The sequence below is a fragment of the Knoellia terrae genome (genome assembly GCF_048606435.1).
GTDB lineage: Bacteria > Actinomycetota > Actinomycetes > Actinomycetales > Dermatophilaceae > Knoellia > Knoellia terrae.
The window spans coordinates 110,755-165,821 of record NZ_JBMBWH010000007.1 but is presented as its reverse complement, the minus strand read 5'-3'; the positions used below and the strand labels follow the sequence as shown (position 1 = coordinate 165,821).

At 72.2% G+C, this 55,067-nt stretch carries 57 protein-coding genes and 1 pseudogene (2 of these 58 only partly in view); 34 read left to right on the top strand and 24 right to left on the bottom strand.

Features of this window, described 5'->3' with window-relative positions:
* Both ACOJV9_RS11590 and ACOJV9_RS11585 read right to left on the bottom strand, forming a co-directional pair.
* A protein-coding gene (locus tag ACOJV9_RS11590; RefSeq protein ID WP_420185369.1) for a DUF2254 domain-containing protein crosses the window boundary here: on the bottom strand, window positions 1-368 show its 5' portion. Its footprint begins 883 nt before the window's first position; only the first 368 of its 1,251 coding nucleotides appear in the window; its start codon is at window positions 366-368; its stop codon lies off the left edge, out of view.
* An 11-nt stretch (window positions 369-379) separates the two neighbouring features.
* A complete protein-coding gene (locus ACOJV9_RS11585; RefSeq protein WP_420185368.1) occupies window positions 380-1,447 on the bottom strand; it encodes an LLM class flavin-dependent oxidoreductase in 1,068 nt (355 codons plus the stop codon).
* Between the two features lie 107 nt (window positions 1,448-1,554).
* Here ACOJV9_RS11585 and ACOJV9_RS11580 point away from each other — a divergent pair, with 107 nt between their 5' ends.
* From ACOJV9_RS11580 to ACOJV9_RS11570, 3 genes are all read left to right on the top strand, one after another.
* Window positions 1,555-2,511: an SDR family NAD(P)-dependent oxidoreductase gene (locus ACOJV9_RS11580; RefSeq protein ID WP_420185367.1), complete on the top strand. Its 957-nt coding sequence runs from the start codon at window positions 1,555-1,557 to the stop codon at window positions 2,509-2,511.
* A 5-nt stretch (window positions 2,512-2,516) separates the two neighbouring features.
* A complete protein-coding gene (locus ACOJV9_RS11575) occupies window positions 2,517-3,158 on the top strand; it encodes a DNA-3-methyladenine glycosylase family protein (RefSeq protein ID WP_420185366.1) in 642 nt (213 codons plus the stop codon).
* A 439-nt stretch (window positions 3,159-3,597) separates the two neighbouring features.
* Window positions 3,598-3,942, top strand: a complete 345-nt coding sequence (locus tag ACOJV9_RS11570) for a hypothetical protein (RefSeq protein ID WP_420185365.1) — start codon at window positions 3,598-3,600, stop codon at window positions 3,940-3,942.
* A gap of 249 nt (window positions 3,943-4,191) precedes the next feature.
* Here the strand turns inward: ACOJV9_RS11570 and ACOJV9_RS11565 are convergent, their stop codons facing one another.
* Window positions 4,192-4,896: a M50 family metallopeptidase gene (locus ACOJV9_RS11565; protein WP_420185364.1), complete on the bottom strand. Its 705-nt coding sequence runs from the start codon at window positions 4,894-4,896 to the stop codon at window positions 4,192-4,194.
* A 141-nt stretch (window positions 4,897-5,037) separates the two neighbouring features.
* Here ACOJV9_RS11565 and ACOJV9_RS11560 point away from each other — a divergent pair, with 141 nt between their 5' ends.
* Window positions 5,038-7,134 (top strand): M14 family zinc carboxypeptidase, encoded by a 2,097-nt coding sequence (locus ACOJV9_RS11560; protein WP_420185363.1) that lies wholly within the window; start codon window positions 5,038-5,040, stop codon window positions 7,132-7,134.
* Between the two features lie 93 nt (window positions 7,135-7,227).
* On the opposite strand, the gene ACOJV9_RS11555 is transcribed toward ACOJV9_RS11560, so the two are convergent.
* Window positions 7,228-7,869, bottom strand: coding sequence for a GntR family transcriptional regulator (locus ACOJV9_RS11555; protein ID WP_420185362.1), 642 nt, complete (start codon window positions 7,867-7,869; stop codon window positions 7,228-7,230).
* Window positions 7,870-7,874: 5 nt separating this feature from the next.
* On the bottom strand, window positions 7,875-8,297 hold the full coding sequence (locus ACOJV9_RS11550; protein WP_420185361.1) for a VOC family protein: 423 nt from the start codon (window positions 8,295-8,297) through the stop codon (window positions 7,875-7,877).
* 82 nt (window positions 8,298-8,379) lie between these two features.
* On the opposite strand from ACOJV9_RS11550, the gene ACOJV9_RS11545 reads away from it, so the two are divergent.
* The 3 genes from ACOJV9_RS11545 to ACOJV9_RS11535 all read left to right on the top strand — a co-directional run bounded on the left by ACOJV9_RS11545 (window position 8,380) and on the right by ACOJV9_RS11535 (window position 10,389).
* Complete coding sequence (locus ACOJV9_RS11545; RefSeq protein WP_420185360.1) at window positions 8,380-9,141, top strand: class I SAM-dependent methyltransferase; 762 nt, start codon at window positions 8,380-8,382, stop codon at window positions 9,139-9,141.
* A 79-nt stretch (window positions 9,142-9,220) separates the two neighbouring features.
* Window positions 9,221-9,652, top strand: a complete 432-nt coding sequence (locus ACOJV9_RS11540; protein WP_420185359.1) for an OsmC family protein — start codon at window positions 9,221-9,223, stop codon at window positions 9,650-9,652.
* Window positions 9,649-10,389 carry an MOSC domain-containing protein gene (locus tag ACOJV9_RS11535; protein ID WP_420185358.1) on the top strand — a complete coding sequence of 247 codons (741 nt, stop codon included), beginning with the start codon at window positions 9,649-9,651 and terminating at the stop codon, window positions 10,387-10,389. Before ACOJV9_RS11540 ends, ACOJV9_RS11535 begins: the two co-directional genes overlap by 4 nt.
* Here the strand turns inward: ACOJV9_RS11535 and ACOJV9_RS11530 are convergent.
* Entirely contained in the window at window positions 10,373-11,461 is a 1,089-nt protein-coding gene (locus tag ACOJV9_RS11530) for an NAD(P)-binding domain-containing protein (protein WP_420185357.1), read from the bottom strand. The two genes, ACOJV9_RS11535 and ACOJV9_RS11530, sit on opposite strands and share 17 nt — an antisense overlap.
* Before the next feature lie 290 nt (window positions 11,462-11,751).
* Between ACOJV9_RS11530 and ACOJV9_RS11525 the strand changes: the two genes are divergently transcribed.
* The 5 genes from ACOJV9_RS11525 to ACOJV9_RS11505 all read left to right on the top strand — a co-directional run bounded on the left by ACOJV9_RS11525 (window position 11,752) and on the right by ACOJV9_RS11505 (window position 17,510).
* Window positions 11,752-12,825, top strand: a complete 1,074-nt coding sequence (locus tag ACOJV9_RS11525; RefSeq protein WP_420185356.1) for a BMP family ABC transporter substrate-binding protein — start codon at window positions 11,752-11,754, stop codon at window positions 12,823-12,825.
* 12 nt (window positions 12,826-12,837) lie between these two features.
* The gene (locus tag ACOJV9_RS11520) at window positions 12,838-14,439 is read left to right on the top strand and encodes an ABC transporter ATP-binding protein (protein WP_420185355.1); all 1,602 of its coding nucleotides are present in this window, start codon (window positions 12,838-12,840) and stop codon (window positions 14,437-14,439) included.
* Window positions 14,436-15,566 carry an ABC transporter permease gene (locus tag ACOJV9_RS11515; protein WP_420185354.1) on the top strand — a complete coding sequence of 377 codons (1,131 nt, stop codon included), beginning with the start codon at window positions 14,436-14,438 and terminating at the stop codon, window positions 15,564-15,566. Before ACOJV9_RS11520 ends, ACOJV9_RS11515 begins: the two co-directional genes overlap by 4 nt.
* Complete coding sequence (locus tag ACOJV9_RS11510; RefSeq protein WP_420185353.1) at window positions 15,563-16,441, top strand: ABC transporter permease; 879 nt, start codon at window positions 15,563-15,565, stop codon at window positions 16,439-16,441. Before ACOJV9_RS11515 ends, ACOJV9_RS11510 begins: the two co-directional genes overlap by 4 nt.
* An 85-nt stretch (window positions 16,442-16,526) precedes the next feature.
* Window positions 16,527-17,510 (top strand): thermonuclease family protein, encoded by a 984-nt coding sequence (locus ACOJV9_RS11505; RefSeq protein ID WP_420185352.1) that lies wholly within the window; start codon window positions 16,527-16,529, stop codon window positions 17,508-17,510.
* 10 nt (window positions 17,511-17,520) lie between these two features.
* Here ACOJV9_RS11505 and ACOJV9_RS11500 read toward each other — a convergent pair whose 3' ends face one another.
* The 3 genes from ACOJV9_RS11500 to ACOJV9_RS11490 all read right to left on the bottom strand — a co-directional run bounded on the left by ACOJV9_RS11500 (window position 17,521) and on the right by ACOJV9_RS11490 (window position 20,567).
* Window positions 17,521-17,931 carry a DUF2177 family protein gene (locus tag ACOJV9_RS11500; protein WP_420185351.1) on the bottom strand — a complete coding sequence of 137 codons (411 nt, stop codon included), beginning with the start codon at window positions 17,929-17,931 and terminating at the stop codon, window positions 17,521-17,523.
* Window positions 17,931-18,863, bottom strand: a complete 933-nt coding sequence (locus ACOJV9_RS11495) for an alpha/beta hydrolase (protein WP_420185350.1) — start codon at window positions 18,861-18,863, stop codon at window positions 17,931-17,933. Before ACOJV9_RS11495 ends, ACOJV9_RS11500 begins: the two co-directional genes overlap by 1 nt.
* A 177-nt stretch (window positions 18,864-19,040) precedes the next feature.
* Window positions 19,041-20,567 (bottom strand): DEAD/DEAH box helicase, encoded by a 1,527-nt coding sequence (locus ACOJV9_RS11490; protein ID WP_420185349.1) that lies wholly within the window; start codon window positions 20,565-20,567, stop codon window positions 19,041-19,043.
* 271 nt (window positions 20,568-20,838) lie between these two features.
* Here ACOJV9_RS11490 and ACOJV9_RS11485 point away from each other — a divergent pair, with 271 nt between their 5' ends.
* Both ACOJV9_RS11485 and ACOJV9_RS11480 read left to right on the top strand, forming a co-directional pair.
* Entirely contained in the window at window positions 20,839-21,741 is a 903-nt protein-coding gene (locus ACOJV9_RS11485; RefSeq protein ID WP_420185419.1) for an ROK family protein, read from the top strand.
* Window positions 21,738-22,667: a 1-phosphofructokinase family hexose kinase gene (locus ACOJV9_RS11480; protein ID WP_420185348.1), complete on the top strand. Its 930-nt coding sequence runs from the start codon at window positions 21,738-21,740 to the stop codon at window positions 22,665-22,667. Before ACOJV9_RS11485 ends, ACOJV9_RS11480 begins: the two co-directional genes overlap by 4 nt.
* A gap of 126 nt (window positions 22,668-22,793) precedes the next feature.
* Here the strand turns inward: ACOJV9_RS11480 and ACOJV9_RS11475 are convergent, their stop codons facing one another.
* Both ACOJV9_RS11475 and ACOJV9_RS11470 read right to left on the bottom strand, forming a co-directional pair.
* Complete coding sequence (locus ACOJV9_RS11475; RefSeq protein ID WP_420185347.1) at window positions 22,794-23,627, bottom strand: class II fructose-bisphosphate aldolase; 834 nt, start codon at window positions 23,625-23,627, stop codon at window positions 22,794-22,796.
* Window positions 23,627-24,526: an SIS domain-containing protein gene (locus ACOJV9_RS11470; RefSeq protein ID WP_420185346.1), complete on the bottom strand. Its 900-nt coding sequence runs from the start codon at window positions 24,524-24,526 to the stop codon at window positions 23,627-23,629. The genes ACOJV9_RS11475 and ACOJV9_RS11470 overlap by 1 nt, the downstream gene beginning before the upstream one ends.
* 116 nt (window positions 24,527-24,642) lie before the next feature.
* Here ACOJV9_RS11470 and ACOJV9_RS11465 point away from each other — a divergent pair, with 116 nt between their 5' ends.
* The 7 genes from ACOJV9_RS11465 to ACOJV9_RS11435 all read left to right on the top strand — a co-directional run bounded on the left by ACOJV9_RS11465 (window position 24,643) and on the right by ACOJV9_RS11435 (window position 30,608).
* A complete protein-coding gene (locus tag ACOJV9_RS11465; RefSeq protein ID WP_420185345.1) occupies window positions 24,643-25,452 on the top strand; it encodes a DeoR/GlpR family DNA-binding transcription regulator in 810 nt (269 codons plus the stop codon).
* A 25-nt stretch (window positions 25,453-25,477) separates the two neighbouring features.
* Complete coding sequence (locus tag ACOJV9_RS11460; RefSeq protein ID WP_420185344.1) at window positions 25,478-25,969, top strand: glutathione peroxidase; 492 nt, start codon at window positions 25,478-25,480, stop codon at window positions 25,967-25,969.
* Window positions 25,970-26,156: 187 nt separating this feature from the next.
* Complete coding sequence (locus tag ACOJV9_RS11455; protein WP_420185343.1) at window positions 26,157-27,422, top strand: extracellular solute-binding protein; 1,266 nt, start codon at window positions 26,157-26,159, stop codon at window positions 27,420-27,422.
* Window positions 27,419-28,354: a carbohydrate ABC transporter permease gene (locus ACOJV9_RS11450; RefSeq protein WP_420185342.1), complete on the top strand. Its 936-nt coding sequence runs from the start codon at window positions 27,419-27,421 to the stop codon at window positions 28,352-28,354. The genes ACOJV9_RS11455 and ACOJV9_RS11450 overlap by 4 nt, the downstream gene beginning before the upstream one ends.
* On the top strand, window positions 28,351-29,187 hold the full coding sequence (locus ACOJV9_RS11445; protein ID WP_420185341.1) for a carbohydrate ABC transporter permease: 837 nt from the start codon (window positions 28,351-28,353) through the stop codon (window positions 29,185-29,187). The genes ACOJV9_RS11450 and ACOJV9_RS11445 overlap by 4 nt, the downstream gene beginning before the upstream one ends.
* Before the next feature lie 188 nt (window positions 29,188-29,375).
* Window positions 29,376-29,633, top strand: coding sequence for a hypothetical protein (locus ACOJV9_RS11440; RefSeq protein WP_420185340.1), 258 nt, complete (start codon window positions 29,376-29,378; stop codon window positions 29,631-29,633).
* A gap of 45 nt (window positions 29,634-29,678) precedes the next feature.
* On the top strand, window positions 29,679-30,608 hold the full coding sequence (locus ACOJV9_RS11435) for an N-acetylglucosamine-6-phosphate deacetylase (RefSeq protein ID WP_420185339.1): 930 nt from the start codon (window positions 29,679-29,681) through the stop codon (window positions 30,606-30,608).
* Window positions 30,609-30,628: 20 nt separating this feature from the next.
* On the opposite strand, the gene ACOJV9_RS11430 is transcribed toward ACOJV9_RS11435, so the two are convergent.
* The 4 genes from ACOJV9_RS11430 to ACOJV9_RS11415 form a co-directional block, all read right to left on the bottom strand.
* Window positions 30,629-31,258 carry an alpha/beta hydrolase gene (locus ACOJV9_RS11430; protein WP_420185338.1) on the bottom strand — a complete coding sequence of 210 codons (630 nt, stop codon included), beginning with the start codon at window positions 31,256-31,258 and terminating at the stop codon, window positions 30,629-30,631.
* Between the two features lie 36 nt (window positions 31,259-31,294).
* On the bottom strand, window positions 31,295-32,827 hold the full coding sequence (locus tag ACOJV9_RS11425) for an ATP-dependent DNA ligase (protein ID WP_420185418.1): 1,533 nt from the start codon (window positions 32,825-32,827) through the stop codon (window positions 31,295-31,297).
* A 23-nt stretch (window positions 32,828-32,850) separates the two neighbouring features.
* Window positions 32,851-33,270 (bottom strand): VOC family protein, encoded by a 420-nt coding sequence (locus ACOJV9_RS11420; protein ID WP_420185337.1) that lies wholly within the window; start codon window positions 33,268-33,270, stop codon window positions 32,851-32,853.
* A 74-nt stretch (window positions 33,271-33,344) separates the two neighbouring features.
* Window positions 33,345-35,369 (bottom strand): PhoX family protein, encoded by a 2,025-nt coding sequence (locus ACOJV9_RS11415; protein WP_420185336.1) that lies wholly within the window; start codon window positions 35,367-35,369, stop codon window positions 33,345-33,347.
* A 134-nt stretch (window positions 35,370-35,503) separates the two neighbouring features.
* On the opposite strand from ACOJV9_RS11415, the gene ACOJV9_RS11410 reads away from it, so the two are divergent.
* Window positions 35,504-36,241 carry a VOC family protein gene (locus ACOJV9_RS11410; protein WP_420185335.1) on the top strand — a complete coding sequence of 246 codons (738 nt, stop codon included), beginning with the start codon at window positions 35,504-35,506 and terminating at the stop codon, window positions 36,239-36,241.
* Here ACOJV9_RS11410 and ACOJV9_RS11405 read toward each other — a convergent pair.
* Window positions 36,231-37,340, bottom strand: coding sequence for a hypothetical protein (locus ACOJV9_RS11405; protein ID WP_420185334.1), 1,110 nt, complete (start codon window positions 37,338-37,340; stop codon window positions 36,231-36,233). The genes ACOJV9_RS11410 and ACOJV9_RS11405 overlap by 11 nt on opposite strands.
* A gap of 74 nt (window positions 37,341-37,414) precedes the next feature.
* Between ACOJV9_RS11405 and ACOJV9_RS11400 the strand changes: the two genes are divergently transcribed.
* The 4 genes from ACOJV9_RS11400 to ACOJV9_RS11385 all read left to right on the top strand — a co-directional run bounded on the left by ACOJV9_RS11400 (window position 37,415) and on the right by ACOJV9_RS11385 (window position 40,659).
* Window positions 37,415-38,194: a GAF and ANTAR domain-containing protein gene (locus ACOJV9_RS11400; RefSeq protein ID WP_420185333.1), complete on the top strand. Its 780-nt coding sequence runs from the start codon at window positions 37,415-37,417 to the stop codon at window positions 38,192-38,194.
* A 27-nt stretch (window positions 38,195-38,221) separates the two neighbouring features.
* Complete coding sequence (locus ACOJV9_RS11395) at window positions 38,222-39,340, top strand: App1 family protein (RefSeq protein WP_420185332.1); 1,119 nt, start codon at window positions 38,222-38,224, stop codon at window positions 39,338-39,340.
* A 4-nt stretch (window positions 39,341-39,344) separates the two neighbouring features.
* A complete protein-coding gene (locus ACOJV9_RS11390; protein WP_420185331.1) occupies window positions 39,345-40,205 on the top strand; it encodes an Fpg/Nei family DNA glycosylase in 861 nt (286 codons plus the stop codon).
* Window positions 40,206-40,320: 115 nt separating this feature from the next.
* The gene (locus ACOJV9_RS11385; protein ID WP_420185330.1) at window positions 40,321-40,659 is read left to right on the top strand and encodes a rhodanese-like domain-containing protein; all 339 of its coding nucleotides are present in this window, start codon (window positions 40,321-40,323) and stop codon (window positions 40,657-40,659) included.
* A 10-nt stretch (window positions 40,660-40,669) separates the two neighbouring features.
* Here ACOJV9_RS11385 and ACOJV9_RS11380 read toward each other — a convergent pair whose 3' ends face one another.
* Complete coding sequence (locus ACOJV9_RS11380; protein WP_420185329.1) at window positions 40,670-41,545, bottom strand: hypothetical protein; 876 nt, start codon at window positions 41,543-41,545, stop codon at window positions 40,670-40,672.
* A gap of 118 nt (window positions 41,546-41,663) precedes the next feature.
* Here ACOJV9_RS11380 and ACOJV9_RS11375 point away from each other — a divergent pair, with 118 nt between their 5' ends.
* Window positions 41,664-42,881, top strand: a complete 1,218-nt coding sequence (locus ACOJV9_RS11375) for an ATP-binding protein (protein ID WP_420185328.1) — start codon at window positions 41,664-41,666, stop codon at window positions 42,879-42,881.
* A gap of 22 nt (window positions 42,882-42,903) precedes the next feature.
* Here the strand turns inward: ACOJV9_RS11375 and ACOJV9_RS11370 are convergent, their stop codons facing one another.
* Window positions 42,904-43,353, bottom strand: coding sequence for a VOC family protein (locus ACOJV9_RS11370; RefSeq protein ID WP_420185327.1), 450 nt, complete (start codon window positions 43,351-43,353; stop codon window positions 42,904-42,906).
* Window positions 43,354-43,514: 161 nt separating this feature from the next.
* On the opposite strand from ACOJV9_RS11370, the gene ACOJV9_RS11365 reads away from it, so the two are divergent.
* Entirely contained in the window at window positions 43,515-43,916 is a 402-nt protein-coding gene (locus ACOJV9_RS11365) for a putative immunity protein (RefSeq protein WP_420185326.1), read from the top strand.
* A gap of 2 nt (window positions 43,917-43,918) precedes the next feature.
* Here ACOJV9_RS11365 and ACOJV9_RS11360 read toward each other — a convergent pair whose 3' ends face one another.
* From ACOJV9_RS11360 to ACOJV9_RS11345, 4 genes are all read right to left on the bottom strand, one after another.
* Complete coding sequence (locus ACOJV9_RS11360) at window positions 43,919-44,659, bottom strand: VOC family protein (protein ID WP_420185325.1); 741 nt, start codon at window positions 44,657-44,659, stop codon at window positions 43,919-43,921.
* Between the two features lie 104 nt (window positions 44,660-44,763).
* A complete protein-coding gene (locus ACOJV9_RS11355; protein WP_420185324.1) occupies window positions 44,764-46,338 on the bottom strand; it encodes a S8 family peptidase in 1,575 nt (524 codons plus the stop codon).
* Window positions 46,339-46,419: 81 nt separating this feature from the next.
* Window positions 46,420-47,307: a helix-turn-helix domain-containing protein gene (locus ACOJV9_RS11350; RefSeq protein ID WP_420185323.1), complete on the bottom strand. Its 888-nt coding sequence runs from the start codon at window positions 47,305-47,307 to the stop codon at window positions 46,420-46,422.
* 44 nt (window positions 47,308-47,351) lie between these two features.
* Window positions 47,352-48,050 (bottom strand): hypothetical protein, encoded by a 699-nt coding sequence (locus tag ACOJV9_RS11345; protein WP_420185322.1) that lies wholly within the window; start codon window positions 48,048-48,050, stop codon window positions 47,352-47,354.
* Window positions 48,051-48,171: 121 nt separating this feature from the next.
* On the opposite strand from ACOJV9_RS11345, the gene ACOJV9_RS11340 reads away from it, so the two are divergent.
* Genes ACOJV9_RS11340 through ACOJV9_RS11320 form a run of 5 tightly spaced genes read left to right on the top strand, consistent with a single transcriptional unit; the run spans window position 48,172 to window position 52,581 of the window.
* Window positions 48,172-48,594 carry a VOC family protein gene (locus ACOJV9_RS11340; protein ID WP_420185321.1) on the top strand — a complete coding sequence of 141 codons (423 nt, stop codon included), beginning with the start codon at window positions 48,172-48,174 and terminating at the stop codon, window positions 48,592-48,594.
* Window positions 48,595-48,604: 10 nt separating this feature from the next.
* Complete coding sequence (locus tag ACOJV9_RS11335; RefSeq protein WP_420185320.1) at window positions 48,605-49,363, top strand: DedA family protein; 759 nt, start codon at window positions 48,605-48,607, stop codon at window positions 49,361-49,363.
* Window positions 49,287-50,207, top strand: coding sequence for an SMP-30/gluconolactonase/LRE family protein (locus ACOJV9_RS11330; RefSeq protein WP_420185319.1), 921 nt, complete (start codon window positions 49,287-49,289; stop codon window positions 50,205-50,207). Before ACOJV9_RS11335 ends, ACOJV9_RS11330 begins: the two co-directional genes overlap by 77 nt.
* 29 nt (window positions 50,208-50,236) lie before the next feature.
* Complete coding sequence (locus ACOJV9_RS11325; RefSeq protein ID WP_420185318.1) at window positions 50,237-50,560, top strand: TraR/DksA family transcriptional regulator; 324 nt, start codon at window positions 50,237-50,239, stop codon at window positions 50,558-50,560.
* 47 nt (window positions 50,561-50,607) lie between these two features.
* Window positions 50,608-52,581 (top strand): penicillin-binding transpeptidase domain-containing protein, encoded by a 1,974-nt coding sequence (locus ACOJV9_RS11320; protein WP_420185317.1) that lies wholly within the window; start codon window positions 50,608-50,610, stop codon window positions 52,579-52,581.
* Between the two features lie 352 nt (window positions 52,582-52,933).
* Here the strand turns inward: ACOJV9_RS11320 and ACOJV9_RS11315 are convergent.
* Window positions 52,934-54,070 (bottom strand): annotated as a pseudogene (locus ACOJV9_RS11315) (cryptochrome/photolyase family protein); the annotation flags it as partial.
* Window positions 54,071-54,088: 18 nt separating this feature from the next.
* On the bottom strand, window positions 54,089-54,502 hold the full coding sequence (locus ACOJV9_RS11310) for a hypothetical protein (protein WP_420185316.1): 414 nt from the start codon (window positions 54,500-54,502) through the stop codon (window positions 54,089-54,091).
* Between the two features lie 203 nt (window positions 54,503-54,705).
* Between ACOJV9_RS11310 and ACOJV9_RS11305 the strand changes: the two genes are divergently transcribed.
* Window positions 54,706-55,067 carry the beginning of a hypothetical protein gene (locus ACOJV9_RS11305; protein ID WP_420185315.1) on the top strand. The gene runs 1,144 nt beyond the window's last position, so the window shows 362 of its 1,506 coding nt (coding positions 1-362); it begins with the start codon at window positions 54,706-54,708; its stop codon lies beyond the right edge, outside the window.

Below are 55,067 nucleotides of genomic sequence, written 5' to 3'. Positions count from 1 at the left end.
GACGTGCCCCTCACGCCGCGCAGCACGACGAGGGCGTAGACGAACGTCGCCACGAAGACCCCCAGCGCGACCTGGTTGAAGCGGTCCTCGAGGAACGAGCGCAGCACCCTCGGTGAGAACTGGCTGCTCGTGAGCTGTAGCACGACGATGGTGATCGAGAAGACCAGACCGGTGAACGAGATCATCGAGGTGATGATCGCGGCGAGGAGAGCACGCGCACCTTCTGGACCTCCGGCGAAGAGGAACGGCGCGCGCAGCGGGGTGTCGAGGGACTCGTCCATCGCGGTGAGGCCCAGCGCCAGGACGGTGGCGGCAATGGCGAAGCCGAGGGGCAGCGCCCAGAAGCGCTGGCCCAGGCCGACCAGCATGGACCTCACCTTCACGGCGCCCCCAGCAGCTCGCGCACCCGCGGCGCGACCTCCTCGCCGAACAGCCGGATCGACTCCATCCGCAGGTCGTGCGGCAGCCGCCCGTTGGAGTACTTGAACTGGAACCGCGACGCCCCCAGCACCTGCACCGTCGCAGCGATCTTGCGTGCCACCGTCTCGGGCGACCCGCAGTAGACCGCGCCCTCCGGCGAGATCTGCGCCCGGGCCGCACTCTCCGACATCGGCGCCCAGCCACGCTCGCGGCCGATCTTGCGCATCTGGTCGAGGAAGTGCGGCAGGTACTCCTCCGCCGCCTGCTCGTCCGTCGCCGCCACGTGCCCCGGCGAGTGCACCCCGATCGGCAGCCCCGGGTGCCCGAGCTCGTCACACGCCCGGCGGAACAGGTCGGCGAGCGGCTCGAACGCCGCGCTCGCCCCGCCGATGATCGCGATGACGATCGGCATCCCGTACTGCGCCGCCCGCACGACCGACTGCGGCGTCCCACCGACCCCGACCCACGTCCGCAGCGACCCCGACTCGGTCGGCGGCATGACCGGCCCCGCCGCCACCGGCGGCCGCACCGTCCCGGACCACTCGAACGGCTGCTCCGTGAGCACCTTGGCCAGCAGGTCGAGCTTCTCGCTGAAGAGCACCTCGTAGTCGTCGAGCGACAGCCCGAACAGCGGGAACGACTCGATGAACGACCCTCGCCCGACGGTGATCTCGGCCCTCCCGTGCGACATGGCGTCAACCGTCGAGAACCGCTGGAACACGCGGATCGGGTCCTCCGACGACAGCACCGTCACCGACGTGCCCAGCCGGATTCGCGACGTCGACGTCGCCAGGCCGGCCAGCACCGTGTCCGGCGCCGACACCGCGTAGTCCGGTCGGTGGTGCTCGCCCACCCCGAAGAAGTCCAGCCCCAGCCGGTCGGCCAGCTGCCCCTCGGCGAGCACCTCACGGATTACCACCGCCGCCGGCAGCGGCAGCCCGTCGGGCCCGAGGGCGATGTCGCCGAACGTGTCGAGCCCCAGCTCGAGCGGTCGGGCGGGAGCGTCGGACGGTGAGGTCTCAGTCATGGTGCGACCAGCGTAGGCCTGCCGGGCGCGCGACGAGGCTGGCCGGGCCCTGCTCGGCGTCGCCGACTGACCGGCAACCTCCCAGCGAGCGCACGTAGGGTCGCCGCATGCCCGTGACCCCTCTCGCCCGTGCCCTCGACACCGCGCTCGACCGATCCGTCGTGCCCGGCTTCTCGAAGATCGGGTATGCCGTCCGCCGTCGCCTCCCGACGTGGCCGGCCGACCCCGCCATCGGGGCCCTTGCGGGCCGCCACGTCGCCGTCACCGGCGCCACCTCCGGGCTCGGCACCGCCACCGCCCGCCAGCTGAGCGACCTCGGCGCGCACGTCCACCTCGTCGTCCGCAACCCCGACAAGGCGGTCGACATCGCCGCCCAGCTGCGCGGCCCGTCGACGACGTGGACGTGCGACATCGGCGACCTCGACAGCGTGCGGAAGTGCGCCGCGACGATCCTCGCCGAGGGCCCGCCGCTCGACGGCCTCGTCCACAACGCCGGCGCCATGCCCCCCGAGCGCACCGAGTCGCCCCAGGGTCATGAGCTGTCGATGTCGATCCACGTGCTCGGGCCGGTCCTGCTCACCGAGCTCCTCCGCCCGGCTCTGACCGGCCGGGACGCCCGCGTCGTCCTCGTCACCTCGGGTGGCATGTACACCCAGCCGCTCCCGGTCGACGACCCCGACTACACGAGCGGCGAGTACTCCGGCAAGACGGCATACGCCCGCAGCAAGCGCACCCAGGTGGAGCTGCTCCCGGTCCTCACGACGCGCTGGGCCGCGGACGGCATCTCGGTCTACGCGATGCACCCGGGCTGGGCCGCGACCCCGGGCGTCTCCGACTCCCTGCCCGCGTTCGACAAGGTCATGGGTCCGGTCCTGCGCAACGTCGACACCGGCGCCGACACGACGACCTGGCTCGTCGCCTCGCAGCCGCGCCCTCGCGGCGGCGGCCTGTGGATGGACCGCCGCGAGCGCCCGACCTCGTTCCTCGGCCGGACGAAGCCGACCTCGGACGAGCGCCGCCGCATGTGGGAGTGGACCGCCGCGGCCCTCGACCTCACCGCCTGAGCCCGGTGCAGCCGGACGAGTGGCACCGGCACGTCACCGACGTCGCCGCCACCGACGAGCACCTCGCCGCCGAGCTCGCCGACTCCGGCATGCCCGAGCGGTGGTCGCGGCCTCCGGGCTTCCCCAGCCTCGTCCTTCTCATCCTCGAGCAGCAGGTGTCGCTCGCCTCGGCGGCCGCGGCCTACGAACGCATCCGCGCCCGCACTGGCGCCATGACACCGGCGGCCCTGCTGGCCACGACGCCCGAGGACCTGCGCGCCGACGGAGTCTCGCGGCAGAAGGACCGCTACCTGCGTGCCCTCTCCACGGCCGTCGCCACGGGCGCCCTCGACCTCGACCGCCTGCCCACGCTGTGCGACGACGAGGTGCTCGCCGAGCTCGTCGCCCTCCCCGGCATCGGCCGCTGGACCGCCGAGGCCTACCTCCTCGCCTGCCTCGACCGGCCCGACGTCTGGCCGGTCGGTGACCGGGCCCTCCAGGTCGCCGTCGCCGAACGCCTGGGTCTGCCCGACGTCCCCGACCAGGCCGAGCTCGGGGCCATCGGCACGCGGTGGGCGCCCCACCGCTCCACGGCAGCCCGCCTGCTCTGGCACGGCTACCTCGTCCGCCGCGGTCGCCGGGAGACCGTTGTCGACCTCGCACCCTGAGCCACGGGCTGGCGGGGCCCGCCCGTCCACAGCCCCATGGGGACAAGATGGGGACGCTGGTCCAGAAGGTGTGGACAAAGCTCTCCGGGCGGGGGACAACCTGTGCACGACGAAGGCCGTCGAAAGAGGTTTCGTCAAACCCTTGTGGCAGAGGGTCCGTGGGGCGTAGACATCTCCTACGCACTCCCCTCGGGGAGAGCAGGACGCCTCGGAGACGAAGGTCCACACGACGGGTTCGCCCGCCGCGAGCGCCAGGTGACGTGGTGCTCGGGACCGGAGGGGACGAGGCGTCGATCGGGATCGTCACATCGACCGATCACCCAGAAGGGCCCTTGGAACTCATACTTCCAAGGGCCCTTCGCCTGTCCCGGCAGTGGCCGGGGACTGGTCCCGACGAGGCGTTGTACGCCGCGCCGAGTGGGGTGATGATGGTCCTGAGGTGAGCAGGATGGTCGTCACCCTCGGCATGGCCGCGCTGGCGATGTTCTGCGGCCTGACAGCGGTGGTCGTCGCCGTTCGGGAGCGCCCGACGAAGGAGCCGGTGCCTCCCGTGCTCCTCGCCCTCGAGCTGGCCCGGCTGGCCGAGCACCTGCGGGAGGTCGAGGACGGCAACCAGCCGCGCAAGGCCGAACGCCTCGCCGCCAGCACCCTGGCCTACGACCTGGCACTGCGCGACTACTGCCGCAGCGTCGACCTCCCCGTGCCCGAGGGCCGGGGCTCGTTGTCCCGCAGCGAGCGGTTCGAGATGGAGTCGGCGCTGATCGGCCACGGCCACGACTGGTAGCCCACGGCGCAACCGGAAACGACCGGCTCTGACCTGCGACGGTGTTCCGCATGGCCGCCTGCGTACTGTCTCTTGTGAGGACCGCGACTGGCTCGGGCGGAGTCCCAGGCAAGGCCCGCTGACCTTCGGCTACCTTTCGTCAGGCACCTGTTCTGATTTCACCGGGAAATCCAACACATGCTTCATCCGCTCGCCACCGGCCCGGTCGGGCCGCGCTCGGACCGCCCGGCCGGCGCCTGACGCACCCGTTCAGGCGAGGTCGAGGAGCAGCCGCGCGGCGCCCCACGTGGCTGCCGCCAGCGTGGTGGCGAAGGTGACGAGCCAGAGCACTGCGGGTATGCCGGTCAGCCGGCCGAGCACGACCGCGTCACTTCCCGGGTCGCGACGGCCCGTGCCGACGAGGGCGCCGAGGTGGCGCCACGCCCCGACGAGGAGCACCAGACCGGCGGCCAGCACCACCCACGCCTGGGTCTCGTCGTTGCGCCACCACCACAGCGCCCCGACGCCGGCGCCCGCGGCGAGCACGGTGAGCAGGGTGCCGGCCGAACGCACGAAGGCCAGCACGACGACCAGGGTGAGCAGCGTGCCGAAGAGGAGCGCGCCGGCATACCCCCGGGTCGCCGCCCACAGCATGAGCAGGCCGACGAGGGCGGGCATCGGGTAGCCCGCCCAGGTCGTGACGACACGGCCGAGCCCGCGCGCGGGGCCGACCGTGACCGCGTGCCCCGACATGTCCCCCCGGACGACGAAGCCGGTGAACCGGCGGCCCGAGGCGACGCCGACGAGGGCGTGGCCGAGCTCGTGCACGAGAGTGACGACGACGCGCAGCCGCAGCCACAGCGCCGGGACGAGCACGACGACCAGCGCCGCGAGGACCGCCAGGGTGAGCCCGCCGGTGGCGAGGCCGGGCGTGGCGGCACCGAGGCGGGTGCTGAGGTCGCTGCCGACGTCCATGGGGGCAGAACGTAGCCGTCGAGCCTGTGACCGCGCCTGTGCCACCGAGATGTGCACTTTCTGCAGTTCAGGTCAGGGGTCGGCACAGCGTTTGCTGGTGCGAACCGATGTGCTCAACGCCCGCCCACCTAAGGGATCCCTGTGGCTCGCCCATCCCGCCTCATCCCGCTGACGTTCGCGGTGTCCGCGCTGATCGCCTGCGGCGCTGCGCCGGTCGTCAGTGCGCTCCCGTTGCCGACGCCGACCGCGTTCCCCGTCCAGCTGGTCACCGTCGACACACCGACGCGCCAGCACAAGGCGCTGCTCCAGACGCTGGGCCTCGACCTGACCGAGCACGCCGGCCACGACTACGTCGAGGTGGTCCTGCACCGCGCCGCCGACGCGGAAGCGCTCCGGGCCGCAGGACTCACCCACACGGTCCGCATCCCCGACCTCACCCGGCGCGAGGCCGAGAACAACCGCACCAACGCCACCTTCGCGGCAGCCAACGCGACGACGGCGCTCCCGTCGGGACGCAACGCCTATCGCACCCTCGCGGAGTTCAACGCGGACATGGCCGCGCTCGCGGCCGACCACCCCACCCTCGTGAAGCAGATCACCCTCAACCGCCGCAGCCTCGACGGTCGAGAGGTCAAGGGCGTCGAGATCGGGCGCAACGTCACCGCAGCCGAGGACGGCAGGCCGGTCTTCGTCATGCTCGGTGTCCACCACGCTCGCGAGTGGCCGTCGGGCGAGCACGCGATGGAGTTCGCCGTCGACCTCGCCAAGGGCTACGGGGACGACCCGCGCATCACGGCGCTTCTGGACCAGGCTCGAGTCGTCGTGGTCCCGGTCGTCAACGTCGACGGGTTCCACCTCTCGCGCACCGATGGTGCCCTCATCGATCTCCGTGAGGCAGACGGCGGTGGCACGGCCTCGATCCTCGGCACCCCCGGCAACGCCTACAAGCGGAAGAACTGCCGTGTCATCGACGGCCAGAACACCCCGGACGGCACGTGCGCTGCGGCCAGCGCGACGAGCCCTGGCGGATATGGCATCGGGACCGACCTCAACCGCAACTACGGCGGGTTCTGGGGTGGCCCGGGCGCGTCCGACCTGGGCGCCGACCCGACCTATCGCGGCGCCGGGCCCTTCTCCGAGCCGGAGACGGAGAACGTCCGCGAGCTCGTGAGCAGCCGCCAGGTCACGACGCTGATCACGAACCACACGTTCTCCAACCTCGTCCTGCGGCCCAACGGCGTCGCCCCGGACACCATCGGTCAGGACGGCCTGCCCGTGGGCAACGCTCCGGACGAGGAGGGCATGAAGGCCCTCGGCGCGCGGATGACGGCGCAGAACGGCTACTCCAACCAGCACGGGTGGGAGCTCTACGACACGACGGGCACGACGGAGGACTGGTCCTACAACGCGACCGGCGGCTTCGGCTACACCTTCGAGATCGGTCCGGACGAGTTCCACCCGCCCTTCCCCAAGGTCATCGACGAGTACCTCGGCGCGGGCGCGTACGCCGGCAAGGGCAACCGCGAGGCCTACCTCATCGCCCTCGAGAACGCCGTCGACCGTGCCACCCACTCAGTGGTCACGGGCAAGGCCCCGGCCGGTGCGACGCTGCGCCTGCGCAAGACGTTCGCGACCCCGACCTGGTCGAGCTCGGTCTCGGACACGCTCGACACGACGATGGTGGTCGGCCCGACCGGTCGCTACACCTGGCACGTCAACCCCTCGACGCGTCCCGTCGTCCAGTCGCGCCAGATCCGAACGCTGGCCGGTGAGCCGACGAAGAGCGAGACGACCACGGGGACGACCGCCCCGCTCGCCTCGACCGACACCGAGTTCGTCGTCGACCGCCCCGCGTCGGTCATGGAGGTCAGGCTGGACTGGGTCACGCCCGACGACTTCGACCTCGAGGTCTACCGCAAGGCCGCCGACGGCACGCTCACCCTGGTCGGCTCGTCCGGCAACCTGCCCGGTGAGAAGGAGCGAGTCCTCCTTCAGGACCCGGCCCAGGCGACCTACGTCCTGCGGGTTCTCAACTACGCCGCGGTCTCGCCGACGTGGACGATCACGGCATCCCTGTTCGACGCCACCACCTCGATGACGGGTGGGCTCGTCGAGGCCTGGACACTCACCTGCGAGCGTGCCGGCCGAGTGCTCCAGACCATCCCGGTGGTCGTCGAGCGCGGACAGCAGGTCAAGGCCGACCTTCGCACCTGCGCCACCGCCTGGTCGAAGGGGTGACGGTCCCAGCCCTATGACGAACGGGTCGTATGCCGTGTCCCCTGTCCACGGCATACGACCCGTTGGCAGTGCGGGAGGCGGGGAGGCTGGGGCTCAGGCGCGAGGGTCGGTGCGCTCGATGTGGGTGGTGAGCGTGGACCGGAGCGTGTCCGCGGAACGGGAGCGCAGCAGCGAGACCAGGTGCTCGTGCTCGCGGACGAGCCCCCGCATGTGCGTCGTGGTCGTCGCCTCACCCAACCGCCCGAGCCGGACGAAGGCGCCGAGCTGGGCGAGCATCCGGGACAGCGTCGGCATCCGCGCGGCCCCGGCGAGAGCGAGGTGGAACTCCTCGTCGAGGCGGAGGAAGGTCTCGGCCTCTGCGGCGTCGGCGGCCCGGCGCTGCTTGAGCACGAGCAGCTCGAGCCGGTCGAGGTCGTCGTCGTCGCGCGTCGCGCACGCCTGCTGCGTGGCCGCCGCCTCGAGGGCGACGCGCAGGGTCGTGATCTCGCGGCGGTGCTCGGGGGAGACGTCGACGACGAGGAGCTGGCGGCGCGGCCCGGTCTCGAGGAGGCCGTCGCTCTGCAGCCGGCGCAGCGCCTCGCGGACGGGCGTGCGCGAGACGGAGTGCTGCTCGGCCAGCACGACCTCGTCGAGGGGCGAGCCGGCGGCGAGGGCGCCGGACATGATGTCGTCCAGCACCGCCCGCCGCACGCGCTCCGCCTTGGTCGCCGTCGAGGCCCGGGCCTCCGTGGTCACCGGTCCTACTTCGCGAAGATCTGCGACTCGTCGGCGAAGGCCTTGAACTCCATCGCGTTGCCCGCCGGGTCGAGGAAGAACATCGTCCACTGCTCGCCGGGCTGGCCCTCGAACCGCAGGTAGGGCTCGATGACGAAGGTCGCCCCGGCCTCCTTCATCTTCGCCGAGAGGTCGTGGAAGTCCTCGACCGCGAGCACGGCGCCGAAGTGCGGCACCGGGACCTCGTGCGCGTCGACGTGGTTGTGACCGGCCGGGCCGGGGTGGACGGCCACCTCGTGCGTGACGACCTGGTGGCCGTAGAAGTTCCAGTCGATCCACTGCTCGGCGGAGCGACCCTCGGACAGGCCGAGCACGCCGCCGTAGAACGCGCGGGCGGCGGCGATGTCGTCGACGGGGACGGCGAGGTGGAAGCAGGGACGAGCGGTCACGGCATACTCCTTGGTCGTTGTGTGCAAGTCGCTTGAATGTATACAAGTGAGGTGGAGAGCGCAACGGCGTACCGTCGGCGAGGTGACCTTCGACGTCGTGGGTGCGGCATACGACCGCTTCATGGGCCGCTACTCGAGACCGCTGGCGAGCGTGTTCGCCGACTGGGTCGGGGTCCGGCGCGGGGACGAGGTGCTCGACGTCGGCTGTGGACCCGGAGCGCTGACCGGGGTGCTCCTCGAGCGGGCCGGGGCGCCGCACGTGAGCGCCGTGGACCCGTCGGCGCCGTTCGTCGAGGCCTGCCGCCGGCGGCACCCCGCCGTCGAGGTGCTCTGCGCGCCCGCCGAGCGGCTGCCGTTCGCGGACGGACGCTTCGACGCGGCGCTCGCCCAGCTCGTCGTCCACTTCATGCAGGACCCGCGAACCGGCCTGGCCGAGATGGCCCGGGTCACCGGCGGTGGTGGCCGGGTGGCGGCGTGCGTCTGGGACCTCGCCGGCGACCGCTCACCGTTGAGCCCGTTCTGGTCGGCCGCCCGTCGGCTCGACCCCACCGTCGCGGACGAGTCCGACCGGGCGGGGGCGCGGGAGGGGCACCTGGCCGAGCTCGCGCGGGAGGCCGGCCTGACCGACGTCGAGTCCGCCGAGCTGTCGGTGACCGTGACCCATCCGGGCTTCGAGGAGTGGTGGGAGCCCTACACGCTCGGCGTCGGCCCGGCCGGCGACCACGTGGCCGCACTCGACCCGCACGGGCGGGAGGCGCTGCGCGAGGAGTGCCGGTCGGCGTTCCCGGCGCGCGGCCCGTTCGACGTGACGGCCGTCGCCTGGGCGGTCCGGGCGCACGCCTGACCCGGCACCCGGTCTTGTGTGCCGCCGGGCCGCACGACAGGCTGGGCGGGTCAGACCTCTCGACGACCAGGAGCACCCCATGGCAGGAACCACCCGTACGGCCTCGAACCACTGGGAGGGCGACCTCTTCACCGGCAACGGCCGGGTGACCCTCGAGTCCTCCGGCCTCGGCACCTTCGACGTCAACTGGCCCTCGCGCGCCGAGGAGGCGAACGGCAAGACCAGCCCCGAGGAGCTCATCGCCGCGGCGCACTCGTCGTGCTTCAACATGGCCTTCTCCAACGGCCTCGCCAAGGCCGGCACGCCGCCCACCTCCCTCGACACGACGGCCGCGGTCACCTTCGTGCCCGGCACCGGCATCACCGGCATCGTGCTGACCGTTGCCGGCTCGGTCCCCGGGATGTCCGCGGAGGACTTCCAGGCGGCGGCCGAGGACGCGAAGGAGAACTGCCCGGTGAGCCAGGCGCTCAAGGCCGTGCCGATCACGCTCGAGGCGAGCCTGTCCGAGTGACCTCCCTCGTCTCGCGGCTCGGGCTGGCGCTCGTCAAGGGCACCCGCCACACCGACCGGGACGAGATCGAGCTCGACGACCACGGCCCTGTCGGCGACCGCACCTGGTGCGTCGTCGACAGGGCCGCGGCACGTGTCCTGCGGACTGTCGAGAACCCGCGGCTGCTGCGGCTCTCGGTCGGCGCCGACGGCGACCGGCTCGTCGTGACGACGTTCGAGGGGCAGACGACGGAGGCCGGGACACGCGACGCTGCTGGCGGCACACGGGCGTTCGACTACTGGGGACGCGGGGCACGGATCCGGCTGCAGGACACGCCACTGAACGCGGTCTTCTCCGACGAGCTCGGCCGCGACGTCGTGCTGGCGCGCGCCGAGCGGGGCGACGTCGTCTACGCCGACCCGGTCTCCATCGTCACCACGGGCGCCCTGCGTCGCCTCGCGCATTCGCTGCGCGAGGGCGGGTATGCCGTTCCGTCACCTCTCGACGTCCGCTTCCGGGCGACGGTCACGCTCGACGCGACGGACGACCCGCCGCCGGGGACCCGGCTCCGGCTCGGGACGGCGGTCGTCGAGGTGACGGGTCAGCTCGAGCGGTGCGCCGTCATCGACCTCGACCCGGCCACGGGAGAGCGCACCGGGTCGCGGCTGCTGGAGCGCACCCGGACCCTGGACGGCCGGCTGCTGTTCGGCGTCGGCGCCCGCGTGGTGACTCGCGGAACCGTCAGGCGCTCCGGCTGACGGCCGGCTGCCGCGAGGCGGCGGCTGCCACCTGCTCCGCCACCTCCATGGCCGCCCGCCTCGCGGCGCGGCTGGCCCCGATGGTGCTCGCCGACGGTCCGTAGCCGACGAGGTGGACGCGTGGGTCGCGCGCGGCGGTCGTGGCGGCCTGGACGTTGCCCGGCACGCGGACGAGCGGGATTCCCCCCTCCGGTCCGCGCAGCCCGAGCGGGCCGAGGTGGTCGACGGCCGAGCGGAACCCGGTCGCCCACAGGATCGCGTCGGCGCGCTCGAGCGTCCCGTCCGGCCACCTCGCGCCGTGCTCGTCGAGCCGGTCGAAGACCGGACGCGGGTCGTCGTACGCGCCCAGCCGCGCCGCCTCCTGCTCCTGCTCGCGCAGCATGAGGCCGGTCGCCCCCACGACGCTCGTCGGCGGCAGCCCGGCGACGACCCGCCGCTCGACCTCGGTGACCACCTGCAGGCCGACCTGCGGGTCGAACTCGCCGGTGCGCCACTGCGGCGGGCGGCGGGTGACCCACACGACCTCGGCGACGGGCGCGAGCTCGCCGATCAGCTGCACCGCGGACGCCCCCGCGCCGACGACGAGGACGCGCCTGCCGCGCAGGTGCTCGGCTCCGGGGTAGGTGGCCGTGTGGAACTGCTCGCCGGCGAAGTCCGCCGCCCCCGGGTAGGAGGGCCAGTTCGGCCGCGTCCACGTACCCGTCGCGTTCACCAGGGTGCGGGTCCGCCACCGGCGGGCACCGCCGTGGACGACGAGCAGCTCATCGTCGCTCGTCACCGCGGTGACGTCGACCGGCCGCTCGACCGGGACCTGGAGCTCACGCTCGTACTCGGCGAACCAGCTCGGGACCGCGACGTTGGCGCGCTCCCTGGAGCGAGTCGGCGCCGGCCGGCCGGGGAGGTCGGCCACGCCGTGGACGTCGTGCATCGTCAGCGAGTTCCACCGGTGCTGCCACGCGCCCCCGGGTGCCGGGTTCGCGTCGAGGACGAGGTGCTCGACGCCACGCTGGGTCAAGAAGTACGACGCGGCCAGACCTGCCTGGCCGCCGCCGACAACGATCGAGTCCCACACCTTCACATCTCGTTGAACGCGAAACGACGACGCGGTATGCCGGTCCGTGCTGACCCGCAGGGGGTCCGACGGCACGGGCGGACGGCATACGTGCGGCTTCTGGCAACGAACGCGTCACGAGAGCGCAACACGAGGGGGCTCGTTCGGTCGAGTCTGCCAACCGGCAGGGGCTTCGTTGGGCAGGTGCTGCCAATGAGCGGTCTCCTGCCGACCCAACAGACTTTCGGGCACACCGAGGAACCGACCTGCAGCCCTCCCATGCGTCGGTCCCGTCCACCAGAGGACTCGCCATGACCCGATCGCGCACTCGCTTCACCTCCTCGACCGGCACCGGACGCCTCGCCCGCCGCGCCGCCACGACCCTTGCCTTCGCGTCGGTCTCCGCCCTTGTCCTCGCCGGCTGTGGTGGCGGCGAGGAGGGCGACTCCGGCACCGGCACGGACGCCGGAGACGGTGGCGACAAGCAGGTCATCGCCGCGATCTTCTCCGGCCCCACCAACGACGCGGACTACAACGCGATCGGCCTCAAGGCGCTCGAGGCCGCCAAGGCCGAGGGGGCCGAGACCTCGTTCAGCGAGAAGGTCGCCGTCACCGACGTCGAGGCCCGCCTCACCGAGGCCGTCGGCGACGGTGCCACGGTGGTCTGGACCCACGGCTCGCAGTTCTACGACGCCACCGCCAAGGTCGCCAAGAACAACCCCGACGTGAACTTCATCGCGGAGTACGACGGCCTCCCCAAGGACCAGCCGGCCAACGTGTGGACCATCGACCGCCAGTTCCACCTCGGCTTCTACGGCATGGGCGTGTTCGCCTCGAAGCTGAGCAAGACCGGCACGGTCGGCTACGTCGGTGGACTCTCGCTGCCGTTCTCGATGGCCGAGGTCCACGCGATGGAGCAGGCGATCAAGGACACCGGCGCCAGCACAACGGTCAAGCCGGTGTGGACCGGTGACTTCAACGACGCAGCCAAGGCGCAGCAGTTCTCCACCCAGCTCCTCGGCCAGGGCGCCGACGTCATCGTCGGTTCGCTCAACCAGGGCTCGACCGGCACCTTCCAGGCCTTCGAGGGCCGGCCCGCCGGCGACGGCTGGGTCACCGCGAAGTACACCGACAAGTCCGCCGCCGCCGGCGAGCACTACGCCGGCACCCTTGAGTACGACTTCGAGAAGCCGCTGGCCGACGTGCTCGCCAAGATCGCGGCCGGCGAGGAGAAGGGCAACTACCTGCTCGGCTTCGACACCGGCGTGACGATCAAGATGGCCGACGGCGTGCCCGCCGACGCCAAGGCCGCGGTCGAGAAGGCCATGGCAGACGTGAAGTCCGGTGCGGTCAAGGTCGAGCTCAACACCGCGAAGATCGGCTGACCGTTGCTCAGGATGGCCGGCATCCGCAAGACCTTCGGGCCGGTCGTGGCCCTCGACGACGTCGACTTCACCGTCGCCGAACGCGAGATCCACGGCCTGCTCGGGGGCAATGGCGCCGGCAAGACGACGTTGATGAACGTCCTCTACGGCCTCTATGCGCCTGACGCCGGCATGGTCTCCGTCGACGGTCGCGAGGTCGAGATCCGCTCACCGCGAGACGCGATCGCCCACGGCATCGGCATGGTCCACCAGAACTTCCTCCAGGTGGACGTGTTCACCGTCGCCGAGAACATCGTGCTCGGCACCGACTCCTCCGCCCTCACCGCGGCCGACGGCTCCGCGCAGACCCCGGCGCAGCGGATCACCGAGCTGTCCGAGCGGTTCGGCCTGACCGTGGACCCGGGCGCCCGCGTCGCCGACCTGCCGGTCGGGGTGCGTCAGCGCGTCGAGATCCTCAAGGCGCTCTACCGGGGGGCCCGCATCCTCGTCCTCGACGAGCCCACGACCAACCTCACCCCGCAGGAGGTCGACGACCTCTTCTCGTCGATGCGTGCCATCGTCGACGACGGGATGTCCGTCGTCCTCATCACGCACAAGATCCGCGAGACCATGGAGGTCTGCGACCGCATGACCGTCATGCGCGACGGCCGCTGGATCGCCACGGTCGACAAGGCCGACACCACGGCCGACGACCTCGCCGCCACGATGATCGGCGAGGTCGCGGGTGGGGACGCCGAGGCGAAGGCGCTGGCCGAGGCCGCGCAGGTCGCCCTCGGTGAGGAAGAGCTCGGCGAGGCCTCGCTGGGGCACCCCGACGCGGGTGCGCCGGCAGGTCGGTCCGGGGGAGAGGCCGCGGACACGGTGACCCATACCCCTGCACGGGTCACCGTCCGCGGTCTCACCGTCGCAGGACCCGGGGGCAAGCCGCTGGTGGACGACGTGTCGCTGTCGCTGCGCCCCGGCGAGATCCTCGGCATCGCCGGAGTCGCCGGCAACGGCCAGGGCGAGCTCGCCGAGGCGCTCACCGGCACCCGCACGGCCACCGGTTCCCTCACGGTGGACGACGAGGAGCTCGTCGGCCGGCCCACCGCGACCTGGCTGCGCAGAGGCGTCGTCTACGTCCCCGAGGACCGGCAGCGGGACGGCATCCTTCCGGGGGCCGGCATCACCGAGAACCTCGTCCTCGGCTCGCACCGGACCCGGTCCAAGGCCGGGATGATCAACTGGCGGGCCGCGCGCGCCCAGGCGGTCGAGGCGATCAAGGAGTTCAGCGTCAAGACGCCGAGCGCCGCCACCCCATGCGGCCAGCTCTCCGGCGGCAACATCCAGCGCGTCATCCTTGCGCGGGCGTTCGCCCACGAGCCCAAGCTCCTGCTCCTGCACAACCCCACCCGTGGCCTTGACATCCGCTCGACCCAGTTCGTCTACGACCGGGTGCGCCGGGCCGCGGCCGACGGCTGCGTCGTCATCGTCATCTCCGAGGACCTCGACGAGGTGCTCGCCCTCGCCGACCGCGTCACCGTCGCCTACTCGGGTCGACTCGTGGGCGAGTTCCCTCGCGGCGAGGCCAACCCCTACGACCTCGGTCGCCTCATGACAGGAGTCGGCGCGTGAGCAACGACCTCGCCCGGGGCCCGGGTGCCACCGAGGTCGACGACGTCGCCGTCGCGCCGCCGTTGTCGCAGCGGGCTCGCTCGCTCGCCTTCGCCGCGATCCCCTACGTCGTCGCGGTGCTGGCTGCGTTCCTCGTCGTCGGCATCATCATCACCGTCCTCGGGCACGACCCGACCAGGGCGTTCCGGGCGGTGCTGACCAACTCCTTCCGCAACCAGACCGGGTTCGTGCAGACGCTCCACAAGTGGGCGCCGCTGACGCTGCTCTCGCTGGCGTTCGCCATCCCTCTCGGCGCCGGGCGCTTCAACATCGGTGGCGAGGGCCAGATGATCCTCGGCACCATCGGCGCCGCCGCTGTCGGCATCACGCTGTCGGACCTGCCGCTGGTCGTCCTGCTGCCGCTCGTCATCGTCGTCGGCGTCCTCGCCGGTGCGGTCTGGGCGGCGATCTCGGCCTGGCTCATGGAGTCCTTCAAGATCAACGAGATCCTGTCGACGGTGCTGCTCAACTTCGTGTCGTTCGAGGTGCTCGACTACGTCGCGTCGGTCGTCTGGTCGGACCCGGGCGCGGGCGGGGCCGTGACGCTGCCCGTCGGTGAGGGCGCCGTCCTCCCCGGCATCGGTCGGCCGCCGATGCACACGGGCGTCCTCCTCGTCGTCCTCGTCTCGGTCGTCGCGGCGGTGATGGCCAGGCGCAGCGTCGCCGGCTTCGAGCTGCGTGCCGTCGGCCTCAACGAGCGCGCCTCCAAGCTGCACGGCATCCGCACCGGGCGGGTCGCCGTCACCTCGATGGTCGTCGGTGGAGCCCTGGCCGGGCTCGCTGGGGCCATCGAGGTCGCCGGGGTGCACCAGCGCACCCTCGAGGGCGTCCAATCGAACTTCCTCCTGCTCGGCATCATCATCGGGCTCATCGCCCGCGGCTCCCTCACGGCCGTGCCGTTCGTCGCGTTCGGCATCGCCGTCCTCGAGGTCGGCGCCGGCTCGATGCAGCGCGTCTCCGGGGCGCCGGTCGAGATCGTGCTCATCCTCGAGGGGCTCATCCTGCTCTTCCTCCTCATGTCCGACGTCGCGACCGAACGGTTCCGGCGGGCACGAGCCTCACGCGCCGCCAAGGGAGCCCTCGCATGACCGAGTTCCTCACCCTCACGATCACGGCGATGGTGCCGTTCCTCTTCGTCGCGCAGGGGACCATGCTCAGCGGTCGGGCCGGCATCTTCAACGTCGCGCAGGAAGGGCTCATGCTCCTCGGTGCCGCGGTGGGCTACCTCGTCTCGCTCAAGATGGGCGGCAACCTCGTCGGCCTCGTCGTGGCCGCCCTCGCCGGGGCCGTCGTCGGGTTCATCCTGTCCTGGGCAACCACCTCACTGCGGCTCGACCAGTTCGTCGTGGGGCTCGCCCTCTTCTTCCTCGCCGGCGGCACCGCCTCGCTCCTCTACCGGATCGTCATCGGCAACGACGAGCCCCCGCGCATCAAGCCGCTGCCCGACCTCGTCCTCGGGCAGGACGCTATGGTCTTCGTGGCGATCGGCCTGTCCGTGTTCCTCTGGTGGTGGCTCTACCGCACCGACGCCGGCATGCGCCTGCGCTCGGTCGGGGAGAACCCCAAGGCCGCCGACTCGCTCGGCATCAACGTGGCCCGGACCCGCATGTGGGCGGGCACGGTCGGAGCCGCGCTCATGGCCGTCGGTGGCGCCTACCTGCCCATGGTCTTCTCCGGCGTGTATGCCGACGGGATCGTCGCCGGTCGCGGGTGGCTCGCGATCGCGCTGGCCTTTTTCGGTGGCTGGCGGCCGCAGTTCATCCTCGCCGGGGCGGCGTTCTTCGCCGCGATGGACGTGCTCGCCCAGCGGGCGCAGGTCTCCGGCATCGGCATCCCCCACCAGTTCGTGTCGATGCTGCCCTACGTCGCGACGCTGCTCGTCATGGTCTTCGCGCTGCGCTGGGCCCTGGTGCCTCAGTTCCTCGGCAAGAACTACGACCGCGAGTCCCGCATCGTCGGATGAGGTTCGAGCACCACGGCGCCCTGCCGGTCCCCTGAAATTCCCCGTTGCGCCACGGCGACCCGGGAGCACGGACTACATTTCCCGGGTGCAGGGGAACGGTGGTCAGGGGACCCGGGCCGGGAGACGGCTCGTGGTGGTCGTCGCCTGCCTGTGCGGGCTCGTGCTCTCCGTCGTCGGCGCGTCCGGTGTCCTCGCGCTTGCCGGTGTGGTGTCGTCCCCGTCATCGACCGTGGCGGGCGTGGCCCCTGCACCGGCGGCGGTCCCGACCACGCCGGGCCCAGCCACCCCGACGGCTCCGGCGCCCACGGTGACGGTGACGCTTCCACCGACTCCCGCGCCATCGGCGCCGCCCACCGTCGCGGCCCCCACGCCTCGACCTCCCACCCAGACGCCCCGTCCGGCACCCACGGCGGCCCGGCCCGGTGCGACGCTCCACCCGGTCGTCGGCATCACCGACGGCGACACGATCAAGGTCCGGGTCGGCGGCACGACCGAGCGGGTCCGAGTCATCGGCCTCGACGCTCCCGAGCTCAGGGGCGCGGAGTGCTGGTCGCAGAAGGCGTCCAGCAGGATGCAGAGCCTGGTGCAGAGCCGCTCGGTGCAGCTGGTGGGCGACCCGACCCAGGACGACCGCGACCGCTACGGCCGCCTGCTGCGACACGTCGTCACCGCCGACGGAAAGCTCGTCGCACAGGCCCTCATCGAGGGCGGCTTCGCCAAGGAGTACACCTACGACCGGGCCTACGCCCACCGCGACGCCTACCGCGCCGCGCAGGACCGGGCCCGGAGCAAGCGGCTCGGCGTGTGGAGCGCCGCGTGCGCCGCTCCCGCACCGGTCGCACCGGTCGCACCGGTCGCACCGGCGCCCACCGCAGCCCCGGCGGCGCCGGTCAGGCCCTCGGGGAGCTGCGTCATCAAGGGCAACATCTCGTCGTCGGGGGAGAGGATCTACCACGTCCCCGGTGGCGGCAGCTACGACGTCACCGTCATCACCGCGAGCAAGGGCGAGCGCTGGTTCTGCAGCGAGCAGGCGGCAGAGGCGGCCGGCTGGCGCAAGGCGCGCAACTGAGCCGGACGGCTCAGCGGAGCGCGGGCACCCGGCGGCACACGGCATACGTCACGGCAGCGGCGAGCGCCGTCGCGACGGTGCCCCACGCCAGGTCCACGGCGACGATGGATGCCGGGAAGCCCTCGATGACCGCGAGGCTGGTGAGGTCCCACGTCGCGTAGGCGACGAAGCCGAGCACCCCCCCGGAGACGAGCGCGCGTCGCGACGACTCCTCGGCCAGGGCCGGGCCGGTGGCGAAGTACGTGATCCCGAAGACATAGATGACGTAGAACGCCACGGCGGCCAGCGCGTTCGGCTCCACCGCCAGGAGACTCCCCAGCTGTGAGTCGTAGAGCGGGCGCGCGACGATCCCCAGCCACAGACCGTCGAGCACGCCGAACGCCGCGGCTGCGACGGCATACCGCCCGACCCATCGGAGCATCAGTCGCGCGCCGGCAGGTGGGCGTCCAGCCAGGCGATGACGTCTGCGGTGACCTCGTCACGGTTGGTCTCGTTGAGCATCTCGTGACGTGCGTCCGGGTAGATCGTCAGCGTGACGTCGGAGAGCCCGGCGGAGCGGTAGGCCTCCGCCACCTCGCGCACGCCCTTGCCGCCGCCACCCACCGGGTCCGCGGAGCCGGAGAAGACGAGGACCGGCAGGTCGCGGGGCACGGCGGCGAAGGCGGCGCTCCGGTTGATCTGCTGGAGCCCGCCGAGCAGGTCCGCATAGAACGCCGCGCTGAAGACGTTGCCGCACAGGGGATCGGCGACGTACTTGTCGACCTCTGCCTCGTCACGCGAGAGCCAGTCGAAGTCGGTGCGCGCCGGCTTGAACGCCGCGTTGTACTGCCCGAAGGTCAGCTTCGTCATCAGTCCGGACTGGTGGCGACGACCGCGCACACGCGACTGGACGCCGGCGACGGCCTTGCCGACCGCGGCGAGCGGGCCCGGGTTGCCCCCGGTCCCGGAGAGGACGAGGCCGGCGAGCCGGGCGCTGTGCAGCGCGGCGTAGGCGCGGCTGACGAACGACCCCATGCTGTGGCCGAAGAGCACGACGGGGAGGCCGGGGTGCTCGGTCTGGGCGAACTCGGTCACCGTGCTGACATCGGCGACGACGGTGGACCAGCCGTCGCGGTCGGCGAAGATCCCGTGGTCCGCCTTGGCCGCGGTGTGCCCGTGCCCGCGCTGGTCGTGGGCATACACCGCGTAGCCGGCACCGGTCAGCGCCTCGGCGAACCGCTCGTAGCGGGCGGCGTGCTCGGCCATGCCGTGCACGATCTGCACCACCCCGTGCGTCGGACCGTCCGGCAGCCAGCGGTAGGTGTGCAGCGAGGTGCCATCGACAGCGCTGACGGCGAGGGTGCTGGACTCCATGGACGGCTCCTGTGACGGGGTGGGATCGCGGGTGCCGACGCTACCCGCTGGGCGTGGCGCTCGCGGCCGGTTGTGGTCGCGCTCTCCGCGCGGTATGCCGTGTGGTCCCGAAAGGGCGCTGTGCACTGCTGCGCGAGGGCGCAGCAGTGCACAGCGGGTAATGCGAGGAGGTGAGCGTCAGCCTCGGTAGCCGCGGGACTGCGACGAGAACGCCGCGGCGCCACCGGTGCTGCCCGCGCGGCCGGCACCGGAACGCTGGCCGCCACCGCTGCGCTGGCCGCCGGTGCGCTGGCCCGAGGAGGCCTGACCGCCGCGCGTGGTGGACGAACCACCGCGTGCGGAGGAAGCGTTGCGGGAGGTGCCGGAGCGCTGCCCGCCCTGACCGCCGGAGCGGCCCGCGCCGGAACGCTGTCCACCGGAACGCTGGCCCCCACCCGAACGCTGGCCCCCACCGGAGCGCTGGGTCTCGCCCTGCGAGCCACCAGGGGTGACGAAGCCACCGGGGAAGGAGCGCTCGCCCGGTGCCAGCTCGGTGAGGAGCGGGTGCGAGGAGTTGACCTTGGTGGTGGTCGGAGAGATGCCGGCCTTGCGGGTGAGGTCGCGCACGTCGCGAACCTGGTCATCCGTCATCAGCGTGACGACGGTGCCCGAGGCGCCCGCCCGAGCGGTGCGACCGGAGCGGTGCAGGTAGGCCTTGTGCTCGACCGGCGGGTCGGCGTGGATGACGAGGCCCACGTCGTCGACGTGGATGCCACGGGCCGCGATGTCGGTGGCGACGAGGGTCTGCGCCGTGCCCGCGTGGAAGGCGTCCATGGTGCGGGTGCGTGCGTTCTGGCTGAGGTTGCCGTGCAGCTCGACCGCGGGGATGCCCTCGGCGTTGAGCTGGCGCGCGATCTTCTTGGCGCGGTGCTTGGTGCGCGTGAAGACGACGGTGCGGCCGGGAGCGGCGACGAGGTCGACGAGCACGGGGAGGTGCCCGTCCGCGGTCACGTGGAGGACGTGGTGGCTCATCGTAGAGACCGGCGACTGGGCCGAGTCGGCCTCGTGCGTCTTCGGGGAGGACAGGTAGCGCTTGACGAGGGTGTTGATGGCGCCGTCCAGGGTGGCCGAGAACAGCATCCGCTGGCCGTCACGCGGGGTGCGATCGAGGATGCGCTTGACGACGGGGAGGAAGCCGAGGTCGGCCATGTGGTCGGCCTCGTCGAGCACGGTGATCTCGACCGCGTCGAGGTTGACGTGGCCCTGGCCGATGAGGTCCTCGAGCCGGCCCGGGCAGGCGACGACGACGTCGACGCCGCGGGCGATGGCCGAGACCTGCGGGCCCTGGCCGACGCCGCCGAAGACGGTCTTGGACGTCAGGCCGAGGGCCTGCGCCAGCGGGGCCAGCGCCTCGTCGATCTGGGTGGCGAGCTCGCGGGTCGGGGCGAGGATGAGGGCGCGGGGGCGCTTGGCCTGGCGGCGGCGGCCGTCGGTGGCGAGGCGCGCGAGCACCGGCAAGACGAAGGCGTAGGTCTTGCCCGAACCGGTTCGGCCGCGTCCGAGGACGTCGCGGCCGGCGAGGCTGTCGGGGAGCGTCGCGGTCTGGATCGGCGTCGGCGAGGTGATGTCGCGGTCGGCGAGGACGCGGACGAGGGAGTCGGGGACGCCGAGGGCGGCGAAGCCCGAGGTGGTCGTGGGACGGGTCAGGGTGGTGTCAGTGGACACGAAGGAGTACTCCAGAGAGTTCTGATGCAGTCGGTTCTGCCCGGCACGTTCCGAGATGTGACGCACGGACCAACAGCGGTGTTGGCGTCGTCGTGGGTCCCTCGGTCGCGGCGCATCGGCATCGACAGTGAGAAAGAAAGAAGCAGTCCGTGGCAGAACAGACAGGACCGCTGACGAGAACACTACTCGTAAGCGCTCGCATTCCCCGCATCGGCGACCGGCCGGGCCCGTCCGGCGCGCGACCGCTCCCGCCTAGACTGACGCGGTGGCGATGAGGCTGATGGCGGGAGTCGACGTCGGGGGGACCCGGGTGAAGTCCGTCCTCGCCGACGACGAGGGCTCAGTCCTGTTGTCGCACACGGCATCCACGCCGGAGCGTCCCGGGGCAGGTGTCGTCGACGTCATCGTCGAGACCGTCACGGCTCTGCTCGACGCGGCCCGCGCCGAGGGGGTCGACGGCCGGCTTGCGGCGGTCGGCGCGGTCGTGCCCGGGCTCGTCGACGAGGCCAGCGGGTCGGCGTCGTGGTCGGCGAACCTCGGCTGGCGCGACCTGCCCCTGCGCGACCTGCTGCTCGCCCGGTTCGACGTGCCGGTCGCCGTGGGGCACGACGTGCGCGCCGGGCTGCTGGCGGAGTTCCACGTCGGCGCGGCCCAGGGCGTCCCCGATGCCCTGTTCGTGCCGCTCGGCACCGGCATCGCCAGCGCCCTGCTCGCCTCCGGGCGGGTCGTCGCGGGCACCGAGTGGACCGGCGAGATCGGCCACGTCACGGTCCAGCCCGACGGCCCCCTGTGCGGTTGCGGTCGACTCGGCTGCCTCGAGGCGGTCGCGAGCGCCTCGGCCCTCGGTCGCGCGTGGCGCGAGCTCGGGCGCGAGGGTGACGCCGAGACCCTCAGCCGGGCCGTCGCCGAGGGTGACCCCGAGGCAGTCCGTCTCTGGCACGGCGCCATCGACGCCCTTGTCCGCGTCATCGCCCCGGTGTGCGCCGCGGCCGGGACCCGCGTCGTCCTCGTCGGAGGCGGCTTGGCTCAGTCGGGCGCCGTCCTGCTGGAACCGTTGCGCGACAGGCTCGTCAGCGCCCTCGGGCACGACCGGATCACCGTCTCGCGGGCCGCGCTCGGAGACCGCGCGGGCGCGCTCGGAGCCACCCTTCTCGCCCTGGAGGCCGCCGCGTGATCTTCACCCTGACCCCCAACCCGGCTCTCGACATCACGTATGCCGTGCCGCGGCTGCACGTCGGCGAGAGCCACCGCGTGTCCGTCACCGGCGTGCACGCCGGCGGCAAGGGCCTCAACGTCGCCGGGGTCCTGGCCTGCATGGGGGTCGAGCACGTCGCCATCGCGCCGATCGGCGAGCGCCAGCGCGACTTCTTCATCGAGGACGCGGCCCAGCGCGGGTTGCGGCTGCGGCACGTCGAGTCACCGGCCGCCACCCGCCGGTCGGTGAGCGTCTTCAGCGCCGACGGGAGGGCCACGGTCCTCAACGAGCAGGGTGACGTGCAGCCCCAGGAGGTCTGGGACGAGATCACCGGCATCCTGGGTACCAGCGTCACCCCCGGCGACGTGCTCGCCGTCTCCGGCAGCCTGCCGCCCTTCACCAATGACGACGTCCTCGTCGACCTGTGCCGGACGGCGGCCGAGGCGGGCGCCGAGCTCGTCCTCGACGGACGCGGCAACTGGGTACGCGAGGTCCTCCGCACCACCCCAGCCCTTGTCAAGCCCAACGCCTCAGAGGCCGCGTCGATGACCGGCGCCACCGATGCCGAGGAGGCGGCGCGGGCGCTGGTCGACCTCGGCGCCTGGGCGGCGGTCGTCTCCCGTGGCGCCGACGGCCTCGTCCTCGTCACCGCGAGCGGCCAGGTCGTCCAGGCGCGGCCGCGGACCCCCTCCGAGGGCAACGCCACCGGCGCCGGGGACGCGCTCACTGCCGCGATCGCCTGCGGTCTCGACGGCACCGCCCGCGACGAGGTCGACTGGCCCGAGGCGCTCCGGGTCGGTGTCGCCTGGTCGGGCGCCGCCGTCCGCCAGACCGTGGCCGGGGTCATCGACCGCACCGACGTCGACACCCTCCTCGACGACGTCGAGATCACCACCCGCTCCTGATCCAGTGACCTCCCTGTCCGCCTGACCTCCCCCGGACAACTTTCGACCAATAGGTCACGAATCGCGCGGGCAGTTCGTGACCCTATTGGTCGAAAGATGTCGAAGGGCGGCCGGGCGGGAGGTGGGTCAGGTTCGGGCGAGGAGGCGGAGGAGGCGCTCTGCCTCGGCGGCGACGGCGTCGCGGGCGGCGCCGAGGTACTTCCGAGTGTCGACGGTCGGCGAGGACTCCAGCCTTGCGACCATCGCCTCGGTCCACACCTGGTTGAGGTGGGTGGCAATGTTGACCTTCGTCATCCCGGCCGCCACCGCGGCAACGAGGCCGTCGTCCGGCACGCCGCTCGACCCGTGCAGCACCAACGGCACCGGCACCTGCGCCGCGATGGCCGCGATGAGGTCGGTGTCGAGCACCGCCACGCGCTCGGTCATGGCGTGCGAGCTCCCCACCGCCACCGCGAGGGCGTCGATGCCCGTGTCCGCGACGAACCGCGCCGCGTCGCCGGGGTCGGTCCGCGCCCCGGGCGCGTGCACCCCGTCCTTGCCGCCGACCTCGCCGAGCTCGGCCTCGACGGAGATGCCCGCGGCGTGGCACTGCTCGACCACCCGTCGCGTCGTCTCACGGTTCGCCTCGTCGGGCAGCGTCGACCCGTCGAACATCACCGACGTCAGGCCGAGCCGCACCGCCTCGTCGACGAGGTCGACCGACTCGGCGTGGTCGAGGTGGACGACGACCGGCTGGGCGCACGCCTCCGCGATCGCCAGCGTCGCCGCCGCGATGGGCCGCAGCGAGCCGTGGTAACGGACACAGTTCTCGCTGATCTGCATCACCACGGGGAGCGAGGAGCGTTCCGCCGCAACGGCATACGCCTCGGCGTGCTCGATCTGGATGACGTTGAACGCCGTCACCGCCCGCCCGGCGGCACGCGCCTCGGCCAGCAGCGGCGCGAGTGTGGTCAGGCTCATCAGGGAGCGTCGTCGAGGATGATCGACCGGGTGAGGTTGCGGGGCTCGTCCGGGTTGATGCCGGCGGCGAGCGCCCGCGCCAGGCAGTAGCGGTGCAGCCGCACGAGCTCGGCCATCGGGTCGACGTCGCGGTGCTCGAAGTGCGCCCCGGTGGCCCGGACCTGCTCGGCCAGTCCCTCCGGCACCTCGCCGATCGCCCACGTCGCGCGGCCGGGAGCGGCGATGGCGATCGGGCCGTGCCGGTACTCCATCGCCGGGTAGGACTCCGCCCAGAACTGCACCGACTCGCGCAGCTTGAGCGCGGCCTCGTGCGCCAGGCCGACGGTCCAGCCGCGCCCGAGGAAGCTCACCTGCTCGACGTCGGCCAACCCGGCGTATGCCGTGTCGTCGCCTTCTGCGAGCACCGCACGCGCGTCGGCGATCGCCGCATCGAGCGACTCGCCGAGGGAGGCGCGCAGGAGGGCGAGGACGGTCGTGGCGAAGCGGGTCTGCACGACCGACTGCTCGTCGACCTCGGGCAGAAGGATCGTCGACGCAGCGGACTCGGCGACGGCGGTGCCCTCGGTTGCGACGATCGCGACGTGCGGGGTGCCCGTGGCGTTGAGCGCCTCGACGACCTCGATGACCTCGGACGTCGTCCCCGACCGGGTGATGACGACGACCCGGTCGTAGCCGCGGGCCAGCTGGTGCTCGCTCGCCGCGAACGCGTCGGTGACGCCCTGACCCAGGGACTCGCGCAGGACGGCATACGCCTGGCCCATGAACCACGACGTGCCGCAGCCGATCGTCGCCACGCGCTCGCCGGCGCGGGGGAGGAGGTCGGCGACGAGGGGGAGGCGGGCCACGGCGGCGGCCCAGTCGTCGGGCTGGGTGGCGATCTCCTGCTCGAGGTGGGTCACGGAACGTCCTCACGTCGGGGGTGGGCTGCGCGAAACTGATCGAGCCACACCCTAAGTGGGCAGAGTCATGCACGACAACCCCAACGGGGTGCGCGAACTGCGCGTAGAGTCCCCCCATGCTTCCCACCAGCGAGGCGGTCAACGACGGTCCGCGCCACCGCGCCTCGCGGCTGTCCGCGATCCTCGACCTGCTGGCCACGCGCGGCGGGCTCAGCGTCAGCGCCGCCGCGGAGGAGCTGGACGTCTCGGAGGCGACGATCCGGCGCGACTTCGCCGAGCTCAGCCGCCGCCAGCTCGTCACCCGCAACCACGGCGGGGTGGTGGCGTCGTCGGTCGCCTACGAGCTGCCCTACCGCTACCGGTCCACCCAGCACGACACCGACCTCGACCGCATCGCCAGGGCCGCTGCCGCCCTCGTCGCCCCGGGCGCCGTCGTCGCGATGAACGGCGGCACGACGACGACCACGGTCGCCCGTCGGCTCACGGCCCGGGACGACTTGCGCACGCCCGGCCTCACGCTCGTCACGAGTGCGCTCAACATCGCGGTCGAGGCGGTGCTGCGCCCGCACGTCCGCTGCGTCAGTCTCGGCGGGATCCCCCGCCCCGAGTCGTACGAGGTCACCGGGCCCCTCGCCGCCGCCGGACTCAGCCAGTTGTGGATCGACGTCGTCATCCTCGGCGTCAACGGCCTGGCCGTGCGTGAGGGCGCGACCTGCTCGCACGAGGACGAGGCCGCGGTCTCCCGCCTCATGGTGGAGCGCGCCCGGGACGTCATCGTCGTCGCGGCCGAGTCCAAGCTCGGTGAGCGGGCCTTCACCCAGATCTGCGCCGCCACCGAGATCACCCACGTGGTGACCACGGCGCCCGAGACGCACGAGCAGGTCCGCGGGCTGCGCGCTAGCGGTGCGACCGTGCACTGCGTCTGACAGCCGGGGCGCTTACGCTCAACCCATGCCCGAACAGACGCTGTCCGACTTTGCCGCGACGACCCTGACGGGGGAGGAGCAGGACCTCGGCGCGTATGCCGGCAAGGTCGTCCTCGTCGTCAACACCGCCTCCGAGTGCGGTTTCACCCCGCAGTTCACCGGGCTCGAGGAGCTGTGGAAGGCCTACGAGGACCGTGGCCTGGTCGTCCTCGGCTTCCCGTGCAACCAGTTCGGCGGCCAGGAGCCGGGGGGCGCCGAGGAGATCGGCGCGGTCTGCCAGCGCAACTACGGCGTGACCTTCCCGATGTTCGACAAGATCGAGGTCAACGGCGACGGCGCGCACCCGCTCTATCAGTGGCTCCGCCAGGAGAAGGGCGGCCTCCTCGGCTCGAAGATCAAGTGGAACTTCACGAAGTTCCTCGTCGGCCGCGACGGCCGCGTCCTCGCACGCTACGCCCCGACCGCGACCCCCGAGTCCCTTACCGAGGACATCGAGAAGGCGCTCGCCGAGGGCTGAGCCGGCGGCCGGGCGCGACCTGGCTGTCCGGCATACGCCGACGCGCGTATGCGCGAATGTGATCGGAAATCGGCAATCTCGGTCACGTTTGTCATTGCGCAGCGCCCGAACACGCCTTACGTTGGCTCCCAGCCGGGTCCGGGCGCACCACAGCGCACCGACAGAACCGGGAGCTGATGGGAGAGTCATGAGGTCGACAAGGAAGTCCGCCCTGGTCGCGGGTGCCGCCTTCGCGGTGCTGTTCGCGGGAGCGTGCGGTGGCGGTTCGGGCGCCGGGGACGCCAGCGGCGGAGACAGCAGCGCCGGGGGTGAGGAGGCGAAGACGATCAAGCTCGTCGCCGCCGAGTACTCCAAGGACAACACCAAGGCCTTCTGGGACGCGTTCGCGAAGACCTACAGGGAGAAGACCGGCTACACCCTCGAGGTGCAGGTCGTCAGCTGGGACACCATCGACCAGCAGTCCTCGACGATGATCCAGAACAACCAGGCGCCGGACATCCTCAACCTCAACGCCTACGCGAGCTACGCCAAGGACGACCTGCTCCACGACGCCGACACCGTCCTGCCGGACAACGTCAGGTCCGACATCCTCGAGACCTTCGTCAAGTACGGCACCTACGACGGCAAGTTCTACGGCTTCCCCGACCTCTCCAGCGCCCGCGCCCTCTTCTACAACGCCGACCTCTTCACGCAGGCCGGCATCGCCGGGCCGCCGAAGACGTGGACCGAGCTCGAGGACAGCGCGAAGAAGATCGCGGCACTGCCCGGCGGGAACGCCGGCTACGCCCTCCCGCTCGGCCCCGAGGAGAGCCAGGGCGAGTTCTCCATGTGGCTGTTCAACAACGGCGGCGCGTGGAAGGACGGCGACTCCTGGGCGATCAACTCGGAGCAGAACGTCGAGACGCTCACCTTCCTCAAGAAGCTCACCGACGCCAAGCTCACCCAGAACAACCCGGCACGCACCAACCGTGCCGACGCGTTCGACCTCTTCAAGTCCGGCAAGGCCGGCATGGTCGTCGGGTTCAGCCCGCTCGCCGGTGACCTCGACAAGGACAAGAAGGTCAACTACGTCGTCGCGCCGTTCCCGAGCAACGACGGGACGGAGAGCAAGACGTTCGGTGTCACGGACTACCTCATGGCGTTCAAGAAGCCGGGCAACGAGAAGGCCGTCAAGGCGTTCTACGAGCTCTACTACCAGCCTGACCAGATCAACACCTTCATCGAGAAGGAGGGCTTCCTCCCGGTGACCAAGACCGGGGTGGAGAAGTTCCAGTCCGACCCCAAGCTCAAGGTCTACCTCGACACGCTGCCCAACGCGCAGCTCACCCCGACCGACGACCCCGCGTGGGACAAGGTCAAGCTCGCGGTCCAGCAGAACCTCGGTGGCGCCATGTCCGGCGACCCCAAGGCCGTCCTCGACGGGCTCCAGAAGACCGCTGAAGCGAGCAAGTGAGCACGACCCGCACACCCGCCCCACGGCATACCTCGAACGGGTATGCCGTGGGGCGCGTTCGTCCGCTCATCGCCCTCGCGTGGCTCGCGCCGTCGCTCGCCCTGATCTTCGGTGTGGTGCTCTTCCCCGCGGTGATGCTCTTCCAGGCCTCGCGCGGCGAGTACTCCATCACGGGGCTGCGCAAGGGCGGCGCCGGGTGGGACAACTACACCAAGGTCCTCGAGCACCCGGACCTCGGCACCGTCCTCACCAACACGGTGGTCTGGGTCGTCGCCGTCGTCGCGCTGACGATCGTCATCTCCCTCGGGCTCGCGCAGTTCCTCGTCAAGAGCTTCCCCGGCCGGCGGTTCGTGCGGTGGGCGATCATCGTGCCGTGGGCGGCCTCGCTCGTCATCACGGCGCAGCTGTTCGTCCTGCTCTACGACTACAACTACGGGCTGATCAACCACGCCCTGAAGTCGATCGGCCTCATCGAGACCTCGATCGACTTCCTCGGCGACGACTCCTGGACGATGGCCTCGATGGTGCTCGTCGGGGTCTTCGTCTCGCTGCCGTTCACGATCTTCGTCTTCATCGCGGGCATCAACGCGATCCCCGACGACGTGCACGAGGCGGCGGTCGTCGACGGTGCGTCGCCGTGGCAGCGCTGGCGCCGCGTGACCCTGCCGTTGCTGCGCCCGGCCCTGCTCGTCGCCACGGTGCTCAACGTCATCTACGTCTTCAACAGCTTCCCGATCGTCTACACGCTCAACGACCGCAACCCGGGCTACCTGCACGACACGACGATCACGTTCATGTACAAGCTGGCCTTCAAGAGCCAGGAGAAGGACGTGGGCATGTCGGCCGCGGCCGGCGTCATCAACGTCCTGCTCATCCTCGTCGTCGTCGGGATCTACCTGAAGATCGTCAACTGGCGCGAGGAGACCCGATGAGCGCGGTCACGCAGTCCCGGGGCCGTCGCTGGGGGCTCTCGGTCGCCGGCGCGCTGCTCGCCATCACCTTCCTCCTGCCCTACGTCGTCATGCTGCTCGGTTCGCTGCGCTCGTCCTCGGACAACAAGGCGACCCCGCCCTCGTTCCTCCCGCGGGTATGGCAGTGGTCGACGTATGCCGACGTGCTGGGTGACGAGCGCTTCCTCGCCTGGCTGCGGACCTCCCTGCTCGTCGGTCTCGCCTCGACGGCGATCGTCGTCCTCGTGGCGGTGCCCGCCGCCTACATGACCGCGCGCTACAAGTTCCCCGGCCGCACGCCGTTCCTCCTGCTCGTGCTCATCACCCAGATGTTCTCGCCGACCGCTCTCGTCGTCGGTCTCTACCGCGAGTTCTTCGAGCTCAACCTCATCAACACGTACGCCGCACTGATCCTCACCAACGCGGCGTTCAACCTCGCGTTCGCGGTCTGGATCCTGCACGGCTTCTTCTCGTCCATCCCGACGGAGATCGAGGAGGCGGCGCTGCTCGACGGCGTCTCGCGCTGGCAGTCGCTGCGGAAGATCATGCTGCCGCTCACCCTGCCGGGCCTCGTCACGGCGACGATCTTCACCTTCATCGCCGCGTGGAACGAGTACGTCGTCGCGCTCACGCTCATCATCGACGACTCGAAGAAACCGCTCACCGTGGGCTTCCGGTCCTACGTCACCGGCTACGAGCAGAACTGGGACCAGCTCTTCGCCGCCTCGGTCATCGCGGTCGTGCCCGTGGTCATCCTCTTCGCGCTCATCGAGAAGCACCTCGTCGGAGGCCTCACCGCCGGCTCCGTCAAGTAACCCGCGCCTCGTCTGCCTCAGTCACACAAGGCGCGGGGTTGCGGGCTCTTGGTCGGTTGTCCCGAAAGCCGAGTCGCGGATGCCGGCCCAGCCCTAGCATCGGCTCAGGGAGCGGCTCCTGAGCACCTCGCTCGGTGGGAGTCGAGGCCACACCCGGTGGCCGACCCACCATGACCAAGGAGCACGACATGCGCCGCACCACGATCTGCTCAGCAGCTGCCGCACTCGCTCTCGCAGGCTCGGTCGCCCTCGCGTCCCCCGCTTCGGCGGCGGCCGACGGTCCCTCCAACAACGCCTCGTGCGTGGGGGTCGTCTTCGTCCCGCAGGCCACCGGTGACCCTGGTGCCATCGCCCGGCGGATCGCGGAGATCAAGGGCTTCATCGACATGCCGTGGGGTCAGGTCGTCAGCGACCTGCTCGCCCGCGACGACACCGCCTGCAGCTGACGGCGGTCCGGTAGGTGCCTGCTCCGCAGCCCTAGGCTGGGGCGCGTGAACGGACTCGTCGACCTGCACTGTCACGGCGCCCTGGGCCACGAGTTCGGGCACGACGCGGAGGGTTCGGCCGCGGCGGTGGCGCACCACCGTTCGGCTGGCGTCGGGTCCGTCGTCGCCTCGCTGGTGTCGGCCCGCCCCGACACCCTCGTCGGGCAGGTCGCGACGCTCGCGCCGCTGGTCGCCGCAGGGACGCTGGCCGGCATCCACCTCGAAGGACCGTTCCTCTCGGAGGAGCGCCGCGGCGCCCACGACCCGTCGGTCCTCACCGACCCCGACCTCGCCCTCGTGGAGTCGCTCGTCACGACCTGCGCCGAGGCGGGGGCCCCGAACGCGCTGGTGCAGTGGACGTTCGCGCCCGAGCGCCCCGGTTCCGGCGAGCTGGTCGCTGCACTGGCACGACACGGCATCCTCCCCGCGGTCGGGCATACGGACGCCTCCGCGGACGTCATCTCCGCGGCGCTGGCGTCGATCGCGGACGCGTGCGGTCGTCCGCCGCTCGTGACCCATCTCTTCAACGGTATGCCGCCCTTCCACCACCGTGCCGGCGGTCCCGTCGCGGCGGCGCTCGCGGCGGCGGCGCGAGGGGACTGCGTCGTCGAGCTCATCACTGACGGGGTGCACGTCGGCACCGAGGTCGTCCGGATGGTGTTCGAGACGGTCGGGCCCGAGCACGTCGCGCTCGTCTCCGACGCCATGGCCGCGACCGGTCTCGGCGATGGCGCCTTCGAGATCGGGCCCCTCGAGGTCGAGGTGTCGGGCGGCGTGGCCCGGCTGGCCGACGGCGGGTCGGGCCGCGGCTCGATCGCCGGCTCGACGTCGACACTGGCCGAGTGCGTGCGCTGGGCCGTCGAGGTCGCGGGCGTCGCCGAGGCCGACGCCCTCACCGCCGCGACGACCACCCCGGCCGCCGTCCTCGCCTCCTGACCCCCGTCCGGCAGCAGGGGTCAGCGGGAGGGGGTGAGGATCCGCAGGGACGACTCGATCGCGACGTCGTCCCAGTCGCCGGCGCCCTTGAGCATGTAGTGCCCCAGCGGGCCCATGTCGACGAGCTCGGCGTGCGCGGCCACCGACCGGGCGCGCGCGACGTACTCCCGCGTCCGCGTGAAGGAGGTGAGCCGGTCGCGCCGGCCGTGGGCGGCGACGAGCGATCGCCCGGCGAGCGTGTGCACCGGGTCGGTGCGGTCCCACCAGGGTGCGAGGGCGACGACGCCGACCACAGAGGGGTCGTCGGCCACGTGCACCGCGACCCTGGCGCCCATCGAGTGGCCGAGGAGGATGACCGGGCGGTCGCCGTGGGAGGCCCGGACCTCATCGAGGGCCCACCGGGCATCGGCGACCCGGTCAGCGCCGCCGTTCCACCCGCGGGCGGCGTAGCGGAGCAGCCACACCGCGGCGCCGGACTCGTGGGCGCGGCCGGCGATCGAGCGCGCCATCCATGCGGTGCGCTGCCACGAGGCGCTGCCGTCGCCGACGACGTCGGCAGATCGCGGCTTGCCCCCGTGGAGCATGAGGATGAGGGCGTTCGGGGACTCCGGCCCGTCGAAGCGGGTCAGGAACGGTGATGAGGTGGCCACGTCAGGAGTTCGGAGCGGGGAAGCCGGGCGGATGGGTCAGCGCAGCAGGGCGCGCAGCGACTGGATGGTGTCGGCCTCGCTCGCCGGCTTCGCGTCGATGCCCACGCGGTAGCGCTTGACCCGGGCGAACCGCAGCGCCACCCCGCCCGGGTAGCGCGACGAACGCTGCACCCCGTCGATGGCGATCTCGACGACGACCTCGGGCCGCATTGTCAGCGCCCAGCCGTTGTCGTCGGTGCCGAAGTCGGGGAAGGTCTCGGTCTGCCACCGCAGCAGCTCGTCGGTGAGCCCCTTGAAGGTCTTGCCCACCATGACGAAGCCGCCCGGCGGGCCGAACTCGCCCTCGGGGTCGCGCGCGCCGAGGTGCAGGTTCGACAGCCACCCCTTGCGCCGCCCGGACCCGCCCTCGACCCCGAGCACGACGAGGTCGTAGGTGTGCACCGGCTTGACCTTGACCCAGTGCTTGCCCCGCCTCCCCGCGGCATAAGTCGAGTCGATCGCCTTGACCATGACGCCCTCGTGACCCGCAGCGAGGGCGTCACGGGAGACACGGTCGGCCACCTCGGGATCGGAGGTCACCTCGCCCGCGATCCGGTATGCCGGCCCGATCCGTTCCAGCACCGCGAGGCGCTCCGAGAGCGGTCGGTCGATGAGGTCCTCGCCGTCGACGTGCAGCACGTCGAAGAACCTGGGCGCGAGCACCTGCTCGCGCGACTCGTCGGCCCCGAACCGGCTCATCGTGTCCTGGAAGGGGCGGGGCGAGCCGTCGTCGTCGAGCATGAGCGTCTCGCCGTCGAGGATGACCGACTCGACCGGCAGCGCCAGCGTCACCTCGACGATCTCGGGAACCCGGGCCGTGACGTCGGCCAGCGACCGGGTGTAGACCCGCACCTCCGACCCGCTGCGGTGCACCTGGATGCGGGCACCGTCGAGCTTGTGCTCGACCGACGCCTCGCCGGTGACGAGCAGGGCGGCCCCAACGTCGGCGGCGGTCGAGGCGAGCATCGGCTGGATGGGGGTGAGAACGGCCAGCCCGACCCCCGCGAGCTCCTCGGGCGAGGCGAGGGCGAGCCGGACGGTGCCGGGCAGCGAGCCGCTCAGCATGACCGCACGCCGGACGTCGGCCAGGGGGAGCCCGACGGCCTTGGCGAGCCCGTCGGTGAGCACCCCCTCGAGGGCGCCGGTGCGCATCTCGCCGGTCAGGGCGCGGACCAGGTGCTCCTGCTCCGGCGCGGTCGCCCGCTCGAGGAGGGAGACGAGTGCTGCATGACGCGTGCCCACCGAGCCGGAGCCGGACAGGCCGGCGATCTCGTCGAGCACCGCGTCGACGTCGCCGACGGTGAGCAGCGGCTCGCTCGACGGGGTCGCGGCGTCCCTGGCGGTGAGCACGGTCCGGTGGCCCAGCCCGATCGAGCCCTGCCGGATGCTGCCCAGCAGCAAACCCACGGCCGCCTCGGCCTCGTCGGGGGTCAGGGCACGCAGCACCCCGGCGAGCACCTCGGTCTTCGCGGTCCGCGAACGCGTCGCCACGAGCGCGTCGGCCGCCTCGACGAGGCGAGCGAGCGGCATACCTCCGCTCGGAAGGGCGTCGCTCACTCGGCGGTGGGCTGCTGGCCGGCGATGTTGACCATCCAGCCGATGCCGAAGCGGTCGGTGCACATGCCGAACTCGTCGCCCCACATCTGCTTCTCGAGGGGCACCATGACCTGGCCGCCCTCGGACAGCTTGTCCCAGTAGCCGTGGAGCTCGCCGCTGTCGTCACCGGAAAGGCTGATCGAGATCTGGGAGCCCTGGGAGCCGGGCATGCCGGGTGGGGTGTCGGAGGCCATGAGCGTCAAGCCGCTGGACTCGAGCTGGCCGTGCATCACCCCGTTGGGGTCGGCCTCGCCGGGGTCGCCGAAGTCGCCGAACGTCGAGATGGTGAGGTCACCGCCGAAGACGCCCTGGTAGAACTCCAGCGCCTCGCGCGCGTTGTCGGCGAACTGGATGTAGGGGTTCAGTGTCGTTGCCATGAAAATCACCGTAGACCCGTCCCCCGACAGGCGTCAGGCGTTCCGGGGGACGGGTTGACAGGGTGCGGGGTGGGTCAGCGGCCGTGGCGCCGGTAGGCGTGGATCACCGACGGGCGGGGCTGGCCGTCACCGCGGTAGGGGAACCGGGAGACGACGTTCTCGGGGCTCGCCCCGTTGACCTCGCCCGGGTGCTGCACGGCGACGATGACCGAGTCGGGACCCAGGATCGTGGGCCCACAGGTCTCCGCGCCGACCGGCACCGAGAGGAACTGCTGGAGCCGGCCCTTGTCGGCGCCCTCGAGCGGCATGACGTAGAGCGCGTCGCAGTGGTTGAGCGTCCCCGGCATGCCGTCCGTGGAGATCCACAGGTTGCCGGCCTCGTCGAACGCGACGTTGTCGGGGCAGCTGATCGGGCTGACCTCGGACCTGTCGTAGCCGTTGAAGTAGGTCTGCGGGTCGCTGGGGTTGCCGGCGACGAGGACGATCTTCCAGGTGAAGGTCAGGGCGCCGTGGTCGCCGCCCGCCTCGGTGATCTCCGTGACGTGGCCGTGCTTGTTGGCGGCCCGCGGGTTGGCCTCGTCGATCTGGGCGGGCGTGCGCGCGGTGTTGTTGGTCATCGCCGCGTAGATGCGCCCGTTGACCGGGTTCGGCTGCACGTCCTCGGGGCGGTCCATCTTCGTCGGGCCGACCTGGTCCGCGGCCAGGCGCGTCCAGATGAGGACCTCCTCGACGGTGAAGCCGGGGACCTTCGAGACGCCGTCGACGACGAGGGGCAGCCACTCGCCGCCACCGTCGTACTCACCGTCGGCGGCACCGTCGCCGTCGAGCTTCGCGACGTAGAGGTCGCCCTCGGAGAGCAGCGTGAGGTTGTGCTTCCGGTCGCCCTCCCGGTAGGTCTTCGCGGAGAGGAACTTGTAGATGTAGTCGAACCGCTCGTCGTCACCCATGTATGCCGCGACGCGCCCGTCCGCGGTCAGCGCGACAGTGGCTCCCTCGTGCTTGAACCGGCCGAGGGCGGTGTGCTTGACCGGCGTCGAGGTGGGGTCCTCCGGGTCGACCTCGACGATCCACCCGAAGCGGTTGACCTCGTTCGGCTCGTCGACGACGGAGAAGCGGTCGCGGACCCGCTCCCAGCCGCGTCCGCCGGAGGTGATGCCGTAGCGGCGGAGTCGGCCCTGCGGGTCAGGCGCCCCCGTGGCGCGGAAGTACTGGTTGAAGTTCTCCTCACCCGACAGGTAGGTGCCCCACGGGGTCTCGCCGCCGGCGCAGTTGTTGAGCGTGCCGAGGATCCGCGTCCCCGTCGGGTCCTCGGAGGTCCGCAGGTGCACCGACCCAGCGGCCGGACCCGAGACCGCGAACGGGGTGTCGGTGTGGATGCGGCGGTTGCGCTTCCCGCCCTGGACCCAGCGCCACGGCGACCTCGCGTCGCGGCGGGCGACCTCGGTGATGGTGATGCCGTGGGCGGCGAGGACGATCTCGAGCTGCTCGTCGGTGAGGTCCGCCGACGACTGCACGCCGCGGAACATCAGCTCGTCGTTGGTGTACTCGTTGTTGAACGCGAGCAGCCCCTGGTGGGCGCCGTTGTTGCCGGGGCCGCCCTGCATGAACTGCGTGTAGTCGGCGTTGTAGCCGGCCTGCTCGCGCTGCGCCTGCGGCGTCTGGTTGTCGAAGTCGAATGCTGGCGTGCCGTCGAACAGCGGGTCGCCCCACGAGATGATCGGCGCCCACGCGAAGCCCTCGGGCACGACGACCGCGTCGGTCGAGGCGGGGGTCGGCGCGATGCCGGTGAAACCGAGCGCGCTGCCCTTGCCGGCGGAGGCAGCGGCACCCGCAGCGGCAGGTGAGGCGGCCGGTGCGGCGGCGGCGGACGGCATACTCCACGCCGTCAGGCCGACCAGAGCGGCACCAGCACCCCCCGCGCGGAGGGCGGCGCGGCGCGAGAAGCCGGCGGCGACGAGGTCGCCGAAGTACTCGTTGTCGGAGGTATTCGGCACCGGCTGGTCGCAGGCGTCGCCGCAGCGGTACTGGCAGGTCATCGAGCTGCGACCGCCCTCGTGCGAGCGGAGAAAGAGTGGGAGGAGTCGAGTGGGAGAAGTCATGTCGGGTCCTTCGTCAGGGAGCGGTGGAAGCAGACCGGTGCCGACGCTATGGACCCGCGGGTGCCGCCTCCCGTCGTGCCGGTGAACGCCGAATGTCGCCTTGTCGACACGTCGGCGGTGGTAGGCAGGGACGCATGTACCTCGAGAACGTCGTCGTGGACGCAGAGCACCCCCAGCGGCTCGGGCGGTTCTGGGAGGAGCTGCTGGGGTGCTCGACGCTGACCGACGAGCCGGACGCCTTCGAGACGCGGCTGTCGGTGCCCGACGGCCCGGCGCTCGACCTCTGCTTCCAGCGGGTCTCGACCCCTCCGACGCCGAACCCCCGGCTGCACCTCGAGGTCTACGGCGGGGAGCCGGACGCGCAGGACGCCGTGGTCCGGCGCGCGCTGGAGCTCGGCGCCCGCCACCTCGACATCGGCCAGCGTGAGGTGCCGTGGGTCGTCCTCGCCGACCCCGAGGACAACCCCTTCTGCGTCATGGAGGACCGGGCCGAGTACGCCGTGTCCGGGCCGCTCTCGTCGCTTCCCCTCGAGTGCGCCGACGTCGAGCGCGACGCCCGGTTCTGGTCAGAGCTGTCCGGCTGGGTGCCGGTCGACAGCGTGATGCCCGGCGCGCTGCGCCACCCGAGCGGCCGTGGGCCCCTGCTCGAGCTGTGCCCGGAGCGCCGGCCGGCGGCTTCGGGAGAGAAGAACCGCCTGCACCTCGACCTCCGGCTCGAGGCGGGGGACGACCCGGACCTCACCGCGGCACGGCTGCTGGAGCTCGGCGGAGCCGTCGTCGACCACGACTGGGGCGACCTGCCGTGGAACGTCTTCACCGACCCTTCCGGCAACATCCTCTGCCTCCTGCCGGCGCGGTCCGTCACCGACTGAGGCGCAGCACCCCCGAGGCGAGCATGGCGGCGACGCCCTCGGTGACGAGGCGCTCGGCGTCGGGATGCGTCCCGAGAGCCTTCACGACGGCGGCCTGCGCTTCCGCGACGGTGAGGGGCCGGTCGGCGCGGTCCCAGACCACCTCGCCGACCGGGCCGAGGCGGACCTGGGACTCCCCGACGAGCACGAGCGTGCCGCCCTCGCCGTGGACGGCGTCGACCCACGGCGCGCGCTCCACCTGCATCCCCGGGCCGATGCCACCCACGTCCCGCGGTGCTCGCGGACCGCTTCCGGGAGCAAGCCGGGAACGGACGGGCAAGGGCGCGCCCGGCGTGCTCGTCCAGGGCGTCCGCTCGCGGTCGGTCGAGCCGGCGAGGAGGTCGCGCACGATCTCGACGCAGTCCCCGATCTCGCGGTAGCGCAGGACGAACGGACCACCCGACTCGCTCACCAGCGCGGCCAGGCGGTGCAGGGGTCGCTCGACGAGCGGCAGCGCCGACGACTGGGCGATGACCGCGAGCAGTCCGTCGACGAGCGGCACCTCCACGAGCTCCGGCACCTCGTGTGCCGGGTCGCGCTCGAGGACGGCGACACCACGCAGGTATGCCGTCCCGGTCACCTCCCGCAGGCCCAGCTCGTCGGGGCTGAGCTCGTGCTTGTCCCACGGCGCCCTCGGGTCGGTGACCACGGAGACCGGCTTCGGGTAGGGCGACACCCGCCCGTCCGGCTCGACCGCGACGGTCTCGTCGCTGACGTAGCCGAAGTGCCGCCCGAGGGTCGCGGCCGCGGTGGACTTGCCGGCACCCGAGGCGCCGACCAGCGCCACCGCCCGGTCGCCTTCGCTCAGACCGACGGCGTGCAGCAGCACCGCCGACCCCCGCCGGCGGCGCAAGGAGGCGAGCGTCACCGCGCGCGAGACGGCATACGGGTTCCCGGTCGACACGGGGAAGGGGAGGACGCCGTCGTCACCGGTGGACGCGTCGGCGACGCGACAGCGGGACCAGAGCTGGCGCAGCCGCTCGCCCTCCGCTGCGGTGAGCGAACCGGTGCCGAGGCTCCACCGTGCCCCGAACGCGTCGATCACCCACTCCCCGGTCACGGTGCACATCGTGGCAGGTGGGCTTGCGCGGGGAGTCATACTGATGTCGCACGATCGCCCGCAGAGGAGCACGCATGACCGACACCGACCTCACCGTGGATCCGGCCATGCCACCGGAGCCGGCCACCGAGGTGTTCGCGGATCCCCACGGGGCGCTGCTCGAGGAGATCGGCGGGGTCCTCGACTCCGTCGACGAGGTGCAGGAGTACCTCGACCGGGTCGTCCACGCGGTGCGCCGTCACGTCACCGGCTGCGACGAGGTCGGCATCACGCTCCTGCTCGACAACCGCCCGAGCACGGCCGCCTACACGACGGTGACCACCCTGGAGATCGACTCGGTCCAGTACCAGCTGGACGAGGGTCCCTGCCTCGACGCGGCGCGACTGCGACGGGAGTTCGTCGCCTCGTTCGCGGAGCCGGACGACCGCTGGCCCAGGTTCTCGGCGGCCGTGCGGCGCGACGGCGTGCAGTCCTGCCTCGCGCTGCCGCTGATCAGCGGGGAGCAGTGCGTGGGTGCGCTCAACCTTTACGGGAACGAGCCCCGGGCGTTCGACGCGTTCGAGGCCTCGGTCGCCCGCCTCGCCGCCGGCCGGGCCGCCGACGCGGTCGTCGCCGTGGTCAGGCTCGACGGTGCCCAGCGGCTCGCCGGCCAGCTCGAGCAGGCCATGGCCAGCCGGGCCGTCATCGAGCAGGCCAAGGGCGTGCTCATGGCGGTGCGCGGCATCGACGAGCGCTCCGCGTTCGACTGGCTCCGCCAGACCTCGCAGAACCACAACGTCAAGCTCCGCTCCCTGGCGGAGAACGTCGTCGCCGGCGTCAGCACCGTCACCTCCGAGAAGTCCTCGACCGGCTGAGCCGGCCACGCGGACTAGAGTCGGCTCATGGCCCGCCCGCACCTCGCCGCGCTGATGGAGGACGCGTGGAACCGTCGCAAGGGTGGCGTGCTGCGCGAACGCGGCTGGGGGACGAAGATCGTCCCGCACACCGGCTACGGCAGCACCGGCTTCATCCGGGTCCTCGCCCGGGTGCTCATGTCGCGCGACCCCATGCGGCAGGCGTCCGGTGACGCGGCCGCGAGCGTGCAGTCGCTGAGGTCGGCCGACGAGGAGACCCGCGGCTGGCGGGCCTTCATCACGACCCCGGCCATCGACGTCCCCGTGACCGTCCGCATCGGCGACCGCCGGATCGACGGCCGCACCGACCGCTCCGGTCTGGTCGACCTGACCATCCACGGTCACGGGCTCGGCCCCGGCTGGCACCGGGTCGAGATCACCTCACCGCTGGCTCGTCCGCGCGAGGCGTCGGTCCTCGTCATCGGGACCCGGCAGACGTTCGGGATGGTGAGCGACATCGACGACACCGTGCTGTCGACCTCACTGCCCCGGCCGCTCATCGCCGCGTGGAACACCTTCATCAAGGCCGAGAACACCCGTCACCCCGTGCCGGGCATGGCGACGTTCTACCGCGAGCTCCTGGACTCCCACCCCGGTATGCCGGTCATCTACCTCTCGACCGGCGCCTGGAACACCGCGCCCTCGCTGACCCGGTTCCTGCGCCGCAACGGCTACCCGCCCGGTCCGATGCTGCTCACCGACTGGGGTCCGACGCACACCGGCTGGTTCCGGTCGGGCCAGGACCACAAGCGGTCGGCCCTCGCCCGGCTGGCGCGCGAGCTGCCGCACGTCCAGTGGCTGCTCGTCGGCGACGACGGCCAGCACGACCCCAAGATCTACACCGACTTCGCGTCTCGCCGACCGGAGGCGGTGCGCGCCATCGCGATCCGCCAGCTGAGCCCCGGCGAGCAGGTCCTCCAGAACGGCATCCCGGTCTCCAACGACGACCTCGCGCCGGCGCACACCGAGGACATCGCGGCTCCGGTGCTGCGCGCTCCCGACGGCTACGCCCTGGGGAGGCTCGTCGCTCCGGTGGTCGAGGACGACCTCACCGACCACGAGGCCGGCGCGCGCGCTCTCGAGGCCTCCGACATGTGGGGAGTGTGAGCCGGTGCCCGAGCTGCCCGAGGTGCAGGCCCTCGTCGACTTCCTCGCGGCCCGGACGTCCGACCTGGCCGTGACCGGCGTCGAGCTCGGGTCGATCTCGGTGCTCAAGACGTTCAACCCGCCGCCCGAGGCGCTGGTCGGTGCCCCCGTCGACGGGGTCTCGCGCCACGGCAAGTTCCTCGACCTCGACTGCGGCGGGACGCATCTCGTCTTCCACCTCGCCCGCGCGGGCTGGCTCCGCTGGTCGGACGCGCTGTCGACCACGCGCCTGCGACCGGGCAAGTCGCCCATCGCCCTGCGTGTTCGCCTGTCCGACGGGTCCGGCTTCGACCTCACCGAGGCGGGCACGAAGAAGTCGCTCGCGGCATACATCGTCTCCTCGCCCTCGGAGGTCCCGGGCATCGCGCGGCTGGGACCCGACCCGTTGGCGGACGACTTCTCGCTCGAGGCGTTCCGCGAGATCCTCGGCGGGCGCAAGCAGCAGGTCAAGGGCGTGCTGCGCGACCAGTCGATCCTCGCCGGCGTGGGCAACGCCTACTCCGACGAGATCCTGCACGTCGCCAAGCTCTCGCCGTTCGCGATCGCCGCGAAGCTCGACGAGGACGAGACGCAGCGGCTGTATGCCGCGATGCGCGAGACGCTCGCCGCTGCGGTCCTCGCCGCGTCGGGCAAGCCGGCGGCCGAGCTCAAGGACGCGAAGCGGTCCGGCATGCGCGTGCACGGACGCACCGGCGAGATCTGCCCCGAGTGCGGCGACACGGTGCGCGAGGTGTCGTTCGCCGACTCGGCGCTGCAGTACTGCGCGACGTGCCAGACCGGCGGCAAGCCGCTCGCGGACCGTCGCACGAGCAAGTTCCTCAAGTAGCCGTCGGGCGGAGGCCTGAGGACACGTGTCGGGGCCTGTGTGACGGGTCGGGGCATCACGCGCTCCCGACCGGCCACGCAGCCCCCGACTCGTGCCGTCGCGTACCGTCGACGACATGAGCGACTTCCCCCAGGTTCCGGTCTCCGACCTCGCTGACGACGCGGTGATCCTCGACATCCGCGAGCAGGACGAGTGGGACCGCGGGCACGCCCCGGGGGCCGTGCACATCCCGATGAGCGAGCTGCCGGCCCGCGTCGACGAGCTCGCACCGTTCCTCGACCGCGACGAGCCGCTCGTCATCACCTGCCGCAGCGGTGGCCGCGTGACGCGCGTGATGCCGTGGCTCGAGCAGCAGGGCTACGAGGTCGCCAACCTCGACGGTGGGATGCGGGCGTGGCACGGCGCAGGCAAGGCGATGGAGACCGCCGACGGCAGCGAGGCCCAGGTCCCCTGAGCCGGGACTCTCAGAGCGGCACCGGCTGGAACTCGCTCGTCACGCGGACGTGCTCGGGGGCCAGCCACGGGCGCACTGTGCCCAGGATCTCCTCGAGGGTCTGCGTGTCGAGCGCCATCACGTGGACGTCGAGCCCTCCGGTGCTGCCCCCGCCGCCCATCGAGAGGATGTCGAACCGCGCCCGAAGTGCATCCCGCGCGGCAAACACCTCCTTCTCCGTGGGCAGGTCTCGCCGCTCCACGCACAACCCTCCGGTCCAGTGCCGGCGGAGCTCGGAGAGGACCGGGTCGGCGTCCCCGGTGACGAGCACGTTGAGGAGGGACGAGCCGTCGGAGACCCATGAGGTGACGTAGCCGTCGATCGTGGGGAGGAGCTCGTGGAGCGCATTCTGCTGGTCGGCCGAGCCCCCGCCGGCTCGCCCGCCTCCCCCGTAGGGGTCGTCGCACAGCTGCGGGAAGGTGCGGGCGGTGGGGCTCGGGACGCTGACTCCCGGCGGTGCCGTCCGGCTCACCGGACGGGTGAGCGTGACTGTGCCCCAGCGCCCGGCGTCCGGGTCGAACCGACCGACCACCCACACCGAGGAGCTGCTGAACGTCCTTCCGAGAGCTCGCTCCGGCCCCACCGCGTCCCAGTCCACGTCGCCGACGAGGGTGGGGCCACTGCACTGTGGTGGGTGTGATGCGACCACCGGCCCGACGCACAGCTCGACCGGGCTCGTGGAACTGTCCTGCATCAGCGTCCCCTGGGCGGTGACCTCGGGTCCGGACGCCGAGGTGGCGGCACTCGCGCCAACGCCCCCCGTCGCCGGAGGGCGGTCCGTCCCGCACGCCGCGACGGAGAGGACGCTGAGCAGAGCGAACGCCGCGGTCGGTGGGCTGGGTCGCATGGTGCCTCCTGGTTTCCCCTTGGACGCGGTGGTGGAGCCCGTGGTTCCGCCGCGACACGGCATACCTGCTTATTCGGATGTATGCCGTCCGCGCTAGACGAGCGGATACGGTGCGATCGTGGATCCCATCCGTAACCCCTACGCCCCCGGCGCCGGCCAGCGCCCACCCGAGCTCGCCGGTCGCGACGAGCAGCTCGACGCCTTCGAGGTCGTGCTCGAGCGCGTCTCGCGCGGGCGTCCGGAGCGCTCCATCGTCCTCACCGGCCTGCGGGGAGTCGGCAAGACGGTGCTCCTCAACGCGCTGCGGTCGGCCGCGGTCCGCGCGAAATGGGGCACCGGCAAGCTCGAGGCGCGCCCGGACCAGTCCCTGCGCCGCCCGCTCTCGTCCGCGCTGCACCAGGCCGTGCGCGAGCTCGGGCACCCGAGCGACGACGAGGTGCAGCACGTGCTCGGCGTCATCAAGGCGTTCGCCCAGCGTGACGCCCCGGCCGGCGCGAAGCTGCGCGAGAAGTGGAACCCCGGCATCGACGCGCCCGCCGCGTCGGGTCGCGCGGACTCCGGCGACATCGAGATCGACCTCGTCGAGCTCCTCACCGACGTGGGCGGGCTCGCGTCCGACACCGGGCGCGGCATCGCGGTGTTCATCGACGAGATGCAGGACCTCGGCCCCGACGACGTCTCGGCCCTCTGCGCGGCCTGCCACGAGATCTCGCAGTCGGGGCTCCCGGTCATCGTCGTGGGGGCCGGGCTCCCGCACCTGCCCGCCGTGCTGTCGGCGTCGAAGTCTTATTCGGAGAGGCTCTTTCGCTACTCCCGGATCGACCGGTTGCCGCGCGCTGCCGCAGATGCCGCGCTCGTGGTTCCGGCCCGTGAGGAGAACGCGGCCTACGAGCCGGAGGCACTCGACGCGATGTATGCCGCGACCGGCGGCTACCCGTACTTCATCCAGGCCTACGGCAAGGCCGCGTGGGACCGGGCGCCGTCCTCGCCCGTGACGGTCGACGACGTGCGGATGGCCGCGCCCGAGGCGGAGTCGGAGCTGGCCGTCGGCTTCTTCGGGTCCCGCTTCGAGCGGGCGACCCCGGGGGAGCGGGAGTACCTGCGAGCCATGGCCGACGTCGCGCTCGCGATCAGCGAGGGTGGCGAGGAGGAGCTGGACGACATCGAGTCGGTGCCGACCTCGGAGGTCGCGGCCCACCTCGGGCGCAAGACCCAGTCGCTCTCGCCGGCCCGCGACGCTCTCCTCAAGAAGGGCCTCATCTACTCCGGCGAGCGCGGCCGCATCGCCTTCACCGTCCCCCACTTCGGCCGCTACCTGCGCGAGCAGACCGCCTGACCGGCGCCCCTGGACCCAGAGGTCACCCGGTGCGTTCGGCCAGGGAAACGACGATCCCTTCGGGCCCACGGACGTACGCCATGAGCCAGACACCGTCGTACTCGCCGATCCCGCCGACGAGCCCGAACCCGTCCTCGGCCAGGCGGGCGACCTGTGCTCGCAGGCCGGTCACCTCGAAGCACACCGTGCGGATCCCCAGCACGGTGGCTATCGCGTCGGGGGACCCGGGCTGGCTCGAGGGCCGGTCGAAGCGGGAGAGCTCGATGCCGGTTCCTCCGCCCGGGGGCCGCAGCATGACGATCTCGGTGCGGGCGTCGGGGATGCCGATCACCGTGTCGAGGAACTCGCCCTCGACGACGGTGCGGCCCTCGACCTCGAGTCCCAGACCCACGAAGAACGTCGTGACGGCGTCGAGGTCGTCGACGGTGATGTTGACGTGGTCGAACGCCGTGATCCGCGAGGTGGCTGCCATCCCCCGATTCTGCGACGTGCCGGGCGCCGCTGGTAGGAAAGGTCCGTGCCGATCCTCCCGAAGGACCAGATCCCCGGCTCGTCACGATCCGTCGCGGCGGCAGCCTCTCCGACGACGACCACCGGCTGCTGGCCGAGTGGGCCCTCCAGTGCGCCGAGCACGTGCTCCCGATCTTCGAGGACGCGGTGCCCGACGACCCCCGCCCGCGCGAGTCGATCGAGGTCGGTCGTCAGTGGATCCGTGGTGAGGTGCCGATGAAGGTCGCGCACCAGTCGGCCTTCCGCGCCAACGCCGCCGGTCGAGGAAGGCCGGACCCGGTGAAGTTCGCGGCACTCGCGGCGGGCCAGGCCGTCGCGGTGGCGCACGTCGCGGCGCACGACCTGGGCGCAGCGGCATACGCCATCCGGGCGGTGGGAGCGAGCGTCAGCCGGGAGGACGCGGCCAGCGCGCAGGCGCAGGAGCGCGAGTGGCAGCGGTCACGGCTGCCGGACCGCGTCCGCGAGCTCGTCCTCGACGACCACCGGCGTCGCAGCGCCCTCTGCTGGAACGTCTTCGACGACTGAGGTCAGCCGGCCGGTGCGGCGGTGGGCGGCTCCTCCGTGCCGCCGCCGGCTCCGCGCAGCGACGTGCAGACGCACGCCCGGTTGCCGTCCGGGTCGGCGAGCACGGTGAAGGACGGCGCCTCCGAGTCGTCGACCACCACCCCACCGGCCGCGACCGCAGCTGCGATGCGGGCGTCGGCCACCTCCGGCGCCACCCACACGTCGAGGTGGAACCGCTGCCGCGGCGTCTCGTGCTCGTCGGTCTCCTGGAACCACAGGACGGGCACCCGGCCGAGCGGGTCGCACACCTCGTCGCTGATGTTGCCGTGACCGCTCGCCTCCGTGCCGCCGGTGAGCAGGGCCGCCCACACGGGCGAGAGCGTGGCCGCGTGGGCGGTGTCGAGCCCGAGCTCGATGGCGATGATGCCCGCCGGGTCGGCGACGAGGCGGTGGTCGGCGGCGACCTGCGAGATCCGGCGGGCGAGGTCGACGTCCCGCTGGGTGACCCCCACGACGACGTGCTCGACGCCGAGTTCGTCGCGATGCACCGCGTCGCCGCTCAGCAGGGTGAGGTCGACCGAGCGAGCATCGAGGCGCACCCGAAGGTGCTCGCCGACGTCCTCACCCACCTCCACGAGAGTGGTGGCGAACCCCGCACCCGCCCGGAGCGACCCCACGGCATACCGCGCATGCAGCCCCTGCGCCAGCTTGCGCCAGTCGTCGAGGTCGGACTGGGCGATCTGCGCGTTCGTGAGCATGTCCATGACCCCGACGCTAGCGAGCACCGGGGACACCGCGGTGGGAGACGGACCGGCCCCACGACACGGAGTCGTGGGGCCGGCCGGGACGTCACCCGGGGCTGTCGCCCTCAGGGGCGGTCGAGACCGAACGTGTAGGCGCCGGATCCCGAGTACGCCTTGACGCGCCAGGAGTAGTAGCCCGCCGTGCCGGTGTACGTGACGCGCTCCTGCGACGTCGTGCCGACGCCGCTGGCGACGACGACCCAGCTCGAGCCGTTCCAGCGCTCGAGGTAGAGGTCGAAGTCGGCGCCGGTCGGCCCGGTGATGCAGCCGACGTGGGTGCCGGCGGACGCGTAGTACTCGTCGTTGGCACCCGGGTGGTAGGCCGTCCCGCCGGAGGCCAGCGAGCCGCTCTCCCGCTCGGGCATCGTGCTGCACGTCGTCGGCGTCGGCTCAGGGGTGGGCGTGGTGGAGCCGGCCCCGATGTGGAGGAGCCGGTTGGGGGAGCCGGTGCCGATGTTGGTCAGGCGCCCGTTGGTCGCGTTCCCGATGATGGCGCTCGAGACGCTGGCCGGGGAGGCGCCGGGGTTGGCCTGGAGGTGCAGGGCCGCGGCGCCGGCGACGTGCGGGGCCGCCATCGAGGTGCCGCTGATGGTGTTGGTCGTCGTGTTGCCGGTGTACCAGGCCGAGGTGATGGTGGAGCCGGGCGCGAAGAGGTCGACGCACGAGCCGATGTTGCTGAAGCTCGACCGGGCGTCGGTGTTCGTCGAGGACCCGACGGTGAGGCCGGCGGCGACGCGACCCGGAGAGCCGTTGCAGGCGTTCGCGCCGGAGTCGTTGCCCGCGGCGAGCGAGTAGGTCACGCCGTCGGCGATCGAGTTGCTCACCGCGGTGTCGAGGGCGGACGAGGCGCCGCCGCCGAGGCTCATGTTGGCGACGGCCGGTGCCCCGGCCGTGTGGTTCTGGGTGACCCAGTCGACACCGGCGATGACGCCGGCGTTGGAGCCGCTGCCCTGGCAGTCGAGGACACGGACCGCGACGAGGCGCACGTCCTGGGCGACGCCGTAGGTCTCTCCGCCGACCGTGCCGGCGACGTGCGTGCCGTGACCGTTGCAGTCGTCGCTGCCCCGCCCGTCGGCGATCGCGCTGTAGCCGGCCACGGCCCGCCCGCTGAACTCCACGTGGGCCGTGCGGATGCCGGTGTCGATGACGTATGCCGTGACTCCCGCACCGGACTGCGCGTAGGTGTAGCTGTTGTCGAGCGGCAGCGTGCGCTGGTCGATGCGGTCCAGGCCCCACGTCGCCGGCGACTGCGTGTCGCTCGCGCGGACCGGCGCGTCGGCCTCGATCCAGGCGACGTTCGGGTTGCGCCGCAGCCCCTCGAGGGCCTTGGGCGTGAGCCGGGCAGCGAAGCCGTCGAGCGCCGCGCCGTAGGAGTGCGTCACCTGCGCCCCGTCGTTGCGGGCCTGCGCCTCGGCGCTGCGGACGCTGGCGCGGCTCGACCCCTTGTCGAGGACGACGATGTAGCGGCCGTCCGTGGCGGTGCCCGTGACGGGCGCGGGCGCGTTCGAGGGGGCCGTCGCGCGGGCGGCGCTGCGGGTGTCGGGGCCGGGGGCACTGCTCGCCGTGGCGGCCACGGTGAGGCTGCTCCCGGCGAGGGTGACGACGAGGGCGAGCCCGAGTCGTGTGCGAGTGGTGGTCATCTTCGATCCTTCCGATGGGGTGGACGGCCACGACCCTGACAGCGACCGGTGCTCGGCGCTCGGCGAGAGAGGGGTTAACAGTTAACTCAGGTGCTCGGCAGCCTCCGGCCAGTCCCACCGCAGCCCCGCCGTCCCGGGGGTGTTGTCGGGGTGCACGACCGTGGCGCGGTGCTCGACGTCGAGGCCGACGAGCGACTCGCGCTCGTGGGTGAAGGCGGTGACCGCGTCGGGGCGCGCCTGGGGGTGGAACTCGACCTCGATGAGCAGCTCGCGCAAGGGAGTGCGCAGCCGCCTCGTGTACTCGACGTCGAGTGGTCCGTTGCCGGCCCACGCCAGCTCGTACTCCACCACCACCGTCTCGCCTCGGCGCAGGGGCTGGCAGAAGTGCAGCTCGGCGCCGACGACGCCACCGGCCTCCTCCCGCTCGACCCTTCCGACCCGGGCGCCGCGCAGGACGCGCAGCTCCGGCAGCGGGACGGCCGGGTCGTCCTGCTGGTGCAGGAGCACCCTCCGGTCGGGCCCGTCGCACCGGGCGCGCATCGCCTGCCGGACGGTGAGGCCCAGGTGCCGCCGGTCGCTGCCGAGGCGCAGCCGGTCGTGCAGCATGATCCGGTCGAGCTCGGTGTCCCAGGTCGTGTCGAGACGCGCGAGCACGGCGGCCGGCGACGGATCGGACCAGAGCGTTCCCAGGTCGCGGACGGCCTTGCGGCGAGGGCGTTCGCGCACGGCGGGCAGGACCCGGGCGAGCTCTCCGCGCTGGAGACCGAGGACGTCCTCGAGGTGGGGCAGCGTCGTCAGCGACGAGCGGCGGCCCGGCTGGCTGCGGCCGGACTTCCAGTAGCTGAGGGTCGCCACGGAGACTCCGACGCCGCGGTCGTGGAGGCGGGCGTGGATGCGGTCGAGGCTGAGCCCACGCTGCTCGATCGCCCGACGCAGCGTGTCCGCGAAGGTCGCTCCCGAGTCGGACATTCTCCCGATACAACCACGGGTCGCGGCGGTCCGCTCGTCGAGAGCTACCGGCCGGTATGCCGTCCGCCCACCTCTGCCGGATCGGCTCCTCGGTCCCGTTCGTCCGCCCGGAGGAAGTAGGCGCCGACGCTGCCGGCGAGGGTGCCGAAGACGATGACGGACACGCCGGCCAACCCCACCTCGGTCACCCGGGCGTAGACGTCGGTGGGACCGAGGGGCTCGCCGGTGATCGCTCCCATCGCGGTGGCGTGCAGCGCATCGGCGAAGGTGGGGAAGTCGCTGAGCAGGAAGAGCAGCTGGCTCACCGACAGCACGGTGATCACCCACAGCGCCGCGAGCCAGCCGAGCCGGCTGCGCAGGGCGGAGGCGGCCGAGCGCGAGCCGCGGACCGCTCCCGACAGGACGCGACCGGTGCGCAGCAGGCGAGCCGCACGCACGAGCCGGAGGACCCGGAGGAAGGGGAGCACGATGAAGAGGAGCTGCCACCAGTTCGTGCGAAGGAAGCGGACCGTGTCGGGGGCGACCACGGCCCGGGCCACGAACTCGGCGGCGAAGACGGCCCACAGCGCCCAGCCGAGGACGCCCAGCACCGAGGACAGCCCCGACCCGGCCTCCGCGAGCTGCTCACCGAGGATGACGAGCACGAAGATGACGCCGAGGGCGCTCATCACCGGCGTCAGCCGGTCGAGCAGCTCCTGCGCCAGGTGCTCCCGCTGCTCCGGCGGGCGTGTCAGGACGCTCATGCCCCATGTCTACCGGCGCCGGACCGACTCGTGCCCCGCCACGCCTGCGGCGCAGATGGTATGCCGGAGACCGGGGACGTCCCTCGTCCCACCGACCGACCCCGGAAGGCGAGCATGACCGATGGCTGAGCACCCGGCATACATCCACACCGTTCTGGACTGCGAGCGACCTCGGGAGCTCGCGGAGTTCTACCGGCAGCTCCTCGGGCTGGTCTACCGGGCAGGCGACGAGGCGCCGACCGACGGCAGCCCGGACGACTCGGACTGGCTCGTCCTCACCCGCCCGGACGGCACCCGGCAGCTCGCGTTCCAGCAGGAGCCGGAGCACGTCGCGAGCACCTGGCCGGACCACCGCGTGCCGCAGCAGCTGCACATCGACTACCTGGTGGACGACGTCGAGGCGCTCGAGCGCCACAAGGACACGGCGCTCCGGCTGGGAGCCGAGCTGCGGCTCGACCGCAGCGACGACGAGGCCGAACCGCTCTACGTCCTCGCCGACCCGGCAGGTCACCCCTTCTGCCTTCTCACCCATCGGGGTGGGTGAGACTCTCCGCATGTCCATCGAGGCCCTCAACGAGCTCCTCCTGCAGCACTCGGCTGCAGCGTGGGTCGTGCCGGCGATGTTCCTCTTCGCCGCCCTCGACGGCTTCGTGCCACCGGTCCCCAGCGAGTCCGCCCTCATCGGCCTCGCCGCGGTGGGGGCCTCGACCGGGTCCCCGAACTGGCTCGCGCTCGGCGTCGCGGCCGCGGCCGGCGCCTGGGTGGGGGACAACGTCGCCTACGTCCTGGGGCGGCGCGGTCGGCTCGACCGCCTGATGGAGCGCACGCGGCGTCGCCGGAAGGCCATGGATTGGGCACGCGCCCGACTGGCGAACCGTGGCGGCGTGATCATCGTCGTCGCCCGCTACGTCCCCATCGGCCGGGTCGCGGTGAACCTCACCGCCGGGGCGACCCACTTCCCCCGGCGCCGGTTCATGGCGTTCACGGTGCTGTCGGGCGTCACCTGGGCGATGTGGTCGGTGGCGCTGGGGGCGCTCGCGGGCGGCTGGGTGGAGAACAGCCCCCTCCTCGCGGCGGCCGTGGGCGTCGGCGTGGCGGTCGTCGTCGGCCTGCTCGTCGAGCGCCTCGCGCGGCTGCTGCCGCTGGGCGACGCGGACGACGAGGATCGTGACCAGGCCGACGTGACGTCGAGCCGACCCGAGACAGAGACACCCGAAACCCGCTCGAGGAGAGGCCATGATCACCGTCCACCCCGTACCCGGCCCCGGCGCCGAGGACGTGCTCGTCGCGACCCACGGACCCCATGCCGGTGACGTCTTCACCGGCACCGAGGACGGGGCAATCTGGCAGGTCTCGCCCGACGGCGCCCGGCTGCGTCGCGTGGCTCGCACCGGCGGTCGCCCCCTCGGGATCGAGCAGGCTGCGGACGGGCGGCTGCTCGTCTGCGACGCCCACCGCGGACTGCTGTGGGTGGACGTCGACAGCGGGAGCATCGAGGTCCTCGAGACGGACGTGGACGGCATACGGATGCGGTTCTGCAACAACGCGGCGATCGCGGCGGACGGCACGGTCTGGTTCTCGGACTCGTCGCGCGTGCACGGCATCGAGGAGTGGAAGGCCGACTTCATCCGCGTGACGCGCACCGGCCGGCTGATGCGCCTCGCGCCGGGAGGCAGGCCGGAGGTCGTGCTCGACGGGCTCGCGTTCGCCAACGGTGTCGCCCTCAGCGCCGACGAGGCGTTCGTCGCGGTCGCGGAGACGGGCGGACGGTGCGTGACCCGGCACCATCTCACCGGCGCTCGGGCCGGGACGACGGACCTCCTCGTCGGCGACCTGCCGGGCTACCCCGACAACATCTCGCGGGGCAGCGACGGGCTGGTCTGGGTGAGCATCGCCTCGCCCGTGGACCCGGTCGTCGAGCGGCTCTTCACCCTGCCGCTGCCGCTGCGCAGGGCCGTGACGCGGATCCCGGAGCGACTCCAGCCGGCCCCGAAGCAGACCGTCCGGGTCCAGGCCTTCGACGACACCGGGGCCCTCGTGCACGACCTCGACGTGCCCGCGGACGGCTACCACATGGTCACGGGCGTGCGGGAGCACGAGGGCCGCGTGTGGCTCGGCAGCCTGCACGAGCCGGCGATCGCGGTCCTCGACCGCTGACTGTCGGCCGCTCGGTCCATACTCGGTCGATGGACATCCCCACCGCGGCCGACGTGCTGCGCGACAAGGAGCAGTCGCTGCTCGACGAGCTCGCCGTGGTCACCCGGCCCTTGGGCGACACCGGGTCGATCTCGTTCGGCAAGCGCATCGGTGAGGGCACCTCGCTCGCCGTCGACCGGCTGACCTCCGTCACCGTGCAGGAGGGGCTGCTCGCCACGCTGGCCCAGGTGCGGGTGGCGCTGGCGCGGACCGAGGACGGCACCTACGGCACCTGCGAGGTGTGCGGCGAGCCCATCGGGGAGGAGCGCCTCGAGGTCCGGCCGTGGGCGGTTCGGTGCGTCGCCGACAGCTGAGCGTGTGGCACCGTGAGGTGGTCGGTCGGTCGAGCTGAGGGGTGCTGGTGGGTTCGCGCGGGTGGGGAGTCAAGGTCGGCGTCGCCGTGGTGGTGGCGGCGGTGCTCGGTCTGGCCGTCTGGGGTGGGCTGACCTACCTGAGCGGGCGGGACGGCGAAGTGGTGCGACGCGCCGCCGAGCGGGTGGCCTCCGGCATGAGCGAGGGAGAGCTGACCGCCGGCAATATCGTCGACGACTCGGGGGCGACGCCTGACCTCGCAGCCCTCGTCGAGGACATGGGGGGTGCACAGCACACCGTGCGGGTCGCCTCCGTGACCGAGCCGGCCGATGGCAGTGCCGGGGCGACGTTGGCGCATGAGTGGACCCTGCCGGGGTCTGCGGTGCCGTGGACGTACGAGACGCAGCTCGACCTGCGCGAGCGTGACGGCACCTGGGCGGGGATCTGGTCACCGGACGTGCTGGCCCCCGACCTGGCGGCCGACGAGACCTTGCGGCTGGCCCGGGTGCAGCCCGAGCGTGCCGACATCGTCGCTGCGGACGGCACGCCGATCGTCACCCAGCGCGACGTCGAGCGCATCGGCATCGACAAGACCAAGGTGGAGGCGCAGGAGGCGCTCACCTCGGCCGCGGCCCTGGCCGAGGCCCTGGGGATCGACAGCGCCAACTACGTCGCCGCCGTGCGCAACGCGGGTCCCCGGGCGTTCGTGCCGGCGCTCACCGTCCGCACCGGCAGCCCGGAGGCGGCCGCGGCGCGGCAGTCCTCGGCGCCGGGCATCCTCATCGTCGCCGACCGGCGGGCGCTCGCGCCGACCGCGTCGTTCGCCCGACCGATCCTCGGCATCGTGGGGGAGGCGACGGCGGAGATCATCGAGGAGTCCGGTGGCGCCGTCGCCGCCGGTGACCAGGTCGGGATCGGCGGCCTCCAGGAGACCCTCAACGACCGGCTCGACGGGCAACCGGGCGTCACGGTCTCGGCGGTCGGGGCCGGCGCCGACCCGCGCGTGCTCTTCGAGACCGCACCGGAGAAGTGGGGACCCGTGACGGTCACCCTCGACATCGACACCCAGCAGGCCGCCGAGACCGTCCTCGCCGACGTCGCCCCTGCCTCCGCCATCGTCGCCATCCGCCCGTCCAGCGGCGCGATCGTCACCGCCGCGAGCGGTCCGGGCGGCAAGGGTGCGTCGACCGCGACGCAGGGCCGCTACGCCCCCGGGTCGACGTTCAAGACCGTGTCGACGCTCGCCCTGCTCCGTGCCGGGACGACTCCGAGCACCAGCGTCGAGTGCACCCCCACGGTGACCGTCGACGGCCGCTCCTTCAAGAACGTCGACGGCTACCCGGCCTCTGCGCTGGGGTCGGTGCCGTTCACCTCGGCGTTCGCCAACTCGTGCAACACCGCCTTCATCCGGGCCGGTGAGCCGCTCGACCCGGACGCACTGCCGACGGCTGCGGCCGGACTGGGCCTCACCGCCGAGCCGTCGCTCGGTCTGCCGTCGTTCCTGGGGTCGGTGCCGGAGCCGGAGCCCGGCACGGACGAGGCCGCGTCGATGATCGGGCAGTCCAAGGTCCTGGCCTCGCCGCTGGGGATGGCGACGGTGGTGGCCTCCATCGCGGCGGGGAAGCCGGTCACCCCGCAGCTGGTCGTGACGAGGGACAGCGGTGACGTCAGCACTTCGAGCCCCTCGGCGACTCCGACTCTCCGGCCGGGTCCGACCGGGTCGAGCGCCCCTCCCCCGCCGCCCGAGGCCCCCGTCACCGCAGCCGAGGCCGCGACCCTGCGCGAGCTCATGCGCGGCGTGGTCGAGCAGGGCAGCGGCCGCTTCCTCGCCGACGTTCCGGGCGAGCCGGTCCTCGCGAAGTCGGGCACCGCCGAGTTCGGTGACGCGAGTGCCCTCAAGGAGCGCGCCTGGATGATCGCGATCCAGGGCGACCTCGCCGTCGCGGTGTTCGTCGAGGAGGGCGAGGGTGGTGCCGCCACCGCCGGCCCGCTCCTCGAGGCGTTCCTGCGCGCCGTCGCCTGACCCCGAGCCACCCCCCTATCCCGGCACCTACTGCACCGTCAGGCGTGCGATCGCCCCGCCTACGGTGCAGTAGCCCGGGTGAGAGGGGGGCGGGAGCGGGAGGGGCGAGGGGCGGCCCGCGGTGGTCAGCGCTTGAGGGCCTCGAGCCGGCGCAGGGCCTCTCGTCGCTCCTCGGCGTGGTCGACGATCCGCGCCGGGTAGCCGTGGGCGTAGCCGTCCTCGTGCTCCCACGGCTGGTGGGCGGCCTTGCCGCGCAGGTGCGCCAGCTCGGGCACCCAGCGCCGGACGTACGCGCCGTCGGGTCGAACTTCTCGCCCTGCGTCACCGGGTTGAAGACCCGGAAGTACGGCGAGGCGTCCGTGCCCGTGCCCGCCACCCACTGCCAGCCGTGGTTGTTGGAGGCGAGGTCACCGTCGACGAGGTGGTCGAGGAAGTGTCGTGCCCCGACCGGCCACCACACGTGCAGGTCCTTGGTGAGGAAGCTCGCCGTGATCATCCGGACCCGGTTGTGCATCCAGCCCTCGGCGAGCAGCTGCCGCATCCCGGCGTCGACGATCGGGTAGCCGGTCGTTCCCGTGCGCCACGCCTCGACCGCGTCCGACTCGTCGTCGTACGCCATCCCCCTCAGCGGCTCGCGCAGGTCGGACCACGAGCTGGTCGGGTTGTGCCACAGCACGTCCGCATAGAACTCGCGCCATCCGAGCTCGTCGACGTAGGTCTCCTTGCCCTCCCCGCGGCGGCTCGCGAGGTCGGCCAGCAGCGTGCGCGGGTGCACCACCCCCAGCTTGAGGTAGGGCGACATCCGTGAGGTGCCGTCCACCGCCGGGCGGTCCCGGTCGTGGGCGTAGGCCGGAAGCGCGCCCTCGAGGAACTCCCGCCACCGGGCGGCCGCCCCCGGCTCACCGGGGACCGGCAGCTCGGGCAGGTCCGGCGCCGCGAGCGCGTCGCTGACGGCATTGGTCGCCTCCGCGTCGTTGCGGACCTTCCGCAGCGGCAGCGTCGACGGCCGGGGCGCCGGGTCGGGCCAGCCGTGCGCCCGCCACGCCTTCGCGAACGGGGTGAAGACCTTGTATGCCGTCCCGCTCCCGTTGGTCACGAGACCGGGCCCGACGGCATACGGCGTCCCGGTCTCGACCCAGTCGACACCGGCAGCCGCGAGGGCGGAGGCGACGGCCTCGTCGCGTCGACGGCCGTAGGGCGTGGTCTCCCGCGTGACGTGGACCGACGACGCCCTGACCCGCTCGGCCAGCTCCGGCACCACGGTGCGCGGGTCGCCCCAGAGCAGGGTCAGGGCGTCGTCGAACTCTTCACGGGCCCACTGGAGGGTGGCCGCGAGCCAGGCTCGGCGGGCCGCCCCACCGCCGGCCCACAGCGCCGGGTCGATGACGTAGGCGACGACCAGGTCGTCACCCGAGGCGTCGCGGGCCGCGAGCAGGGCAGGGTGGTCGCTGCGGCGCAGGTCGCGGCGCAGCCAGAGGATCGAGGTCACGCCTCGATCGTGTCATCCTCAGACGGGAACCGGCCCCGTGTAGTAGCGCTGGACGTAGACCTTGGTGATGAAGACGGTGCCCGAGCTGAGCGCCGCCCCGGGCTGGAACGTGTTCGCGGCCCCGGCGTGGGCCTTGGTGCACCTCGTCACGTCGTAGCCCCAGTGCGAGAAGGAGGCGATGGTGCCGAAGGCCTGAGGCTGGAGGTTGGCCGAGCCGCTGCCACGACCGACGACGCAGTAGCGGTAGCTGACGTTGGAGGCGGTGCTGAACGACCTGCCGAGGTAGGTCCACGAGCTCTTGGAAAGGTACTTGCCCACCGAGGCCGACGAGATGGTTCCCCATCCGGCTGCCTGGGCGGGAGCGGCGGCGGAGACGCTGATGCCCGCCGTGAGGGCGGCTGCGGCTGCGGCGCCGAGAAGTCGAGTACGCATGGTGGTTCTCCCCGAGGATCGTCGATGACCGACCACCCGGCCGGTCCCGAGAAGTGTCACCGGACACGTTGCCGATGGGACCCCACGAAAGCGCGGACCTCGGCCAGCACGGGTGGCCGGCGGGGCCGGGTCAGGTCACGAGTGCGCATCCGAGATGACGACGGGGTACCGGAGCGGTCGTCAGGTTCCTAGGGTGACCTCCCGTGATCTCGGTGTCGTCGGTGCTGTTCTACGTCGCGTTCCTCCTGCTGTGCGCCCTGGCCGGAGTGGCGTTCGCCGCCCTGGGGGACGTCTCGGCGCGACGCGGCATCGCCGTCGCCAGGCGTGGCGGAGCGGTCACCGTGCCCGTGCTCGTCGGCTCCGGTGAGGGGCAGCACCGGGCCCACGCCTACGTCGATGGTGACGACGTCGTGGTCATGGGACCACGCACCCACCTGCGAGTGGCGCGGACCACCTTCCGCGACGCCGGCCAGCGGCGCTCGGTCGTCAACGAGGAGTGGATGGAGTTCGCCGAGCAGCGGGGCTTCGTCGACGCCTCGGGTCAGCGCCACCTCGTCGGCGCGGT

Bases quoted from the DNA above. Each gene is read 5' to 3' on its own strand.
- ACOJV9_RS11585 (WP_420185368.1), bottom strand. From the start codon at position 1,447: ATGACTGAGACCTCACCGTCCGACGCTCCCGCCCGACCGCTCGAGCTG.
- ACOJV9_RS11580 (WP_420185367.1), top strand. From the start codon at position 1,555: ATGCCCGTGACCCCTCTCGCCCGTGCCCTCGACACCGCGCTCGACCGA.
- ACOJV9_RS11565 (WP_420185364.1), bottom strand. From the start codon at position 4,896: ATGGACGTCGGCAGCGACCTCAGCACCCGCCTCGGTGCCGCCACGCCC.
- ACOJV9_RS11540 (WP_420185359.1), top strand. From the start codon at position 9,221: ATGGCAGGAACCACCCGTACGGCCTCGAACCACTGGGAGGGCGACCTC.
- ACOJV9_RS11525 (WP_420185356.1), top strand. From the start codon at position 11,752: ATGACCCGATCGCGCACTCGCTTCACCTCCTCGACCGGCACCGGACGC.
- ACOJV9_RS11520 (WP_420185355.1), top strand. From the start codon at position 12,838: ATGGCCGGCATCCGCAAGACCTTCGGGCCGGTCGTGGCCCTCGACGAC.
- ACOJV9_RS11510 (WP_420185353.1), top strand. From the start codon at position 15,563: ATGACCGAGTTCCTCACCCTCACGATCACGGCGATGGTGCCGTTCCTC.
- ACOJV9_RS11500 (WP_420185351.1), bottom strand. From the start codon at position 17,931: ATGCTCCGATGGGTCGGGCGGTATGCCGTCGCAGCCGCGGCGTTCGGC.
- ACOJV9_RS11495 (WP_420185350.1), bottom strand. From the start codon at position 18,863: ATGGAGTCCAGCACCCTCGCCGTCAGCGCTGTCGATGGCACCTCGCTG.
- ACOJV9_RS11485 (WP_420185419.1), top strand. From the start codon at position 20,839: ATGAGGCTGATGGCGGGAGTCGACGTCGGGGGGACCCGGGTGAAGTCC.
- ACOJV9_RS11475 (WP_420185347.1), bottom strand. From the start codon at position 23,627: ATGAGCCTGACCACACTCGCGCCGCTGCTGGCCGAGGCGCGTGCCGCC.
- ACOJV9_RS11465 (WP_420185345.1), top strand. From the start codon at position 24,643: ATGCTTCCCACCAGCGAGGCGGTCAACGACGGTCCGCGCCACCGCGCC.
- ACOJV9_RS11460 (WP_420185344.1), top strand. From the start codon at position 25,478: ATGCCCGAACAGACGCTGTCCGACTTTGCCGCGACGACCCTGACGGGG.
- ACOJV9_RS11455 (WP_420185343.1), top strand. From the start codon at position 26,157: ATGAGGTCGACAAGGAAGTCCGCCCTGGTCGCGGGTGCCGCCTTCGCG.
- ACOJV9_RS11445 (WP_420185341.1), top strand. From the start codon at position 28,351: ATGAGCGCGGTCACGCAGTCCCGGGGCCGTCGCTGGGGGCTCTCGGTC.
- ACOJV9_RS11440 (WP_420185340.1), top strand. From the start codon at position 29,376: ATGCGCCGCACCACGATCTGCTCAGCAGCTGCCGCACTCGCTCTCGCA.
- ACOJV9_RS11425 (WP_420185418.1), bottom strand. From the start codon at position 32,827: ATGCCGCTCGCTCGCCTCGTCGAGGCGGCCGACGCGCTCGTGGCGACG.
- ACOJV9_RS11420 (WP_420185337.1), bottom strand. From the start codon at position 33,270: ATGGCAACGACACTGAACCCCTACATCCAGTTCGCCGACAACGCGCGC.
- ACOJV9_RS11415 (WP_420185336.1), bottom strand. From the start codon at position 35,369: ATGACTTCTCCCACTCGACTCCTCCCACTCTTTCTCCGCTCGCACGAG.
- ACOJV9_RS11410 (WP_420185335.1), top strand. From the start codon at position 35,504: ATGTACCTCGAGAACGTCGTCGTGGACGCAGAGCACCCCCAGCGGCTC.
- ACOJV9_RS11400 (WP_420185333.1), top strand. From the start codon at position 37,415: ATGACCGACACCGACCTCACCGTGGATCCGGCCATGCCACCGGAGCCG.
- ACOJV9_RS11395 (WP_420185332.1), top strand. From the start codon at position 38,222: ATGGCCCGCCCGCACCTCGCCGCGCTGATGGAGGACGCGTGGAACCGT.
- ACOJV9_RS11385 (WP_420185330.1), top strand. From the start codon at position 40,321: ATGAGCGACTTCCCCCAGGTTCCGGTCTCCGACCTCGCTGACGACGCG.
- ACOJV9_RS11380 (WP_420185329.1), bottom strand. From the start codon at position 41,545: ATGCGACCCAGCCCACCGACCGCGGCGTTCGCTCTGCTCAGCGTCCTC.
- ACOJV9_RS11370 (WP_420185327.1), bottom strand. From the start codon at position 43,353: ATGGCAGCCACCTCGCGGATCACGGCGTTCGACCACGTCAACATCACC.
- ACOJV9_RS11360 (WP_420185325.1), bottom strand. From the start codon at position 44,659: ATGGACATGCTCACGAACGCGCAGATCGCCCAGTCCGACCTCGACGAC.
- ACOJV9_RS11355 (WP_420185324.1), bottom strand. From the start codon at position 46,338: ATGACCACCACTCGCACACGACTCGGGCTCGCCCTCGTCGTCACCCTC.
- ACOJV9_RS11350 (WP_420185323.1), bottom strand. From the start codon at position 47,307: ATGTCCGACTCGGGAGCGACCTTCGCGGACACGCTGCGTCGGGCGATC.
- ACOJV9_RS11345 (WP_420185322.1), bottom strand. From the start codon at position 48,050: ATGAGCGTCCTGACACGCCCGCCGGAGCAGCGGGAGCACCTGGCGCAG.
- ACOJV9_RS11340 (WP_420185321.1), top strand. From the start codon at position 48,172: ATGGCTGAGCACCCGGCATACATCCACACCGTTCTGGACTGCGAGCGA.
- ACOJV9_RS11335 (WP_420185320.1), top strand. From the start codon at position 48,605: ATGTCCATCGAGGCCCTCAACGAGCTCCTCCTGCAGCACTCGGCTGCA.
- ACOJV9_RS11330 (WP_420185319.1), top strand. From the start codon at position 49,287: ATGATCACCGTCCACCCCGTACCCGGCCCCGGCGCCGAGGACGTGCTC.
- ACOJV9_RS11325 (WP_420185318.1), top strand. From the start codon at position 50,237: ATGGACATCCCCACCGCGGCCGACGTGCTGCGCGACAAGGAGCAGTCG.
- ACOJV9_RS11310 (WP_420185316.1), bottom strand. From the start codon at position 54,502: ATGCGTACTCGACTTCTCGGCGCCGCAGCCGCAGCCGCCCTCACGGCG.